This is a genomic window from Microvirga subterranea, assembly GCF_003350535.1.
In the GTDB taxonomy this organism is placed as follows: Bacteria; Pseudomonadota; Alphaproteobacteria; order Rhizobiales; family Beijerinckiaceae; genus Microvirga; species Microvirga subterranea.
This window is the reverse complement of the sequence record NZ_QQBB01000012.1, coordinates 1-57671: the sequence shown is the minus strand read 5'-3', so window position 1 is coordinate 57671 and position 57671 is coordinate 1. Positions and strand designations below refer to the sequence as shown.

General features: G+C 61.7%; 51 protein-coding genes. 20 read left to right on the top strand and 31 right to left on the bottom strand.

Annotation, left to right across the window (positions count from 1 at the left end; all coding sequences use genetic code 11):
• The first annotated feature begins 264 nt into the window (after nucleotides 1-264).
• The 5 genes from DES45_RS21635 (at nucleotide 265) to DES45_RS21615 (ending at nucleotide 7608) form a co-directional block, all read left to right on the top strand.
• A complete protein-coding gene (locus tag DES45_RS21635) occupies nucleotides 265-1251 on the top strand; it encodes a GIY-YIG nuclease family protein (RefSeq protein ID WP_114772507.1) in 987 nt (328 codons plus the stop codon).
• A 99-nt stretch (nucleotides 1252-1350) separates the two neighbouring features.
• Nucleotides 1351-1980 carry a hypothetical protein gene (locus DES45_RS21630; protein WP_114772504.1) on the top strand — a complete coding sequence of 210 codons (630 nt, stop codon included), beginning with the start codon at nucleotides 1351-1353 and terminating at the stop codon, nucleotides 1978-1980.
• A gap of 20 nt (nucleotides 1981-2000) precedes the next feature.
• A complete protein-coding gene (locus DES45_RS21625) occupies nucleotides 2001-4064 on the top strand; it encodes an AAA family ATPase (RefSeq protein ID WP_114772502.1) in 2064 nt (687 codons plus the stop codon).
• A gap of 56 nt (nucleotides 4065-4120) precedes the next feature.
• Nucleotides 4121-4861, top strand: coding sequence for a hypothetical protein (locus DES45_RS21620; protein ID WP_147282463.1), 741 nt, complete (start codon nucleotides 4121-4123; stop codon nucleotides 4859-4861).
• Between the two features lie 641 nt (nucleotides 4862-5502).
• Nucleotides 5503-7608 carry an FG-GAP-like repeat-containing protein gene (locus DES45_RS21615; RefSeq protein ID WP_173947188.1) on the top strand — a complete coding sequence of 702 codons (2106 nt, stop codon included), beginning with the start codon at nucleotides 5503-5505 and terminating at the stop codon, nucleotides 7606-7608.
• A 106-nt stretch (nucleotides 7609-7714) separates the two neighbouring features.
• On the opposite strand, the gene DES45_RS21610 is transcribed toward DES45_RS21615, so the two are convergent.
• The 5 genes from DES45_RS21610 to DES45_RS25440 form a co-directional block, all read right to left on the bottom strand.
• Complete coding sequence (locus DES45_RS21610) at nucleotides 7715-8629, bottom strand: SMP-30/gluconolactonase/LRE family protein (RefSeq protein WP_114772496.1); 915 nt, start codon at nucleotides 8627-8629, stop codon at nucleotides 7715-7717.
• Nucleotides 8613-9602: an NAD(P)-dependent oxidoreductase gene (locus DES45_RS21605; protein WP_281024105.1), complete on the bottom strand. Its 990-nt coding sequence runs from the start codon at nucleotides 9600-9602 to the stop codon at nucleotides 8613-8615. The genes DES45_RS21610 and DES45_RS21605 overlap by 17 nt, the downstream gene beginning before the upstream one ends.
• 80 nt (nucleotides 9603-9682) lie before the next feature.
• Nucleotides 9683-10384, bottom strand: a complete 702-nt coding sequence (locus DES45_RS21600; RefSeq protein ID WP_114772493.1) for an ABC transporter ATP-binding protein — start codon at nucleotides 10382-10384, stop codon at nucleotides 9683-9685.
• The gene (locus tag DES45_RS21595; protein WP_114772491.1) at nucleotides 10377-11132 is read right to left on the bottom strand and encodes an ABC transporter ATP-binding protein; all 756 of its coding nucleotides are present in this window, start codon (nucleotides 11130-11132) and stop codon (nucleotides 10377-10379) included. The genes DES45_RS21600 and DES45_RS21595 overlap by 8 nt, the downstream gene beginning before the upstream one ends.
• Nucleotides 11129-13084 carry an ABC transporter permease gene (locus DES45_RS25440; protein ID WP_210272068.1) on the bottom strand — a complete coding sequence of 652 codons (1956 nt, stop codon included), beginning with the start codon at nucleotides 13082-13084 and terminating at the stop codon, nucleotides 11129-11131. Before DES45_RS25440 ends, DES45_RS21595 begins: the two co-directional genes overlap by 4 nt.
• A gap of 236 nt (nucleotides 13085-13320) precedes the next feature.
• Between DES45_RS25440 and DES45_RS21580 the strand changes: the two genes are divergently transcribed.
• From DES45_RS21580 to DES45_RS21570, 3 genes are all read left to right on the top strand, one after another.
• Complete coding sequence (locus DES45_RS21580; protein ID WP_170151590.1) at nucleotides 13321-13647, top strand: DUF1330 domain-containing protein; 327 nt, start codon at nucleotides 13321-13323, stop codon at nucleotides 13645-13647.
• Nucleotides 13648-13696: 49 nt separating this feature from the next.
• Nucleotides 13697-14947, top strand: a complete 1251-nt coding sequence (locus DES45_RS21575; protein WP_170151589.1) for an ABC transporter substrate-binding protein — start codon at nucleotides 13697-13699, stop codon at nucleotides 14945-14947.
• A 102-nt stretch (nucleotides 14948-15049) separates the two neighbouring features.
• Nucleotides 15050-15622 (top strand): gamma carbonic anhydrase family protein, encoded by a 573-nt coding sequence (locus tag DES45_RS21570; protein WP_114772485.1) that lies wholly within the window; start codon nucleotides 15050-15052, stop codon nucleotides 15620-15622.
• Here the strand turns inward: DES45_RS21570 and DES45_RS21565 are convergent.
• Genes DES45_RS21565 through DES45_RS21555 form a run of 3 tightly spaced genes read right to left on the bottom strand, consistent with a single transcriptional unit; the run spans nucleotide 15577 to nucleotide 17850 of the window.
• On the bottom strand, nucleotides 15577-16476 hold the full coding sequence (locus tag DES45_RS21565) for an SDR family NAD(P)-dependent oxidoreductase (protein WP_114772483.1): 900 nt from the start codon (nucleotides 16474-16476) through the stop codon (nucleotides 15577-15579). The genes DES45_RS21570 and DES45_RS21565 overlap by 46 nt on opposite strands.
• Nucleotides 16477-16486: 10 nt before the next feature.
• A complete protein-coding gene (locus DES45_RS21560; protein ID WP_114772481.1) occupies nucleotides 16487-16945 on the bottom strand; it encodes a nuclear transport factor 2 family protein in 459 nt (152 codons plus the stop codon).
• Nucleotides 16942-17850, bottom strand: a complete 909-nt coding sequence (locus DES45_RS21555) for an NAD-dependent epimerase/dehydratase family protein (protein WP_114772479.1) — start codon at nucleotides 17848-17850, stop codon at nucleotides 16942-16944. The genes DES45_RS21560 and DES45_RS21555 overlap by 4 nt, the downstream gene beginning before the upstream one ends.
• A gap of 327 nt (nucleotides 17851-18177) precedes the next feature.
• Here DES45_RS21555 and DES45_RS21550 point away from each other — a divergent pair, with 327 nt between their 5' ends.
• From DES45_RS21550 to DES45_RS21530, 5 genes are all read left to right on the top strand, one after another.
• On the top strand, nucleotides 18178-19266 hold the full coding sequence (locus DES45_RS21550) for an ABC transporter substrate-binding protein (protein WP_114772477.1): 1089 nt from the start codon (nucleotides 18178-18180) through the stop codon (nucleotides 19264-19266).
• Between the two features lie 63 nt (nucleotides 19267-19329).
• Nucleotides 19330-20490: an ABC transporter ATP-binding protein gene (locus DES45_RS21545; RefSeq protein WP_114772475.1), complete on the top strand. Its 1161-nt coding sequence runs from the start codon at nucleotides 19330-19332 to the stop codon at nucleotides 20488-20490.
• Nucleotides 20487-22223, top strand: a complete 1737-nt coding sequence (locus DES45_RS21540) for an ABC transporter permease (RefSeq protein ID WP_114772473.1) — start codon at nucleotides 20487-20489, stop codon at nucleotides 22221-22223. The genes DES45_RS21545 and DES45_RS21540 overlap by 4 nt, the downstream gene beginning before the upstream one ends.
• 42 nt (nucleotides 22224-22265) lie before the next feature.
• Nucleotides 22266-23720: a phenylacetate--CoA ligase family protein gene (locus DES45_RS21535; RefSeq protein ID WP_114772471.1), complete on the top strand. Its 1455-nt coding sequence runs from the start codon at nucleotides 22266-22268 to the stop codon at nucleotides 23718-23720.
• 453 nt (nucleotides 23721-24173) lie between these two features.
• Nucleotides 24174-25400, top strand: a complete 1227-nt coding sequence (locus DES45_RS21530; RefSeq protein ID WP_210272069.1) for a helix-turn-helix transcriptional regulator — start codon at nucleotides 24174-24176, stop codon at nucleotides 25398-25400.
• A gap of 88 nt (nucleotides 25401-25488) precedes the next feature.
• On the opposite strand, the gene DES45_RS21525 is transcribed toward DES45_RS21530, so the two are convergent.
• Genes DES45_RS21525 through DES45_RS21515 form a run of 3 tightly spaced genes read right to left on the bottom strand, consistent with a single transcriptional unit; the run spans nucleotide 25489 to nucleotide 28170 of the window.
• The gene (locus DES45_RS21525) at nucleotides 25489-26289 is read right to left on the bottom strand and encodes an SDR family oxidoreductase (RefSeq protein ID WP_114772467.1); all 801 of its coding nucleotides are present in this window, start codon (nucleotides 26287-26289) and stop codon (nucleotides 25489-25491) included.
• A 13-nt stretch (nucleotides 26290-26302) separates the two neighbouring features.
• The gene (locus tag DES45_RS21520; RefSeq protein WP_114772465.1) at nucleotides 26303-27082 is read right to left on the bottom strand and encodes an enoyl-CoA hydratase family protein; all 780 of its coding nucleotides are present in this window, start codon (nucleotides 27080-27082) and stop codon (nucleotides 26303-26305) included.
• Between the two features lie 11 nt (nucleotides 27083-27093).
• Nucleotides 27094-28170 (bottom strand): NAD(P)H-dependent flavin oxidoreductase, encoded by a 1077-nt coding sequence (locus DES45_RS21515; RefSeq protein ID WP_114772463.1) that lies wholly within the window; start codon nucleotides 28168-28170, stop codon nucleotides 27094-27096.
• 423 nt (nucleotides 28171-28593) lie between these two features.
• Between DES45_RS21515 and DES45_RS21510 the strand changes: the two genes are divergently transcribed.
• Nucleotides 28594-29532, top strand: a complete 939-nt coding sequence (locus tag DES45_RS21510) for an SDR family NAD(P)-dependent oxidoreductase (RefSeq protein ID WP_114772461.1) — start codon at nucleotides 28594-28596, stop codon at nucleotides 29530-29532.
• 55 nt (nucleotides 29533-29587) lie between these two features.
• On the top strand, nucleotides 29588-30373 hold the full coding sequence (locus DES45_RS21505) for a TetR/AcrR family transcriptional regulator (RefSeq protein ID WP_245571829.1): 786 nt from the start codon (nucleotides 29588-29590) through the stop codon (nucleotides 30371-30373).
• A gap of 51 nt (nucleotides 30374-30424) precedes the next feature.
• On the opposite strand, the gene DES45_RS21500 is transcribed toward DES45_RS21505, so the two are convergent.
• From DES45_RS21500 to DES45_RS21470, 7 genes are all read right to left on the bottom strand, one after another.
• The gene (locus tag DES45_RS21500; RefSeq protein ID WP_114772457.1) at nucleotides 30425-31630 is read right to left on the bottom strand and encodes an acetyl-CoA C-acyltransferase; all 1206 of its coding nucleotides are present in this window, start codon (nucleotides 31628-31630) and stop codon (nucleotides 30425-30427) included.
• Between the two features lie 198 nt (nucleotides 31631-31828).
• Nucleotides 31829-32899: a phosphotransferase family protein gene (locus tag DES45_RS21495; protein WP_114772455.1), complete on the bottom strand. Its 1071-nt coding sequence runs from the start codon at nucleotides 32897-32899 to the stop codon at nucleotides 31829-31831.
• Nucleotides 32900-32911: 12 nt separating this feature from the next.
• On the bottom strand, nucleotides 32912-34120 hold the full coding sequence (locus DES45_RS21490) for an acyl-CoA dehydrogenase family protein (RefSeq protein WP_114772453.1): 1209 nt from the start codon (nucleotides 34118-34120) through the stop codon (nucleotides 32912-32914).
• A gap of 21 nt (nucleotides 34121-34141) precedes the next feature.
• Nucleotides 34142-34939, bottom strand: a complete 798-nt coding sequence (locus DES45_RS21485) for a CoA-transferase subunit beta (protein ID WP_114772451.1) — start codon at nucleotides 34937-34939, stop codon at nucleotides 34142-34144.
• 12 nt (nucleotides 34940-34951) lie between these two features.
• The gene (locus tag DES45_RS21480; protein ID WP_245571828.1) at nucleotides 34952-35857 is read right to left on the bottom strand and encodes a CoA transferase subunit A; all 906 of its coding nucleotides are present in this window, start codon (nucleotides 35855-35857) and stop codon (nucleotides 34952-34954) included.
• A gap of 24 nt (nucleotides 35858-35881) precedes the next feature.
• Nucleotides 35882-37975, bottom strand: coding sequence for a 3-hydroxyacyl-CoA dehydrogenase NAD-binding domain-containing protein (locus DES45_RS21475; RefSeq protein ID WP_114772449.1), 2094 nt, complete (start codon nucleotides 37973-37975; stop codon nucleotides 35882-35884).
• 2 nt (nucleotides 37976-37977) lie between these two features.
• Nucleotides 37978-38982, bottom strand: a complete 1005-nt coding sequence (locus DES45_RS21470; RefSeq protein ID WP_114772447.1) for an NADPH:quinone oxidoreductase family protein — start codon at nucleotides 38980-38982, stop codon at nucleotides 37978-37980.
• Nucleotides 38983-39274: 292 nt separating this feature from the next.
• Between DES45_RS21470 and DES45_RS21465 the strand changes: the two genes are divergently transcribed.
• From DES45_RS21465 to DES45_RS21450, 4 genes are all read left to right on the top strand, one after another.
• A complete protein-coding gene (locus DES45_RS21465) occupies nucleotides 39275-40624 on the top strand; it encodes an FAD-dependent oxidoreductase (protein ID WP_170151588.1) in 1350 nt (449 codons plus the stop codon).
• A gap of 119 nt (nucleotides 40625-40743) precedes the next feature.
• Complete coding sequence (locus tag DES45_RS21460; RefSeq protein WP_114772443.1) at nucleotides 40744-41499, top strand: SDR family NAD(P)-dependent oxidoreductase; 756 nt, start codon at nucleotides 40744-40746, stop codon at nucleotides 41497-41499.
• A 22-nt stretch (nucleotides 41500-41521) separates the two neighbouring features.
• Nucleotides 41522-42277, top strand: a complete 756-nt coding sequence (locus DES45_RS21455) for an SDR family NAD(P)-dependent oxidoreductase (protein ID WP_114772441.1) — start codon at nucleotides 41522-41524, stop codon at nucleotides 42275-42277.
• A gap of 8 nt (nucleotides 42278-42285) precedes the next feature.
• Nucleotides 42286-43824 (top strand): class I adenylate-forming enzyme family protein, encoded by a 1539-nt coding sequence (locus tag DES45_RS21450; RefSeq protein ID WP_114772439.1) that lies wholly within the window; start codon nucleotides 42286-42288, stop codon nucleotides 43822-43824.
• A 30-nt stretch (nucleotides 43825-43854) separates the two neighbouring features.
• On the opposite strand, the gene DES45_RS21445 is transcribed toward DES45_RS21450, so the two are convergent.
• From DES45_RS21445 to DES45_RS21390, 12 genes are all read right to left on the bottom strand, one after another.
• The gene (locus DES45_RS21445) at nucleotides 43855-44646 is read right to left on the bottom strand and encodes an SDR family NAD(P)-dependent oxidoreductase (protein WP_114772437.1); all 792 of its coding nucleotides are present in this window, start codon (nucleotides 44644-44646) and stop codon (nucleotides 43855-43857) included.
• Entirely contained in the window at nucleotides 44643-45398 is a 756-nt protein-coding gene (locus DES45_RS21440; RefSeq protein ID WP_114772435.1) for an SDR family NAD(P)-dependent oxidoreductase, read from the bottom strand. Before DES45_RS21440 ends, DES45_RS21445 begins: the two co-directional genes overlap by 4 nt.
• Nucleotides 45398-47335: an ABC transporter permease gene (locus tag DES45_RS26385; protein WP_114772433.1), complete on the bottom strand. Its 1938-nt coding sequence runs from the start codon at nucleotides 47333-47335 to the stop codon at nucleotides 45398-45400. Before DES45_RS26385 ends, DES45_RS21440 begins: the two co-directional genes overlap by 1 nt.
• Nucleotides 47336-47342: 7 nt before the next feature.
• On the bottom strand, nucleotides 47343-48050 hold the full coding sequence (locus DES45_RS21430; RefSeq protein ID WP_245571827.1) for an ABC transporter ATP-binding protein: 708 nt from the start codon (nucleotides 48048-48050) through the stop codon (nucleotides 47343-47345).
• On the bottom strand, nucleotides 48047-48808 hold the full coding sequence (locus DES45_RS21425) for an ABC transporter ATP-binding protein (protein ID WP_114772431.1): 762 nt from the start codon (nucleotides 48806-48808) through the stop codon (nucleotides 48047-48049). The genes DES45_RS21430 and DES45_RS21425 overlap by 4 nt, the downstream gene beginning before the upstream one ends.
• Nucleotides 48805-49110 carry a DUF1330 domain-containing protein gene (locus tag DES45_RS21420; RefSeq protein ID WP_114772429.1) on the bottom strand — a complete coding sequence of 102 codons (306 nt, stop codon included), beginning with the start codon at nucleotides 49108-49110 and terminating at the stop codon, nucleotides 48805-48807. The genes DES45_RS21425 and DES45_RS21420 overlap by 4 nt, the downstream gene beginning before the upstream one ends.
• Before the next feature lie 41 nt (nucleotides 49111-49151).
• Nucleotides 49152-50339 (bottom strand): ABC transporter substrate-binding protein, encoded by a 1188-nt coding sequence (locus DES45_RS21415; protein ID WP_114772426.1) that lies wholly within the window; start codon nucleotides 50337-50339, stop codon nucleotides 49152-49154.
• A gap of 358 nt (nucleotides 50340-50697) precedes the next feature.
• Nucleotides 50698-51612 (bottom strand): MBL fold metallo-hydrolase, encoded by a 915-nt coding sequence (locus tag DES45_RS21410; RefSeq protein ID WP_170151587.1) that lies wholly within the window; start codon nucleotides 51610-51612, stop codon nucleotides 50698-50700.
• Nucleotides 51613-51751: 139 nt separating this feature from the next.
• The gene (locus DES45_RS21405) at nucleotides 51752-52357 is read right to left on the bottom strand and encodes a phenylacetic acid degradation protein PaaY (protein ID WP_114772424.1); all 606 of its coding nucleotides are present in this window, start codon (nucleotides 52355-52357) and stop codon (nucleotides 51752-51754) included.
• 57 nt (nucleotides 52358-52414) lie between these two features.
• Nucleotides 52415-53473, bottom strand: coding sequence for an acyl-CoA dehydrogenase family protein (locus tag DES45_RS21400; protein ID WP_114772422.1), 1059 nt, complete (start codon nucleotides 53471-53473; stop codon nucleotides 52415-52417).
• A gap of 8 nt (nucleotides 53474-53481) precedes the next feature.
• Entirely contained in the window at nucleotides 53482-54645 is a 1164-nt protein-coding gene (locus tag DES45_RS21395) for an acyl-CoA dehydrogenase family protein (protein WP_114772420.1), read from the bottom strand.
• Between the two features lie 40 nt (nucleotides 54646-54685).
• On the bottom strand, nucleotides 54686-55582 hold the full coding sequence (locus tag DES45_RS21390; protein WP_114772418.1) for an enoyl-CoA hydratase: 897 nt from the start codon (nucleotides 55580-55582) through the stop codon (nucleotides 54686-54688).
• A 633-nt stretch (nucleotides 55583-56215) separates the two neighbouring features.
• Here DES45_RS21390 and DES45_RS21385 point away from each other — a divergent pair.
• Entirely contained in the window at nucleotides 56216-56677 is a 462-nt protein-coding gene (locus tag DES45_RS21385) for a helix-turn-helix domain-containing protein (protein WP_114772416.1), read from the top strand.
• Between the two features lie 631 nt (nucleotides 56678-57308).
• On the opposite strand, the gene DES45_RS21375 is transcribed toward DES45_RS21385, so the two are convergent.
• The coding region (locus tag DES45_RS21375) for an integrase core domain-containing protein (RefSeq protein WP_147282462.1) at nucleotides 57309-57671 on the bottom strand (363 nt) is incomplete at its 5' end.

The window sequence follows — 57671 nt, the reverse complement described above, 5'->3', positions numbered from 1 at the left end:
CGCGCGCATTGAAACCCCCTTGTCGAACTGAGATGAACCGTCCGTGCGCGATCCTGGCGATCCCGTGCGGCGAGGTCTTGTGCCTGCAGTCGTCCGGCTGCCGCGCCTGAGCCGCTTCACCCCTCATCTCCCCCGACTTAACGCCCCTGCTCTGCTGGCTGCCTGGCTAGTTCAGTCATGGCACTGTCCTGCAGACGGAGCGGCGTGGGCCATCGTCAAAGGTTTGCATTCATGTCAAACAACTTTTCGCCTTTAGCGCCCATCATGTCCCTCATCAATCTGAGTGGCCCGGTCAAACAGCGCGCGCCCATCTGGGTTCCGACCGTCATGGTCATGCGCGTCGAAGATCTCCCTCAGGAGCTCTCCCTGCCCGTCCTCAATTCGACGGGCTGCTACGTTGCAATCGGCTTGCCCGAGGCCAGCGATCAACGCCCTTACGTCATGTGCGGTGAGGGTAGGAACGTCGGCCAACGCTTGATGCGCAAGATCCGCGACTCCGACCGCGCGTGGCACTGGGCCGTCATCTTCGGCTGCGAGCAGCCGGGCTGGTTTGAGGCCGCAGGCAAGCATCTGGAGTGGCGCGTCAACAGCCTGCTTGAGCATGCCCCGCACCTTGATCTGGTGATCGGCGTGTCTCCTTGGCGCAATTATGTGTCCGAGGAGGAGCGCCGCGCGCTCGACGCCTATCTTGTCGAGGCTCGCCGTCAGCTGGTGTCGATGGGGCATCGCTTCCTTGAGCCACCCGTCCTCGAGCGTGACGCCGTCCCGCACACGGTCGCGCCGGCGGCATCGCGTTTTGACTTCAGTGAGTTCCTGAAGCCATCCCGGCTCAGCTCAACCCCTGATCCGATGATGCCTCAGGAGCCGTTCACTCATTCGACTGGATCGGAGGGCGGACGTGGCCCAGGCCTGAAAGCCGAGGATCCGATCGGGACCCGCTACCGGCTACACTACGGCGACCTTCAGGCCACGGCGGAAAAGCTGCCTGATGGCACGTTGCTCGTGCACAAGGGTAGCGAGGTGAGCGCGATCGGGGCCACGACGCTGCCGCGCTACATTCGCCAACACCGGGCGACCCTGCTGGAGACAGGCGTCCTCAAGCCTCATCCCACGGATGAGACGAAACTCGTCGTCACCCGTGACGAGTCGTTCGAGAACCCAAGCAGGCTGGCCAAATGCCTCACGGGCTCGACCCAGGGTGCCGGCGCGGTCCTGCGAACCTGCACCATCGATCCCTCTCGTCGGATCTGATCCTGGTCGGCGCAGGCTCCTGAGCCTGCGCGCCTTTCTCCCATCCTTGCTCATCATCACCGCCACGCCGTCGCGCTGGCGAACAGGAAAGCTATGCCTATGAATTACGTCTCTCCCGTCACTGCCTCCAGTGCACTTGAGACCTCCTCGCGTGCCGCCGTGGTCGCCAGCCTCGGGCGCGAAGCTCCCCTGCACTATGCCTTCGACGCGCTGCTGGGCGTTCAATCCGGCGTCCGTTCCGTCTCGGCAGACCCCCGGTGTGAGACCTTCGCGCACACTCTCGGTCTGGCTCAGGTTGGCCTTGTCCTGCGCTCGGTCCGTCTCTCGGGTGGTCGCACCGTCAGCCTCGTTGCCGTGCCGAGCGCCTGCTGGCGTGCCCCGGTCCTGCATGCCCGCATCCTCGATCTGAAGTGGGCCGTCGAGTTCAGCGGCCGCCGTCTTGTGCTGGTGCCCGAGAGCGTCATCCGGGCCGAGCCGCGGCTGACCAATGCCTTGCTCGTGTCGGCCTGTGATGGCGTGCACGTCACACCGCGCGAGCGCCTCATGCTGCTCTCGCATCTCGCTGAGGTCGGCGGCAGCGCCTCGCTCGAGGTGTGCGCCGAGTGGCTGACGGGTAGCACCGATCCGGCCGGAGCCGTGCTGCGGCTGGTGACTGAGCGCGTGCTGACGATTGCCCTCGCCCGTCCGATCGACCTGCAGAGCGAGGTCAGCCTCGCTGCCTGGCGCTGATCCTCGGGGAGACTGACATCATGGGTATTCGGATTCGCACTCTCTCCAGCACCAGCACCGTCGATGACTTCGAGGTGGAAGAGGATCAGGACGGCAGCCCTGATCTACCGGCGCCCTCGGGTCATCAGAGCCTCCTGGCTCAGGCAAGGTCCCGGCAGCGTCTCTCCCTGCGGGAGCTGTTGGCCAAGCCGCTGCTGCGCCAGGCGCTCGAGCCCGATCTCCTGCGCCGGCTCAAGCGTGGTGACAGCACCCTCGCCCTCGTTATCGCGGCGCCCTCACCGGCGTGGGTCGCGCCGCTCTCCGAGGCGCTCAAGGACTTGGCCTTACAGGGGCTTCAGATCATCACCCCCTCGGAGCGGCTTAGCCGCCCCGAGGAGCAGATCTACCGCGCCGAAGAGGCAGCCAGGGCTCTGGCCAAAGGCGTGACAATCGCCGGGGTCGCGGCCGATCCGAACCGCGAGCTGTCGCAGGTGTTGCTGGCCGCGGCGGACGCCACTGTTATCGTGCCTGCGCCCGATGCTGCTCTGGTCGAGCAGGCCATTCGTGCCTTCAGCCGCAAAGGCAAGCCAGTGACGCTGTTGACGCGCGATCTCGCCGGCCTTGATTGGCCGGATTACTGCGCTGCCTTCCGGCCGGGCTCGACTCGCCCGGCCATCGCAGCTCGGCTGGCGCGGGCCGCCGGAGCGCGCACCGGCGTGATGTTCGTCGAGGATGCTCCACCCCTGGAGACGCTCACCGGCTACGGTGAGGCGCGCACCTGGGCCGAGGAGATCGTCCGCGAGGTCGAGGACAGGCGTGCCGGCCACGCCCAAGTGGCCGTGCTGGAAAGCTGCCTGCTGTTCGGCCCTCCGGGAACCGGTAAAACCTCCATCGCCAAAGCTCTGAGCGGCAAGCTACAATTGCAGTTAGTGATGACGAGCGTCGCCGACTGGTTTGGTGCCTCAGGCGGTCATCTCGGTGCCGTGGTTAAGGAGCAGCAACGGTTTTTTGCCACTCTGCGTGCAAGCCGACCCTGTGTGGCTTTCATCGACGAGATCGACGCGCTGCCAAGTCGTGGCAGTCTGGCCGGATCGCAGCACAGCGATTTCTGGGCGCCAGTCATCACCGGCATGCTGCTCGGCATCGATACCTTGCGCCAGACCTGCCCCGATGTGGTGCTGATCGCCGCGACCAACCACCTCGACCGGGTCGATCCCGCCCTGCGCCGCCCGGGCCGGTTCGACCGGCTGATCGAGATCGCTCCGCCGGATGTTGAGGGCCTGATCGGCATCCTGCGGGCGCACCTCAACGGTGAGCTCGCTGATGTCGATCTTGCTCATGTGGCGCAGCTTTTGCTGGGGCGCGTTGGCGCCGATGTTGTGCAGGTAGTGAGCAGCGCTCGTAGGCGCGCTCGGCTCGCCGGCCGTGCCCTCACGCTGGACTATCTGCTCGCCGAGGCCAGCCCACCGGATCCACGCAGCCTCGCCGAGCTAAAAGCCTGTGCCATTCACGAGGCTGGGCATGCTGTCGTGGCAGTAGCCCTCGGCCGCACGCTCCAAGGCGTCTCGCTGCAGCTGGCCGGCGCCAGCGGCGGGATGACCCGCATGGCGCATCCAGGCTTCATTCCGACCCGCGCTGTGATTGAAGATAATGTCGTGATCGGTCTCGCCGGTCGAGCGGCCGATGTTGTGCTGGGTGCCGGCGCCAGCGGCGGAGCAGTGGGCGACCTGGCGCTCGCCACACGCGAGCTTTCGGCCCTGCATGCCAGCTATGGTCTGGGTGACAGGCTGCTGCATTGGGGCAACCTCGATGATGACGGCGCTCTGGTGCGTGTCGATAGTGGCTTCGCTCACAGAATCGAGGACGATCTGCAGCGCTTGATGAACCGTGCAATCACGCTTGTGACCCAGCACAAGGCTGCGGTGCTGTCCGTGGCCAAGGCCCTCGTCGCTCAACGGGTGTTATCAGGAGTCCAAGTGCAAGCTCTCATGGAGGCATATCCGCCCTCCGCTGCCGGGATCGCTGACATTCCCGCCAGCGCGGCGGAGACGGATTGCGCTGATCCGCTCGATGGCAACTTCGGGGAGATCACCCCGCCCGGCTGAGGCCAATACTCGCTGCCGCATCCCCTTCCAATCTCAACACTGTCGAGGAACTCCCTATGGCTACTCTCCTCCCCTTCCCTGCCTGCCGCGAGCACCCATGGCCCAGTCCTCGTCTGCATCTGCGCACCACCACGGCGATCTGGCGTGACGAGCTGGCCGAACTCTCGCCCTTTGGTTCCCCGGAGATTGGCTGGCGCCGCTCGCCTGCAGGAATGGAACTCGTCTGGCCGGGCGTCTCGGAAGAAAGCGACCAGATCCTTGTGACGGTCTCCGGCCACTGGCAGCCTCTGCGCGACGCGCAGCGCGCGATCATCACCATCCTAGAGGAGGCGGAGTTCGAGTACGAAGCCCTCCGGCCGATCAAGTCCTGGGCTCTTGCGGTCCAGCCGCAGGATGCGGCTCTCGGCCTTGTGTCGGGAGAAGAAGATGGGCCGAGGTGCAGTCGCCGCTACAGTGCCGCCGACATCGACCGGCTCCGCATGGCGCTGCGGCTTGCCAGCCAACCTCTGGCAGCACTCGGCCAACCCCTTGCCCCCGCTGCGCTGGCTCGGGCACGCGCCATCGTTGCGGCGTGGGACGCCTATCAGGCTGCCGATATCCTGGCTCGGACCAGGAGCGGCTATGCGCTCTGGCGCCGGATTGCCGTTGTGATGGGCGATGCCCCCATGGCTCCGGAGATCACCGAGACATTGCCGGCGTGCTTGAACGGACGTTTCGGATTGATCCAGAATCTATCCCCTCGGTACGAGTTGAAAGTTCCTCAGAACAAAGGAGCTGTAGATCTCCAGCTGATCTAACAGCGACGGATTTTACATCGGTCTAGAGACTGTTCTGGCACAGCATTTCAGCAGAATTTAAGGCCTTGGACCGTCAGTCGACGTGAAGCCGTGTTGATCGCAGATCCAGCTACGGCAGACTATCGGGCAGGCGATCTCCTACGTCACCCGCTATAGCCTTGCGAAGGGCGAACAGGCTTTCAAAGGCTCGATACGTCAGACGGTAGAGCTCGCGATCAGAAGCAATCTAGGGGTTGCCTGCCAGATGATCGTCAATGGCTTTCATGAGGACCAAAGCTGAGTGCGCTGCTTCTGGGAGATGTTGCAGGGTGGGGCGCTGCCGAAGCGCGCAAGGCGATCAAGGCTAATCAGGAATTCGGGTGTAGCAGACTTGCGGATTGAGACGGGCGGCTGCGGCTTCTGCGCCTAACCCCCATTCAATTCAATTTTGGCCTTTCCCGGTTTTCTCCTCCTTTGTCGACGTCTTTAGTAAGCTTGGCGCATCATGAATCGTGTAAGCCTCAATGCTAACTGCCAGCATTCCAGGTGGGATCCTCCGAGAAAGAACCACAATAATGCCATTGCCGCCACTAAGCACAGTTAAGCCGCCGCTTTCGACATCGTATTACACCGTGAACCAATATGGCTTCTACCATCGGCAGATGAGCGAGGCTTATGGGCCTTGGTACTACCCGACACCGAACGACTACAATCCGCCAGGTGTCTTTACCCTCGAAACGAGCAGCCATGCGACAGGTGATTTTAATGGCGACGGGCACCAAGACCTACTGATCGGCTGGGTCGCAACCCCGCACACTGTTGAGCGCGTAACGCCCGTTTACCCAACAGTCTTCCTAAATGACGGCCATGGAGGCTTGCTTCCTGCCAACACAAATGTGGTCGGTGACCTTCCAAACATCCACATGGGATACCGGCTTGTTGTGGCGGATTTCAATGGTGACGGGGTAGACGATTTCGCTCAGGGCAGCATGGGGCGCATCACGCGACTGCCTGGCGGAACTTTCGACACTCATTGGGACCCGATGACGCTTGTGCTGTCCCAGCCGGACAGAACGTTGAGAGATGCTAGCAAGAACATTGAGGGCCAAGAATATGGCGCTCCGACTGAAGGGCTCACTTTCGCACATGATACCGCCGCCGGAGATATTGATGGTGACGGAGACATAGACCTCTATTCAGGGAAGGTTTTGCTCCTGAATGACGGTACTGGTCATTTCAAGAATGAGAGTAAACTTCTTCCGGAGGAGGCTCGGCCTACAGACACCAACATTATGTCGTCGGTGATGGCAGATCTGGATAATGATGGCGCCGATGATCTCGTCTCGGCGCAATTCAATGGCGGCACCAACAATGTGTTCTTCTCGCGCTGGAGCAACGGTATGCCCGGCTGGCAAAAGGTGCAGCTTCCGGGTGGGCTGTATGGGTCAAACACCAACTTTAACGACGTGACTGTGGCCGATATCAATGGCGATGGGTTGAAGGACATCTTGTTCGCAGAGACCCGCCGAGATCCCTATTACACGGGCCGTGCCATCCAAATCTTGGTAAACAAGGGCAACGGGGTATTCGTGGACGAAACCGGAGCTCGCATCAGCAACGCCTTTAGGGACGCAGCGGGCGGTGAGGGCGAGCTGAATGCCCTCGACATCGACGGTGACGGCGACTTCGACCTTATCGACTCTAGCGTGCCGTTTGAAAATGGCAGACGGGCCCCCTCGGGCACCTCAGTTGCGCTGAATGATGGAGCCGGACACTTCACTTGGGTCAACAACGAGGTCTTTGCATATGTGCAGCCCTTCCAGATTGCTGGGTACGAGCATCTGGAAGATATGTGGACCCAAGGCCCCGGCCGTATGATCCCGATCGATCTCGATGGAAAGAACGGTTTGGATTTCGTCGGACTTGCACAGCCACCGCTTTTGCAGTGGCCAGTGACCGACCCCCAAGATTTCATCATGTTCACGGCCTTGAATACTGTACCGCTCGGAAAGGGGATTGACGGGACTTCCGAGGGCGAAGTTCTCGCGGGCACCGCTGCGGACGACCTGATCAATGGATTCAGTGGGAACGATACTCTGCGCGGCTATGGCGGTAACGACAGGCTGAATGGCGGGAAGGGCAACGACCGTCTTGAGGGCGGGAAAGGCAACGACACCTATGTCGTGGATTCCTCCCGTGACACCGTGATCGAAGCCGCACGCGGCGGGCGCGATACGGTGCTGACCAGTGTCAGCTACGCAATCAGCTCATCCGCCGAGGTCGAGGTACTATCCATAAACCCTTCTGGGAGCACGGCAGCTATCAATCTGACCGGAAACAAATACTCGAACTCCCTCATTGGCAGTTCCGGCCGAAACACCCTGAAAGGGGGAGATGGTAGCGACAAGCTATACGGTGGGCTCGGCAATGATCGCCTTTACGGAGGACCCGGGAAGGATGTGTTCATCTTCAACACCTCTCCGCACAAGACCCAGAATATGGACACCATCTCCGATTTCTCGATCGCAGATGACACCATCAAGCTGGACAACGCGGTGTTCACCAAAGTTGGTGCGAACGGCCGGTTGAAGGCAGGAGCGTTCTGGGTCGGCGGGAAAGCTCATGATCGGTCGGACCGGATCATCTATGACGATCGCTCCGGCGCACTTTATTATGATGCAGATGGGACCGGAAAATCAGGGCCGGTCAAATTTGCCCAATTGACAAAAGGGCTTGGGCTAACTGAGAGCGACTTTTACGTGATTTAGCAGGCATCCGATTTAGCCTGTCCAATGACCGATTGTGACGACGCGCCGGCCAGCCGGCGCGTCGTGAGCGGCCCCCAGCGGAAGAGAAGCAACCTTTAGCCATTTGCTAATAGTTCAACCGCAGGCCTGCCCTAGGCCAGTCGACGGCAACGAGACGTCCACTGAGGGCAAGAGTCACGAAGGCCGTCCTCAGATCGTCGCCTCCGAAGCAGAGATTGGTCGTGTAGGCATCCGGTAGAGGAATGTGTTCGACCTTGCTTCCGTCCCAAGAAACAACGGTGATCCCGCCTGTGATGAGCGTGGCAACGCAGATGTTGCCCGCGCTGTCGAGGGCAAGCGAGTCGAACCATTGATAACCGGGTAGACCCACGATCAGTTCGCCACCATGCGGCGACGGCCAGGGCTTCCTGACGATCTCCCCAGGGCCCGCGATCTCGAAGGACCAGAGGCGCGCCGTATGGGTCTCGGCGACGATCAGCCTTGTCTGGTCCGGGGACAAGGCGATGCCGTTCGGAACCAGCATCGGAAAGATGACCTCCATGCAGGCCGATCCGTCCGCTTTCGCATAATACACGCTTCCCCGGTCGGCATCGCGCTCCCGGGTCTTGCCTGAATCGGTGAACCAGAAGCCGCCGAAGCGGTCGAAGACGATGTCGTTCGGGCTCCGGATCGGGCCCGCCTCCGTCCGGTCATACAGTACCTCGACCCGGCCCGTCCGCAAATCGACCCGCTCGATCCGTCCGGACCGATAGCTGGGATCCTGCCCGGCGGGCCGAATGCCGTGCTCGTCCCTGTGGAAGCGCACACCGCCATTGTTGCAGACATAGCAATAGCCGTCTGGCCCGAGCGCCGCGCCGTTCGGGCCGCCGCCGAGATGCGCTACCGGCGTGAGCGTGCCGTCTTGCGCCACATGGGTTAGCGATTGGCTCTCCATCTCGACGACGAGGCATGATCCGTCGGGAAGCGCGACCGGCCCCTCAGGAAAGTGTAATCCCGTCGCCACTTCACGGAACTCGGTCATCGTCGCAGGATCCTTTATGCTCGTTGGAGATCGTTGCGCCGGAGCGGCCGCCCGTTCCGCCGACTTCGGATGCGAGGGCGCGCCAGCGCATGAGGACGTCGGTATAAGGGGTTTCGTCGTGGCCCTGAACGAGCGCTCGCAGAAGGGGCGTCGCCGCGCCAGCCCTCTCAGCGAGCATCAGGGCGTGGTGCAGATCCTTTCGGGTCACGTCAACGACGGATCGAACCGCGGCGAGATCCTCGCTGTTCCAGCGAAACAGGCCCTTACGGGCTGTCCAGTCCTTGGTGCCGTTGTTCCGTCCGGAGCTCTGCTCCATCACGTCCGCCAGCCGCTGCAGATCCATGCCAAGAAGCTGCGCAACGTGCATAGTCTCGGCGAAGAGGAATAGATTGGCGACGCCGACCAGGTTGTTGAGGATCTTGGTCTTCTGTCCGTTCCCCAAGATGCCGCATTCGAACGTCACGGAGGCGAGTTGGTCGAGGACGGGGCGTACCGCGTCGATATCGGCGGGCTCTCCGGACGCCATGATCGACAGGGTTCCGTTGCGAGCCTTGAGGGAACCACCGCTGACGGGAGCATCGATCGTGTGGGCCTGCCTCGATGCAGCCTCCGCGGCAACCTCGAGAACCGTCTCCGGCAAAACCGTGCTCATGATCAGGAGGATCGGAGCCGACGACGGATCGATGGCGGGTATGAGGCCTGAAGGCCCCGTCGCTGCGCTCTTCAACTGGGCGTCGTTCGCAACCATGAAGATGACGATCCCGGCATCAACGCAATTGCCGGGCATGTCGGTCGTGGGGCAACCCAAGTCGGCAAAGTGAGCCCTGACCGTCGGCGACGGATCACACACGATCAGGTCCCGGCCACAATCGATCAGCCGCTCAGCCATCGGACGACCGATGCTTCCTGCGCCGATGAAGGCGATCCTGCCCGGGCCTCTGACGGACGATTCACCTGTCAAAGTAGAGAGCATAGGGTCGACCCCAACAGGGGCCTCGCCGTTCGGCTGCGGCGTTCCGATGCCGGTTTCTGTTGGCGATGCCATTTTTCCTCTCACACGGCGAGATAGCGATGCTTCACGTCAGGTCGGGACTCGAACTCGTCCCATGATCCGGAGAACACGATGCGGCCGCTCTCGATGATGTGAACATATTGCGTGCAGAATCGCGCGAACCAGATGTTCTGCTCGCTGAGGAGCAGGCCGATCTTGAACTCGTTGCAGAGCTTAGCGACCGATTGCGCTAACTGCCTGACGATGACCGGCGCGAGCCCTTCCGTAGGCTCGTCAAGGAGAAGGAATCTGGGACGCGGCATGACTCCACGGGCGACCGCGACCATCTGCTGCTGCCCACCGCTCAGCTGACTGCCGTAGCGCGCTGCGAGCGGCCCGAGCATCGGAAACGTATCGAGGACCCGCTCGAGATCGAGGCCAGCTCTGTCGCCTGCCGCCGCGAGGGCGATCAGGAGGTTGTCCGTGACCGTTAGATGCGGAAAGATCCGGCGATCTTCGGGAACGAGCGACAGACCGAGGCGCGCCCGCTGGAAGGAGGTCTCGCGGGCGAGATCCCTATGGTCGAGACTGATGCTGCCATGGATGTAGGGCCCCGCATTCAGGATACTCTTCATCAGCGTCGTCTTGCCGGATCCGTTGCGCCCGAGAATCGAGACCCTGTCGCTGCTGCCGACCGTTAGATCAACGGCGTGAAGGATGTGGCTATCGCCATAGAAGGCGTTCAGCCCGGACACCTCAAGCATCGCCGATCTCCTCCCCGAGATAGATGTCCCGCACGGCAGCGTTGTTTCGGATCTCGTTCAGCGTCCCGACCGCAATGGCCTCGCCATAGTTCATCACCATGATCCGGTCGGACAGATGGGCTACGACATCCATGTCGTGTTCCGTCAGCATGATGGTGAGCTGGTCCTCTTCTTTGACGCGCGCGATCATGTCTATGGTCGCATTGCGGTCGCCCGGCGACATGCCCGCGGTGGGCTCGTCCATCATCAGGATCTTCGGCTTCAAGGCCAAAGTGACGCCGAGCTCGAGCCGTTTCCGGTCGCCGTGAGACAGGAAGCGAGCGGGAACGTCCATCTTGTTCAGGAGCGAAATCCTGCCTGCGATGCCGACCGCATCGTCCCTGATCTGTTTAGTTGGGCGCAACTGCAGCAATCGATCAAGTTCCGATCGTCGCGCCCTCGCCTCCAGCGCGATGATGAGATTTTCCAGAACGCTGTTGCACCGAAGGATGCGTGCGACCTGAAACGTCCTTCCGAATCCCCGGTGCACCCGCGCACTGGCTGACAGACGCGTGATGTTTTCTCCGTTGAATGTCACGACGCCGGCATTGGCAGGAGCCTCGCCCGTCAGTACCTTGAACAGGGTCGTCTTCCCGGCGCCGTTCGGTCCGATGATGGTGAAAGTTTCAAGCTGCACGACGGCCAGGGAAATGCCCTTCAGGACGGGAATTGCGCCGTAGCTCTTGTAGATGTTCGAGCACTCGATCATGGCCTACCCACTGCTCGTTTTCCGACCTGCGGCAGATCATCGACGCCGGGTCGTTTGCGCACCGCACCTAAGCGCCACATCCGGCCGAAACGCGAACCGAGACCAAGCACTCCTCCGGGTGCGGCGAGAACGACGACCAGAAGGATACCGCCACTGACGACCTCGGACAGACCCGCCAGGGTACGGGTCGCATAGCTGATGCCCGAGAAGATCGCTGATCCGACGATCGGACCCCAGAAGTAGCCCGATCCGCCCAGCAGCGTGTTCAGCATGGGCTGGGTGGAATGCAGATAGCTTGCGGCTTCCGGTGTGACGATCTGCGCCCAGGGTGCTTGCAGCGCGCCGGCCAGCGCCGCGACGGCGCCGGAGATCACGAAGGCAAGGAGCCGATACCGCCTGACATCAATGCCAAGAAACTCTGCGCGAACCGGATCCTGCCTTAGCGCAATCAGGACACGGCCGATGGGTCCGACGGTAAAGCTCCACAACGCAAGCGCGACGAGCGAACAGGCTGCGAGCAGAAACCAGAAATACGCGCGCTCCGAGCTGAGATCGACAAGAATGACGCCGAGGTCGATCTGCGGCCGCGGGATGCCGGACAGGCCGTCATCGCTGCCGAGCGCCGGGGAATAGTTGATGGCTCGCCTGAGGATCTCGCCAAGCGACAAGGTGAGAATACCAAGCGCGATGCCGCTCGTGCGCCGGATGGCGACGAAACCCACGATGAAGGCGATGAACGCCCCGAGAGCGAGCGAGCCCGATAGGAGCGCCAGAAACGGGATGCCTGTGTCCTGGCGCAGAAGGAAGCCCACGAAATAGGCCCCGAGCGCGAAGAAAGCCGCGTGGCCGAAGGTCGTGAGGCCGGCATAACCGAATAACAGGTTCCAGGAGAGGGCCAGCACAGCTTCGACCATGGCGAAGCCGACTATGAACAGAAATCCGGCATTGGCCCAGAATGGCGTGCTTGCAAGGATGCCGACCACAAGGACTGCCGCGGCGATTCCGCCCGAGAGCAACTTCGGCGGCATCGTCGCCGGAACTCCGTCCGTTTCGGCCATGCCCTCCACCCGGTCGGCCGTATCCGCTCCCGGCTGGGGGAAGAGCCCGTGCGGACGCCACAGAAGAAAGCCGACGAGGACGACATATACCAGGATACCGGGAAGACCGGGCAGCATTAGGAAGTTCGCGCCTTCGATCAGCCCGAGCATGATGGCACCGATGAAGGCACCCCGGATGTTGCCCAGGCCTCCGATGATCACCACCATAAAGGACTGCAGGAGATAGGACTCGAACAGCAGCGGCGTAAGACTCTGGTTCGGCAGCAGCAGTCCGCCGGCCATGCCGACGCAGAAGAATGCCGCCATCACCACAAGCGCGTAGATCCGCGACGTGTTGAGGCCGACAAGATTGGCCATCCACGGGTCGTGTGCGACGGCTCTTACGATCTTTCCCACCGGCGAGCGGTGGATCACGATCTCCAGGATAAGGAAGGTGAGCACGCCCAGCCCGATGATGAACAGCGAATACGAGGGAGCAAAAAAGCTGCCGTAGCTCACTGCCCCCGCGAGGGCGTCGGGTGAGCTCACGGAATGATAATTGACGCCCCAAATTATCTTGGTGGCACCGTTACAGATCATCAGGAGGGCGAAGGTCGCAATCAGCGAATAGGCCTCGCCAATGTTGCGCAAGCGCTGAAAGACGCCCGCATTGAGGACCAGCCCGAGCGCGGCAAGCACGCCCCCAGAGAGAATGGCTGCGAACACCAGCTGCCATGTGCTGTCCGGTTGAGAGCCGATGGCCGAGTAGGCTACATAGGCGCCGATCATGAAGAAGCTGCCATGGGCGATATTCAGGATCTTCAGCATGCCGAAGACGAGCGTTATTCCCGCTGCCACCAAGAAGATCGACATTCCGACCGTCAAGCCGTTGAACAGCGCAAATCCGATCTGCATCCCCACGCGCCACCTCCTCAATAAAATTTCATTGAGTTTTGGCGCGGCCGCTTCTGGTTACAGCACGCCAACATACGCATCCTCTTTCCGAACATTTCAATTGGCGCATGACGGCTAACCTACGTCTTAGTCTGTTCGGACGATTACATCCTTACAAGTTGATCCCTGAATGCTTGTCGTGAAGCAAGGTCTATCGCGAAGACGGCAGCGCCTTTGCGGCAATGGGGGAGGGACGATTGGCCGCCTATCTCATTTTCGAGATCTCGATCAACGACCGCGAGCAATACGAGAGCTATCGCTCCGCCGCTCGACCCATTCTCGACCGGCATGGCGGGCGCTTCATGGTCCGCAGCGTCGCAGGCCAAGAGGGGCGCCTGGAAACCTTCGAGGGTGGCTGGACGCCGGACCGGTTCTTCATCGTGGAGTTCCCGTCATGGGACCAAGCCCGCGCCTTCTATTATTCCGCTGAATATCAGGAGTCGGTTCGCGCCCGCTTCGCTTCATCCGTCAGCAAGGCCATTCTCGTTGATGGCATGCCGTGGACCTATGAACGGGCGGAATGACACGCCATTCGCACGAAAGCAAAGACAAACAGGATCTGGGAGGATCACAATGTCATACCGTATAAGCCGGCGAGGTCTGGTGATCGGTTCTGCCACTGCGCTCGGCACAATGTCCCTTGGCGGCCGCGTCTTCGCGCAGGATTCCGGTCCGATCCGGATCGGACTGCTCGCTCCTATCACGGGGTTCGCTCCCGACCTCGGACGCGACGTCAAGATCGGCGCCGAGATCGCCGTCGAGCAATTGAACAAGGCCGGCGGCGTCATGGGCCGTCCGGTTGAACTCATCGTGCGCGACGACAAGATCAACCCAAACGAAACCGTCGCCGCCATGAGAGAGTTGTCCGGCCTCGGCGTGAAGCTGTTCACGGGCGGGGTCTTTACCGCGACCGCACTCGCAGCCTTCGGAATTTTGCAGTCGATCGACGGTCTCTTCATGACGCTGCATGCGAACGGAGACTCGCTCACGCACGAGAATTTTAATCCGCTGGGCTTTCGGCTTAACGAGAACGCGGCAATACGAGGGCGCGCGGCCGGGCGGCTCGCGGCGCAGAGATACCCCAAGGTTCGACATTGGAGTGGGATAACTACGGACAACGAGGCGGGAGCCTCGCAATGGCGTGCCTTTGCGGCGGGCATCAAGCGCTATTATCCTGAGATTGCGGGCGAGGAGCCAGTGATTACCGACGTCATCAAGGTCAAGGTCGGCGCCAACGACTTCAAGAACGAAATCGCCCAGATCATGGCGGGCCCCGTCGAGGGACTGATGCTGTCGTTCCCTGATCCCGCGACCCTGGTCCAGCAGGCCCGTCCCTTCGGCTGGGAGCGGAAGATCAAGGTCTTCATGGACATGGGCAACGACGTTGTGCTCGCCAATGCCCTGGGCAAGCGCACGCCTCCGAACTTCTGGACGGCCTCGGACTGGTATTCCGGCGCCTATGTGGACAGGATCCCTGCCGCCAAGCGCCTTTATGACGATTATGTCGCTCGCACCGGAGACGATAGGCCGAGCGGCTATGTGGGAATTTCCCATGCCGCCATCGACGTCTACGTTCAGGCAATAGCCAAGGCAGGCACCGCATCGAGCAAAGCCGTCGCGAAAGCTCTGGAGGAGAACACCTTCGACACGGTCGGCGGCAAGCGATCGTTTCGCTCGGATCACCAGGCCACGGGCGATTCCAACTTCTATAACTTCGTAGCGTCGGACACCGACAGGCGGGGCTGGTCCATCGCGCAATTCGTGGCGGAAGACAATGCTTCCGTCGCGCCGCCGCCTACACCGGGTATCAAGCTTACGGAGTAGATGCGGGATGCTGTCCCGCCCGCACGGCGCGCGCATGACAGTCCAAATGTTGACGGCTGAAACGACCGGCCGTCATGCATCCATCTTGCCAAGGACATCACGATGGGATTGATCATGCCCTTCAGGGGCTTCTCGCCGCGCATCGCGGACGATGCATTCATCGCCCCCAATGCCACTATCGTCGGGGACGTGGAAATCGGGGCCGGCAGTTCGATCTGGTTTGGCGTTGTCCTGCGTGGAGACTTCAACCGGATCCATGTCGGTGCAGGCTCGAACATCCAAGACAACACCGTCGTTCATGTCGGCGATGCGCCGGCGGACACCTTCATCGGCGACAACGTGCTCATCGGCCATATGGCCATGATCCACGGCTGCCGCATCGAATCAGGATCCTTCATCGGTATGCAGGCCATGATCCTCGACGGCGTCGTCGTCGAGAGCGGGGCCTTTGTGGCAGCGGGCAGCTTCGTCACGCCGGGCAAGCGCATCAGATCGGGCGAGCTGTGGGCCGGCCGCCCGGCGCGGCGCATCCGCGCTGTCGGAGAAAAGGAGAAGCTGATGATCGGGCGCGGTCCGGCCCGCTATGCCGATCTCGCACGGGAGTTTGGACGGGAAATATCGCTCAACGCTCAATCCGGAGAGCCGTCCGGTGGAACGGCGCTACGGGGCGTATAACCGTCCGCAACGATGATTGGAAGATGTGTCCAGCCCTTGCCATCGGGAAGACGCATCCAGGCTCCGGCCGCCAATGCGCCGCCATCGACCAAGATAGTGGAGCCGGTCACCCAACCCGACAGGCGATCCGATGCCAGAAACAGCGCGGCCCCCGCGGAGTCGCTGCCTTCGCCGAACCGCCCGATGGGGAACCACCGGCTGATATAGGAGCGGTTCTCCGGCGGCACGCGCTGCGTTGCGACGATCTGAGCAGAATTCGTGGTTTCGGGTGCGATTGCGTTGACGCGGATGTTGTCCGGCCCGAGTTCCACGGCGAGGCTCTGCGTGAACCCGGTAATCGCGGCCTTGAATGCCGCGTAGACAACCGTCAACGGGATGCCGCGAAAGGCCTCGATGGTCGAGAGATTGATGATGCTGCCACCCTCGCAACTTCGGCGCATGAGTGGAAGCGCGGCCTTCGTGACCTGAAAGACATGTAGCAGGTTGACAGCGTAAAGTGCGTTCCATTCCGCTTCAGTCGAATCCTCGAAGGCCATCTTATAGCCAAGGTAGTCGCCGACATTGTTGACCAAGACGTCGAGCCGCCCGAAGCGCGCCCCAACATCTGAGAGCAGGGCAGCGACATCTTCGCTCTTGCGGACATCGACCTCGAGGACGAGGCTCTCGACGCCGGAGGCCTGCAGCGTGTTACGAAGGGCAGATGCCCGTGCAGGGTCGATTTCTGCCGCCGCAACCGCCATGCCGGCCTGCGCGAAGAGTTCTGCCGTCGCCCGTCCGATCCCCGCGCCGCCTCCGGTGATCAGCGCAACCTTGCCGGTCAGCCCCAGAAGCGACTCGTCCTCCGAAGTCTTCATCGCGAACCTCTCAATTTCGCTGCGCGAACGGCGCCGCGGTTTCCATAGGAAATGTACGGGTGCCGAGAACGACGAGCCTGCGCCGCGACAGGCGCCATTGCCCCGTCTCGTGGGCGAAAAGATCCAGATAGCGGATGGTCATCTCGTAACAGAGGAGGCCACTGGCCTCGCCATGCCAGAAATGCCGCGCTATGCAGTAGGTGACGGCCTCTGCCCCATCTCTGGCGGGATGGACGACCTGGTTGTGAACAGCATGGAAGGTTTCGGCATAGCGCGCCCGAAGCAGAGCAGGCACGGCAGCCAGGGCGGCACGCCCTTCAAACAGGCCGCGCGGAGACTCCAGCACGCCGCCATCGACGAACTGCTCCGCGAAAAGATCGCCATCTCCCGTGTCCGCGGCATAGGCATAGAGTTCTGCGACGCGGCGCAGTGCGAACCCGAGGCGGATGTCTTCCGTCCGTTCGCTCATGCCGCATCGACCAGGGCGACGACCTCGTTCACGGCCCGCTGCACATCCCCGCGCGTGTAGCCGAGGAGCGCCGTCTCGGCCGGATCGGGCTCATAGGCGAGAACCTTGCCGCGGCCCGGAACGATGAAGGCATCCGGCAGCAGGGGATGCTCTTGGTCGCGCTCCTCCAAACGGCGGGAGCTGCCGGCCGCATCGAAGATCATCTGGAAGAAGTCGCGAAAGGAGAGATTGGCGTCACCAATCAGGTAGGCCGTACCTGACTCCGCATGCTGCAGGGCGCCCCATATGGCCTCGCAGAGGGAGCGCACGGACATGTAGTTCGTCCCGCCGGTGGGAGCGTAATCGGGAATTTCGGGACGCCGTCCCTTCGCCCAGGCAGTCAGGGTTTCGTAGCGCTTGGCGGGAACACCCGGAATAACTCCGACGATCGAGGGCGGGTTGAGCGTCGAGACGTTAAAGTCCGGTGTCGCCAGTGCCCGCGCACCCTCGTCAGCAAGGTGCCGTGCGCGGACATAGGCGTTTTCCGCGATGAGGTGCGGCATCACCTGATGATAATAGCTGCCGAGTTGCACAACGCGCCGGACGCCGGCACGCTTGGCCAGCGCCACGAAGCGCGGAACGCCCTCGATCTGGGTCCGGTCCCAGAATTCCTGCTCGTCCGTGTTCTTCTGAAGGTGCCTTATATCGTTGCCAGCCGCGAAGAGAACGGCGTCGAAGGAGGCAAGGTCCGCCTCTGTGAAGGTGCCTTGCGTATAGTCGCCGAGCAAGACGGGATAAGCTGCCATCGGTACAGTGGGCGGCGGGGGCTTGCGGGCGGCGATCGTGATCGAATGGCCCCGCTCGGCTAGAAAATCCGCCGCGTGGCCGCCGATCATGCCCGTTCCGCCGACGATCAGGACCTTCATGCGCGACCTCCCGGGAAGCATGTTTCTCCGCCATTATGGGGCCAGGCGCGGGTGGGTGCATCGTCCGGATCGAGTAGGCGGAGGGGAGATTGCGATCTGGTCGTCGGCCTCGGTCGAATATTGTCCTAGAGCGAGTATGCATCTTAGGGCAACCGGTCTCGTCCATATGAGGTATGCTCGACTAGACGCTGGACCTTAGCCTCTGCGCCACTGTTAAGATCCAACGCAAACTGGCCGCAAGAGCCGGATGCACAGATCACAAAAAGCCGAGGGGACAGTTTGCCAGACTGCTCCCGTCCCACGATCGGCTCGCACTGGGAGGAATTCATGGCTCGACGACTCTGCGCGCTATTTGCAACTGTATTAACAGCATGCCTGATCGGGCCGGTCTCAGCCCAACCGGCACCAGCGACTTTCGAATCCGTTCTCGAGGCGGCGAAGAAGGAGAACGGCCTTGTCGTCCGCCTCAGCAGCCCAGGTCGCCCTCAGGCGATCGCGGCGCTCACGGAAGCGTTCAACAAGCGCTTCGGCTTGTCGGTGAAGCCGGATTGGGCGCCGGCCAATGCGCCGGCCACCAATACCCGAGTGATCACCGAGGCAGCGAGCGGACGCGGCTCGATCGACATCATTGGCTTGGGAAGCGCCGAGGACGTGTCGAGCATGGTCTCGCGCAATCTAGTCGTCGCCTATCCCTGGACGGAGGTCTTCGGGAAGCAGCTTCCCGCCATTCAGCGCGCCGTCGATGCCGTCCTTCCCGAGTTGAAAGGACAGGCGCTCCCGGTGCTCGATGCGGTCTATGGTCTCGCCTGGAATCCGGCACTCATCGACGAGGCCAGCCTGCCTAAGACGACCGCGGACCTTCTCGATCCGAAATGGCAGGGCAAGATGGCGATCAATTCGGCCTTCCTGAATCCGCTGCCCTCGATGGCCTATTTGATCGGTCCGCAGGCGATGCAGGACTACGCCTCGAAGCTCCTGCGCAACAAACCTGTTCTCGAACAGGGAACGCCGGCCGTAAGCCGCGCCATTTCGGTCGGACAGGTACCTTTCGGCATAACAACATATCATGCTGCGCAGAGAACCATGCAGAACGGCGAGCCGCAGAAATTCCGTCTGCTCGACGATTACGTCTTTGTGTTCGAAGGTTATGCCTATGTGCCTGAGAATGCGCCGAACAAGAACACCGCGCGGCTTTTCCTGGCATGGCTCACGACGGAGGGCATCGCGGTCGCCAACCAGCATGAAGCGCTTCCGCTCATCAGCAATCCCGAATCCGACATCGCCAAGCTGATTGGGGCTCACGTCGCCCGCACCAAGGCCAAGATGGCGACACCAACCTCCCTAGAGCAGATCAAGTCCACGGAAGTGCTCCGGCAGACGATCTCAAAGATGATCTCAGGCCAGATCGCCAACTGAGGGTTTCCCGCTTGATCCTGATCTGTCACGTCGGCCGAAGAGCGTTACCCGAGAAAGAGGATTATGCTGAAGGTTAGCCATCTGGAAAGAACCTACCCGGCTCAGCCGGGTGGTGTAGCCGTTCAAGCATTGAAATCCGTATCCTTGTCGGTCGAGCAGGGGGACATCTTCTCCCTGCTCGGCCCCAGCGGATGCGGCAAGACGACGATGCTGCAATGCATCGCTGGCCTCGAGACCCCCGACGCCGGGCGCATCGTGATCGGGTCGCAGACTGTCTATTCCCGCGACGAGCGCACCCAGGTCTCCGCCAGCGAGCGCGGGCTCGGCATGGTGTTTCAATCCTACGCGATCTGGCCGCACATGAGCGTGGCCGAGAATGTAGCCTTTCCCTTGCTCCAACGCGGGCGCAATCCCGGCCGCGAGCAGATCGCCCAGCGCGTGAACGACGCCCTCGCGATGGTGGAGCTTGCCGGCTACGGCAACCGCTCGGCGACGCAGCTGTCCGGCGGGCAGCAGCAACGCGTCGCCCTCGCCCGCGCGCTCATCCACAAGCCGCGTCTTCTTCTGCTCGACGAGCCGCTGAGCAACCTGGACGCCAAGCTGCGCGACACCATGCGCACCGAATTGCGCCAGCTCATCAAATCGATCGGCATCACGGCCGTATTCGTGACGCATGACCAAGTCGAGGCCATGGGCATCTCCGACAAGGTCGCTCTCATGTGCGCCGGAAAGGTTGTCCAGGTTGGCACGTCGAGGGACATCTATCTCAATCCGCATACTGCCTTCGCCGCAGACTTCATGGGCAGCAGCAATCTCATCCCGTGCGTGATCTCGGACATGGGCGGCGAGCGGGCCATCGCGACGACGCCGTTCGGACAGATCCGCGCCCGGGCGGCTGCAGGGTTGCGGAGCGGGGACGAGGCCATCCTCGTAATCAGGCCGAATGCGCCGATTGTCGATGCACGACCGGCAAATGCGCAGGACGATGCGGCTCAGGTCACGGGGAATGTCGCTTCGGTCGCTTTCCTGGGAGAAAAGATCGAAGTGCAGGTTCGCTTGCCTAGAGGCTGTAACCTCGTCACCATGATGAACACCTTCGACGCACCGGCTGAAGGTCAGGAGATCCGTCTCACCCTGCCCGCCGAGCGCTGCATCATTGTGCACAGAGACAATGCAGCTGTCTCCACGGCAGGCGATGTCAAACTCGCAGAGGTGGCGGCATGATGGCGGACGTTTCGGCCGACCAGCCCTCCGGAACGGCCCGTTGGGCTTTCCTCGGCAGTCCCCGACTGATCAAGATCGCCCTGCTCACCGTCGTCGCGACCCTTGTTCTCGGCCCCGTGATCGTCCTGCTTCGCGCGAGCCTCGCACCGCCTGACGTACTTCCCTTCGAAACCTCCATCTTCACCCTCGACAACTTTCGACAGATCTTCGCTGGCAACGATACGGTCAATCTCCTGACGACGACGATTGCCTATGCTGCTGGAAGCGTGCTGCTCGGGGTCGGAGCCGCTGCTCTCGTCGCATGGCTGACGGAGCGCACGGACATGCCTGGCGCAACCGCTATCCGTATCTTCCTGTTCTCCTGGATGGCCGTCCCGCCGCTCGTGATCGGTTTCGGCTGGGTTTTGCTGATCAATCCCGGCAACGGAGCCCTCAATGTGTTCGCGCGCTCGGCCTTCGGCCTCACGAGCCCGCCTTTCACGATCTATTCGTTCTGGTCGCTTATCATCATCACGGCGTTCAGCGTGCTTCCCACCGCGTACGTTATGCTCGGCGGCCTCTTCTCCAACATGGATCCTCAACTTGAAAGCGCCGGGCAGGTCCATGGCGGCCGGTCCTTCACCGTGATGCGGCGGATCACGCTGCCGCTGCTGATCCCCGGCATCTTGTCGGTCAGCATCTTCATGGTGATGATCGTCGTCCAGGCCTTCGAGATCCCATTCGTCGTCGGTCTGTCCGCGCAGATTCGGGTGCTCAGCACGCGCGTCTATCTTCTCGCCTCGCCCACCACCGGCATCCCGAATTACGGTCTCTCCTCAGCCTTCGGCGTGTGCCTGCTCGGCCTTGCTTGCCTTCTCATGGGGGTTTATTTCCGCTGCGTCGGCACGGGAGAGAAGTATCGCGTCGTCACCGGAAAGGCCTTCCGCCCGCGGCGCCAGAAACTGGGTGTTTGGCGCGTTCCTGTGACATGCCTGGTCTTCGCGCTGTTCGGAATCATGGTCCTGCCCGTGCTGATGATCCTCTGGACCAGCTTCATGGCCTCCTATCAGGTACCGAGCCTCTCAGCTCTTGCGACACTCTCCCTCGACAATTACAGCCGTGCTCTCGCCTCTCCCTTCGCGCGGCAGGCCATCTTCAATACGCTGATCCTCGTGCTCGCGAGCGCAACGATCGTCATGCTCCTCGGATCGCTCATCGCCTGGTTCTCGGTGCGAGATCGAGGGCCAGCCGTCCGGATCCTCGACATCCTTGCCTTCGCGCCGACGGCCATCCCTCCGGTCGTCATGGTGATTGCGATTCTGCTCGTGTACATTCGTACACCGGTCTACGGCACGATCTGGATCCTCGTTCTCTCCAGCGTCACGGTCCAACTCGCTTTCGCCACGCGCACCATGACGAGCGCTCTGACCCAACTTCACAAGGAGCTCGGCGATGCCGCCACCGTCTGCGGCGCAGGCTGGTGGACATCGTTCCGGCGCATTACGCTGCCTCTCCTGCGTGTGCAGTTCATGAGCGGATGGCTCTTCGTGGCGGCGCATACCTCCCGCGACCTAACGATTCCGCTCGTTCTCATGACGAGCAGCAATGTGGTTCTCGCTTCCGCAATCTGGATGATGTGGGACTTCCCCGATCTTCCAGGCGCAGCGGCCATGGCCGTTCTTCTCGTTATCGGGCTCCTGGCGGTCGTTCTGCCGGTGCAGATTCTGGCGAACCGCGGCCGAAGGGACGCCTGATCTCCGTAATCATCCCAAGAAAGGCCATTGGTGGATAACAAGATGATGTCCGGCAGCATTCCCTATTACTGGCAATCCGTCGACTGGAACGCATTCATGGCGGATTATCCGCCACCACCCCATTACGGCACGAGCCACGGGATTCTCTCGTCTGATGCCTTGCGTGCACTCCAGGAACGTCGGTTCTTGGAACGGGTCAGGGAGGCATGGGCGATCCCGTTTTACCGGAAGCACTGGGCGGCCAGCGGCCTCGAACCGGGCGACGTTACATCCCTCGACCATATCGAACGCATCCCGACCTTCAACAGCGACGATCTGCGCACAGCCATTGCCGAGGCGCCGCCTTTCGGAAACCATCACCCGTTCGGGCGGGAAGGCTTCGGGCAGATGCCACTGAAGCTCCAGACGAGCAGCGGAACGACGGGACTGCCGCGGACGACGCTGTTCGATCCAATCGCCTGGGAGGTGCAGGCGGTCCAGATGGCGCGAGCCTTCTACCAGCAGGGTGCTCGGCCCGGCGACATCGTGCAGATCACCTATACGAACTCCCTGGCCAATGCCGCCTGGAACGCGTCCACCGCGCTTCATCATTGGCTCGCCTGCGTGCCCGTGACCTGTGGGTCGGGCGTTGTCACCTCCACCGAACGCCAGCTCGAGTACGCCAAGGCCTGGGGCGTCAACGGCTGGTTCACGCGCGGCGAATATCTCGGGCGCCTTGCGGAAGTCGCCGCAGCCACGAATTTCGATCTGCATTCTCTCAAGACCAAGTACCTTCACTCCTATCTCGGTCCCGATATCGATGGACACCTCCGCAAGGCCCTGCAGGAGGCCTGGGGGGCACCGGTCTACGACAACTACGGCACACATGAGATCGGACTGATCGCCTTCGAGTGTCAGGCCCAAGACGGCAAGCATATCAGCGAGGATACGATCTTTGTGGAAACGGTCGATGTGGATAGCGGCGCCTCGCTTCCTCTCGGAAGCCGGGGAAGTTTCGTCGCAACGAGCCTTCACCGCTCCGTACCGCCTTTCATCCGCTACGATCTGAGGGATGTGCTTGTCATCTCTGAACGGTCGGAGTGCCGATGCGGCCTGTGCACGCGCAAAATGTCGACATTTCTTGGCCGAGCGGACGAGATGGTGAAGCTGCGCGGAACGAACGTGTTCCCCCTCGCCTGCCAGAATGCGATCACGAAGGATCCCAGGACCACGGGCGATTTCCTCTGCGTGGCCTATTACGAGGGCGAAGGCCTGGGCCGGCACGAGGAGATGATTGTGCGCGTCGAGCGTCGCTCGCCCGATGTGGACGCAGGCAGCCTCAAAGCCGATCTGGAGCGCGCCCTTCACAAAGACTTGGGTGTTCGCGTGCTTGTCGCCATCGCGGAGAGCGGCGAGTTGGCGGAATACACGCGGATGGGACGGGAGGGCAAGGTGCGCCGCCTCCTCGATCTGCGCCAAAGCGGGACGAAGCCCGACCTCCGTCCGCTCTCCACATGACAGTGCGCCCCGGATCCACTGCTGATCCGGGGCATATTCAGGGATGGCGATGATGGCGTCGGGAGCTGCGTCGCCTCCACTCCCTCCTGTCCCTGCTCCGGCCTCGCCCGAGCGGGCTTTTAGCGTCGCGAAAGAGCAGGCACCGCATTTTCGTCCCGGTCGTTCGAAAGTGAAGAGACGCGTCGTTACCTTGCCTGAGAACCAATTTTGCTGATGCGGCGGCCGTTTTTGCGGTAACGCGCCATCGCACGAACCGCTTCTCCCTCTGCCATATCGCGGACAACGTTCTGCAGATTGTGGAATTTTCGACTTACGCGTCAAATCTATTGACGGCATGTCAAAATTGTAACAGCATCGTCAAATTCGCCGAGGCCCTACGGTGAGGAAGCGATGCCCACGGCTGCTCACGGATCTTTCCCACCTCAATCCGCGGATGTCATTTCGCATGCTGCGATGGACGAGGGATCCAGCCAGCCCGGATGTCGATCACCGTCGCATGAGCAGCAACTGGGGTCCCGAGAATACAAGCCGCCCGAACAAGAGGCCGCAGGACCGACAGCAAAGAAAACAGTCAAGGAGGAAGCCGAAGTGACCTTTCATTCAAGATCGATCATCGCGTTCGGGCAGTTCTGCAACAGGGTTTTCGACAACGTGCTCAGCGGGGCGCCGATGGGGAAGTCGCTTGAGCTGATCCGTGAGCAGTTCGGCGCCAGCGCGGTCGTCCTCACCGCAGAGAACCGCGACAAACCCAACGACGGGAATTCCTACATCGCCATGGCCCGCAGCGGCGCCGGCTCTGAGGTCATGGGCGGGACGGGCTTCATCGTGATGACGGGCTCGACCCGCAGCCGCGAAGTGTCGGAGCTTCTTGAGAACCGCCACTGCACGAGCGCCACGGATTTCGGCGTCGAGGGAAACACCTGCTACAAGCTCACGATCGCCCGTCCTCTCGCGCATGCGCCGTTCGATCAAGAAGAGAAATCCGTCTGCGAAATTCTCGTGGCGCATCTTGCCCGTGGGCTCGAAATGGCGTCGCGCATGGGCGCGACGGAAATAGAGCGGACACTCTACTCGGACGTCGTCGACCGTCTCTGCGTAGGCATCATTATTCTGGATCGCGCTGGCAAGGTCGTGCGCACCTCCTCAACAGCGGATGACATCCTGACCGAAGGATCCAGCTTGCGTGTGAAGGGAGGACGTCTGTACGCGCGATGCTCGAACGAGGACCGGGCACTCCAGTCGGCGATCAAGATGGCTTTGCAGGACGGCGGAAATGCCGGAGCATCCGACGTGCGCGGGCTGTCGCTGACGAAACAATCCGGATCGAAAAATCTCGGTCTCATCGTTCGCCCGATCACCGCTGGGTCCCACAGAGGACTTTCGGCCCAGTCCGCTGCGGTCGTCTACCTGCGCGATTCGGAGGCGGTTCCGGCGATTGAAGGCGACCTCGTGCGGCAACTCTTCGATCTTACGCCGGCGGAGGCCGCCGTTGCCCGGCGCCTGACGGTTGGCCTGTCGCTCGACGAAGCAGCGAACTCGCTTGAAATCAGCCGGAATACTGCCCGCGCCCATTTACGTTCGATCTTCTCGAAGAGCGGTATCACCCGCCAGACCGAGCTGGTGCGGCTCGTTCTCAACAGCGTCGTTCTCCTGGGGGAGCGTCCGCGCCAAGCAGTCTGATCGCGCGGGTGGAGACACCATAAGGAAAACCGGGCACTCAGGGGCCCGGCTTTCCTCATATCGCCCACCGCAACGGGCCGGATGCTGCTCAGCCCCGCTGGCTGGACACGGAAACAACCTCACCGACCATGTACCCGGCATAGTCGCTGGCGAGGAACATCATCACGTTGGCGATCTCCCAGACTTCGGCCGTGCGACCGAAGGCCTCTGCGCTGGCCAGCTTGTCGAGCGTCTCCTGCGGAGCGGCCCTCCTCAGGAAGTCGTGCATAGCGATGGAGGGAGACACAGCGTTGATGCGAATGCCGTATTCTGCTGCTTCCAAGGCGCTGCAGCGGGTCAGCGCCATCACGCCAGCCTTCGCCGCAGCATAGTGGGATTGCTCCTTCTGCGCTCGCCATCCGAGAACCGATGCATTGTTCACGATAGCACCCTTGCGGCGAGGCATCATCTTCTTGAGGGTCGCGCGGACCATGCGCATGGTGCCCGTGAGGGTTACGTCGAGAACGAGGTTCCACTCCTGATCCGTCATCTCGACCAACGGCTTCGATCCGCCGAGACCGGCATTGTTGATGAGAACGTCGATCCCCTCGAGCGTGTCGTCGGCAGCGTTGACGAGGCCCTGGACTTGGTCCTCGTCGGTCACGTTGCAGAGACGCCCATATACGGCGGCCGTGGAGCCCAGGCCCTTCAGGCGCTCCATGGCCTCCGCGAGGCGGCGTTCGTGGATGTCGGAGATCATGATCGAGCGGCACCCTTCCTCGACCGCCCGGCGCGCAGCCGCAAAACCAATTCCCGCCCCTGCGGCGGCGGTAATGAGAACGGAGCGGCCTGCGAGAAGGCCGTGACCTTCCACATAGGTCGGAGTGGCAGCGGAGCTGGAAGAGTTCATGGACAGGCGATCCCTATTGCGACGAAGTCTGCGACGCGCCGCTGAACTTGGCGGCGCGCTTGTCCGTGAAGGCGTCCCGCGCCTCCTGTGAATCCGCCGTGAGGTAGGCCTGAGCGGTGAAGCCCTGCTCCCAGCGATATTTGTGTTCGAGATCGCCATCCTCGATCCCGTTCAGTGCCTCTTTCGCAAGGCGGATCATGATATGGCTCTTGGCAGCGATGGTCGTGGCGAGAGCAAGAGCTTCAGCACGCAGCTCTTCCTTTGCTACGATCTTCTCGACGGCGCCCAGGCGATAGGCTTCGGCCGCATCGATGGGTTCGCCGGTGAAATACATCTGCCGAACTTTTTGCACGGGAAAGAGGCGTTGCAGGTGAGCTCCAGCACCGAGAGCGCCGCGGTCGACCTCCGGAACCGAGAACGTCGCGCAGGGCGAGCAGAGGATGATGTCGGCTGAGCCGCATATTCCGATCCCGCCGCCGATGATATAGCCATGTGCAGCGACAATGACGGGCTTTTTGCCGCGATGGATCGCGCGAAATGTCTCCCAATTTCCCCCATTCACCTGAGAAACCCGCTCTGGATGCTTCTGCAGCTCCTTGATGTCCACCCCCGCGCAGAAACCCCGGCCCTCCGCGCGGATGATAAGGACTCTGACCTCTGGATCGGCGTTCAGCGCGTCGATGGTTCGTGCCAGCGATATCCACCCGACGCTGTCGAGAGCGTTCACGGGCGGACTTTCGATTACTACCTCTGCAATTCCGGCTTCGATCTTGGTCCAGAATGGTTCGGCCATCGCTATCTCCGTCAGTGAGCTGCTGGGGTCAATGCGCGCAAGCTGTTCAATCGGGCTTCCGCCTCGTCCACAACTCTTCGGATCAGGTCGTCACAGCTTTCGAGCCTTTCGATCACAGCGGCGGCCTGCCCGCTCGGCAGCAGCCCTTCCTTGGCATTCCCATACACCATGCTCCGCTGCACGAGAGTCGGCAGGTTCACTGCCATCACAGTTTGCGCGAAAGTGCTGTCGTTGCGCGAGAGAATCTTGAGGCCGAGACGCGCCATCGCGAGCACTCCAAGGCCCGCCTGCCGGCTGAAGCGCCGCACGTAATTGGCACTCATCGCCAGGCGCGCCAGGATGTTCATCTCCTCCAGATGGCGAAGCTCCTCGTTCTCGATAAAGCGCTGCGGCAGGCCATCGACCGCCGTCGAAACACGTATCTTTGCAGGATCGTCGGTTGCCACGTAACGCTCGAGAGTTGTCGGGGGAACCGGAGAATCCGTCGTCATGAGAAAGCGGGTTCCCATAGCAATTCCGACCGCCCCATAAGCCAAGGCTGCGGCGAGGCCCCGACCGTCGAAGAAACCACCGGCAGCTACGACCGGGACGGAGACTGCATCGAGAACCTGCGGCAGCAGAATGGACGTGGGAATGGCTCCCGTGTGCCCTCCGCCCTCTCCTCCCTGCACCGTCACGATGTCAGCCCCCAGCTCGACCGCCTTGACCGCGTGCTTGACCGCGCCGACGGTGGGCATGCAGATGACGCCCGCATCCTTCAGCCGGCGTATCGTCTTCGCATCCGGCCCGCGACCATAACTGACGGCGCGAACCTTGTGCTTGATCACGGCGGCAATCAGCTCCTCCGCGTTCGGTTGAAACATGTGGAAGTTCACGCCGAACGGGCGATCTGTCTTCGCCTTGATGTCCATGATATGCTGTTCGACGGTTCCCGGCTCGGCCGTGGCGCCCGCGAAGAAACCAAATCCTCCCGCATTACAGGTCGCTGCCGTGAGCTTGGCATCTGCGACCCATCCCATGGCGGTCTGAACGATCGGGTAGCGGCAGCCGAGACGGTCGCACAGGACAGTATGCAGAGCGCCGGACATTCACGAACCTCTCCCAATGCCTGGAGGCCGACCAAGCAACGGCCATGGCAACCCGATCTGAATGCGATGCCCGACCCGACTGAGCATCGTCTGAATGAACTACCATCCTGACTTGCGGCGGATCGGTGCCGGAAATTCGGCCATATCGTCCGAATGAAGGATGAAGGCCCCCTTGCGGAGGCGTCCAATCGAGCCCGTCTCAACAGCAGGCACGGACCCACATGCCTTGTCGACGATCCGGTGGAAATGCGGCTCGCATTGCAGGGGCAGTCTCGGGGACCGGAGAAACGCCGCTGCGGCCTGCGGCCAGGGATGGAGGTCCGACGGCTTGATGACATGGCTCCAGTCCCTCGAAGGCTAAGTCATGGCCGGGAACTACGGTACGACCCTGGGTCCCCGTCATGGGGCATAGAAGGAGGCTTCATGAGCGCGCTGTCGGGGAAATCGGTTGTGGTCACGGGAGCGGGCTCGGGCCTCGGCGCTGCCTATGCGCACCATGCCGCATCCCTCGGTGCGAACATCGTTGTCAATGACATCGATGTCGGCAGAGCGGAGCAAACGGCGGCGGCGATCCGGCAGGCGGGCGGATCGGCATTGGCTCATGCGGGGGATGTCGCACGCTGGGAGACCGCGCAAGCTCTCGTCGATCGCTGCACCGCCGAATTCGGGACCCTGTCCGGCTTCGTCGCCAATGCGGGGGTCCTGTACCATGGGCGGATCTTGGACTGGAATGAGCGTGATCTCCGGCAAATGTTCGAGGTCAATCTCCTGGGAACGGCAGCCTGTGCCAGCGCGGCCGCGAAAGCCATGCTCGCGCAGGGTACCGGCGGTTCCATCGTGACCGTGACCTCAGGATCGCAAGCCGGAACCACCGCCCTAGGTGGATATGGCGCCACGAAAGCGGCTGTTGCGGCGCTGACCTACAGCTGGGCCATGGAGTTGGCTGGCACGGGGGTGCGCATCAATGCTATCTCTCCCCTCGCTGAGACAGCGATGGCGGCCCAGCACAAGGCCCATCTCGCAGTCCGGCCGCCCGACCACGAGATCCCATCCGACATCCTGCCGTCCCCCCAAGTGAGCGCGCCGGTGATCAGCTACCTGCTATCCGACCAGGCCCGCGGTATTCACGGCCAGGTCGTTCGCATCGCGGGCCGACAGCTGTCGTTTGTCAGCCACCCCACGATAGCCGATCCCGTCCTGGAGGGAGAGTGGACCTTCGACGCCGTCATCGACGCGTTCGAGCGGTATTTGCGCCACAGGCAGCACAAACTTGGCCTGTCCTATGCCGGCCCGTCAGAGTCTGGTCGATCCAAGCAGGAGGGGTTCGGAACCGGCCCGCACCCCTTACGTGGCCAATCATGATGCTATAATGGGACACTCGGCAGGGTGTCCCCGAGACCTGATGAAGGAACCTACCTTGAGCAATACGACACGTGAGGCGAGAAACCCGGGAGATTCGGCAGCGATCGCCACTCAGGAAAAGACCTCGAAATGGTCCGCCGCTCTGCGGGCCAAGGAGTCGAAGCTTGCGACCAACCCCCGTAAGGAGCTCGTGCGCGAGCAGCTCATCGATATCGCGGCCGAACTCTTCGACAAGAAGGGTTACGTCCAGACCAGCATCAACGATATCGCGAAGGCTCTCGGCTTGGGACGTTCCGCAGTCTATCATTACTTCCGCAACAAGGAGGAGATTCTTGCGGCCCTTGTGGAGGCGGAGGCGCTGACGCCGTCCCACCTATTGCAGGAACTGATTGAGGAAGCCGGCCTTTCGGCCACGGAAAGGCTGCGCCGCGCCGTCGTCGACGGGATCGTCCGGCGGCTCTCCTCCGGGGCCCGCTTCATTCTTCTCTCCCGCCTGGAGACACAGATTCCGGAGGAGCTCGGCCCGCTCTATAACCTCGGGCGCCGCCACATCTACGATTTCTATGTCCGCTGCATCTCCGAAGGCATCGCCAATGGCGAGTTCCGGGAGGTCGACCCCAAGATTGCCGCCTTTGCCGTCATCGGCATGGCCAATTGGACGTCGCGCTGGTACTCGCCGTACGGCCGGAAGACGCCGGCGGAAATTGCGAGCATCATTGCCGATCTCGCGCTCCAAGGACTGAAGGCGTCGCACAATCAGTCCGGCGATTCCGAGGAAATCCGACGGACTATCGACGGCCTCAGGCAGCAGATCGACGCCCTGGAGAACCTGCTGAAATAGCGTCGCCGAGCCGCTGAACCCGGCTTCTGCAGCCCTGGGGAAGCCAGGTTTCTATGGCAGGATTTCGAACAGGCCCGCAGCCCCCATCCCGCCACCGACGCACATCGTCACGACACCGTATTTAACGCCGCGGCGACGACCTTCGATGAGAAGATGGCCCGTCATGCGAGCCCCCGTCATACCAAAGGGATGACCGATCGCTATAGCGCCGCCATTCACGTTGACCTTGTCTGGATCGATGCCGAGGCGATCGCGGCAATACACCGCCTGACTCGCAAAGGCTTCGTTCAGCTCCCACAGGCCGATATCATCGATCGTCAGGCCATGCTGCGCCAGGAGCTTCGGCACGACCAGGGCCGGTCCGATTCCCATTTCCTCGGGCGGACACCCCGCGACTGCCATGCCGCGATAGATGCCTAGCGGCTGAAGGCCCCGGGACGCGGCGTGCCGCGCCTCCATGAGCACGAGGGCTGCTGCGCCGTCGGACAACTGGGACGCGTTGCCCGCTGTCACGAACTCACCCTTCCCGATTGTCTCGCCATCGGAGAAAACCGGGTTCAACTTTGCAAGCCCTTCAAGGCTCGTGTCCGCACGATAGCCTTCGTCCTCGGCCAGCGTTACGGTCTCGTAGCGTGCTTCGCCGGTGACCTTGTCAACGATCACCTTGCGCGAGGGAATCGGCACGATCTCGTCGCTGAAGCGGCCAGCCTTATAGGCTGCCGCCGTGCGCAACTGACTGGCAAGCGAGAACTCGTCCTGCACATCGCGGCTTATACCGTATTTGCGCGCGACGATCTCGGCTGTCTCGATCATGGTCATATACATGTGGGGCCAATGGGCGACCACCGTCTCCGACCGGGCACGATAGGTGTTCTTATGTTTGTTCTGCGTGAGGCTGATGGATTCGACGCCACCTGCGACGACGGTGTCCATCCCGTCGACCATGATCTGCTTCGCCGCGGTGGCGACGGCCATGAGACCCGAAGAGCACATGCGGTCGATCGTCACGCCTGGAACAGAATCCGGCAGACCGGCGGCGGCCGCCGTAAGTCGGCCGATATTGTAGCCCTGCGTCCCCTGCTGGGCGGCACAGCCTAGCACTACATCCTCGACCTCATCCGGCGCAATGCCGGCGCGGGCGACGGCTTCGCGCACCACATGCCCGGATAGGGCTGGCGCCTCCGTGTCATTGAAGGCTCCTCGGAAAGCCTTGCCAATGGAGGTGCGAGCGACGGAAACGATGACTGCTTCGCGCAAGAGAGTTCTCCTGATAGCTACAACCTGTCGGCTTGCCATGTACGCCTTGCGTAGATTTCGAACGCCGTCGCGGCATCGTCTGAAGGGACTAACGGCCGATCCGATGCTGCCGAGGTTCTCCACTTCCGATGCCGCGTGCTAAAACGCCTCCCGCTCCTTCGCCATGCGATGCATCGCTGCGGCATCGGCGGAACCGTGTCATGCACGCATGGCCCTTTCGGCATATCGCCATCCCAGTTCGGCAACGGTGCCTGCGAGCGCGCCCGCCTCGCGGGCATGAGCGTTCGACGCGGTGCCGTCAACGACGCGCTTCATGATGCCCTGGCGGATTGCCGCAACCCGGAACAGGCTGAAAGCGAGATAGGCATACCATTGGCGATCCGAAACGTTCGCTTGTCCCGTCGTCGAAAGATAGAGATCGCGGTAGGTGCGCTCATCCGGTATTCCGAGTGACATGAGATCGAGGCCTGACAATCCCCGGAAGAGCTTGGGCGAGAAATGCCACGTCAGCATGTGATACGCAAAATCGGCTATAGGATCGCCCAGCGTCGATAATTCCCAATCGAGAACGGCAACGATCCTCGCCGCACGGGCATCAAAGATGAGATTGTCGATGCGGAAATCCCCGTGCAGGAGTGCGTGCCGGGACTCAGGGGGAATGTTATCTGGGAGCCATTCGATCAATCGGTCCATCGCCGAGATGGATATGGTCTCAGAGGCGCGATACTGCGTCGTCCAACGTGCGACTTGGCGCGCGATGTAGTTCATCGGCCTGCCGAAGGTCTCAAGGCCCCTTGCCGTATAATCCACCGTGTGAAGACGTGCGACGACGCGGTTCATCTCAAGATAAATCGCCTTCCTTTCCTCCGGAGAAAGCTCCGGAAGCGCCGGTTCCCAGAAGGAGCGCCCTTCCACATAGTCCATCACATAGAACATCGCCCCCACGATGCTTTCGTCCTCGCACAGGAGATGCACACGCGCGACTGGAACGCCGCTTTCTGCGAGGGCGCTGACGACACGGTGCTCCCGGTCCACCGCGTGGGCCGAGGCGAGAAGCTTGCCATCCGGCTTCTTGCGCAGGACGAGCCGCGTCCCGCCCGAGAAGGTCAGGAGAAGTGTCGGGTTCGATTGCCCGCCTCGGAAGCGCTCGATCGTCATATCGCCCGAACATTGAGGCAGATGCTCCCGCAGATAGCGTCGCAGACGCTCCGGATCGATCTGGCTCTGCGGCGGCAGCGGTTCGGTCCCAGCGAAGCGGTTTGCGTCCATGGCATCTACCGCCTAAAGCCGGTCGGCATACTTGGCGAGTTCGATCCGGCCGATCTGATTGCGATGAACCTCGTCCGGCCCATCGGCGAATCGGATCTTGCGCGCATGCGCGTAATAGTTTGCCAGAACGAAATCCTGCGACAAGCCAGCGGCGCCATGGGCCTGGATCGCCCAATCGATGACCCTACAGGCCATGTTGGGCGCGGCGACCTTGATCATGGCGATCTCGGCCTTGGCTTCCTTGTTGCCGACCGTATCCATCATGTAGGCCGCCTTGAGGGTCAGAAGGCGAGCCTGATCGATGAGAATGCGTGATTCGGCGATGCGCTCGAGCGTGACCGACTGCTCCGCGATCGGGCGGCCAAAAGCGACACGGCCCTTGACGCGCCGGCACATCAATTCCAGGCAGCGCTCTGCGAGGCCCACGAGCCGCATGCAATGATGAATGCGTCCTGGTCCGAGACGGCCCTGGGCGATCTCAAATCCGCGCCCTTCGCCCAGAAGGATATTCTCGACAGGAACACGTACATCCTCGAAGGTGATCTCCATGTGCCCGTGCGGAGCATCGTCATAGCCGAAGACGTGCATGGGACGGACTACCGTTACCCCCGGCGTCTTCAGCGGAACGAGGATCATGGATTGCTGCAGGTGCTTCGGCGCGTCTGGATTGGTCTTTCCCATGAAGATCAGGAGCTCGCAGCGCGCATCGCCAACTCCGGAGATCCACCACTTATGGCCATTGATCACATAATGGTCTCCGTCCCGACGGATGGAGCTACGGATATTGGTCGCATCGCTCGAGGCGACATCCGGCTCCGTCATGGCGAAGGCAGAGCGGATCTCTCCGGCGAGAAGAGGCGGCAGCCATCGTGCCTTCTGCTCCGGTGTCCCGTAGCGCTCCAAGGTTTCGATATTCCCTGTGTCGGGAGCTGAACAATTGAAGACCTGAGAGGAGAATTGGACACGCCCCATCATCTCGCAGAGGGGCGCGTATTCCACGTTGCTGAGCCTGGCACCGTGATGGGAATCCGGCAGGAACAGGTTCCATAGGCCAGCGGCCTTCGCCTTTGCCTTCAGCTCCTCCAGGACCGGCGGGTGACCCCACCGGTTCGCCTCGACCTCCTCGTGATAGCGGCGCTCATTCGGATAGATGTATGCATCCATGAAGGCGCCGAGCCTTCCGAGCAACTCGGTCGTTCGGGCACTGTATGTGAAGTCCATCGCTGCAAGCTGCCTCTGTTGCTATGCCGCCTTCTGGCCCGGCGGGTTACCCTTGATGACGGAGGCGCGAATTTGACTGGGATCGAGGTGGCGAATGATCGCGAGTTGTTCCTCGCTCGGCGCCGCACTCACATGCATGTTCGGCCCCCGGAGAAGCGGAAAGCCCGTCTGCGCCTGTACCTCCTCGAAGGTTACGCCTGGATGAAGCGAGAGAACCTGCGCCGCATGGTTGGGCCCGTTGTAGTCGAAAACGCAGAGGTTCGTGACGACGATGCCGATATCCACCGGCTTGCGGTTGGCGTTCAGTGGCCAGCGCGAGGGATTGTGGCCAACGCTGGCGACGACATCAACTTCAGCTTCCGGGAACGTCCGTTTGCTGTGGTTGGGCAGGAACATGGAGTTCTTGTGACAAACGCTGTTCCCGGGAAATCCTCGGACGCCAAGCATCTGCACTTTCGGTTTCCGGAAATCTCCGAGCGCGGAAATGTTCGCCTGCGCGAACCGGTCAACCTGCACCGGCGTCACCATGGCATGTCGCCTGCCGCTCCACACGCTGTCAAAGATCCGGCTGTAGGGCATCCAGCCTGAAGGCATCAACGGGTGATCGCCGCGCGGGCCCAGCGGAATCGGCTCCTCGACGGTATAAGCTTCGCCATCCGTTAGCATGAGGCCGGGAGCGAAGGTCAGTTTCGCGAGGCCAGCCGCAATGCGCGGCAGGGGACCAATCCCGGTTGCCAGCATTTCGCCGTCACCCCGCCAGGCTTCCGCTGCAGCGACGATCACCAGTTCTGCGAGTGAAAAATCGGTAGCGTTGGTCATATCGTGTCCTGATCAGAAAGCGGGAATGGGAAGGGCGCTTACGTGAGCACGACCGCCAACGCGATCGAAGTAACTCTCCTCGCCCCCAGCGATATATTCGTCGAAGTAGCGCTTCCATCCACCTTCTTCGGTGGCCGATGCGCCGTAGGTTTTCAGATGGGCCATGTCCCATCCATAGCTGTCGTGCGACGTCGTGGGATGTGCACCGAGCGGAGCAGACACCACCCCAGTGACCAAGGCCCGTTCGAACAGGTTGTTCTTGGCAAGGTGGGGATGGGAGATGTCGATCCGATCGACGACCTCCTCGGCTGTTACGAAGACCCGATCGGCGGCCCTGGCAAACAGGGTATCGAAATACGGATCGGGACCATCGGTCTGGGTGTTGCCGAGCCGGTCGGAGCGGCTGACATGGATCAACGCCGCGTCGAGGCAGATAGCCTTCATCGCCAGCAGTTCCTCGCCATCCTCATAGGGCGAGCGAACCGTTTTCAGGCAAGGATTGTAGGTCATCACATCGGAACCGAGCCCGACGCGGGTCGGCAGAAAGGGCAATCGCTGGCCGGCCGCCTGGAGTCCCAGAAGAAGCAGGCCTTCATCGAGTTCAGCCACCTCAACCGCACCGGCCTCGCGGGCCTTGCGGAAATAGGGCTCGATTGGGATCGCATCGAGAGAAACGAAGCCATAGACAAGCTTGTGAACCTTCCCGGCAGCACACAGCATCCCGATCTCGGGGCCACCATAGGCAACGACGGTGAGGTCCTTCAAATCGGATCGCAGGATCTCCCGAATGAGGGCCATCGGCTTACGGCGCGGTCCCCATCCTCCCACTCCGATTGTCATCCCATCCCGCAACTGCGCGACAACCGATTTGGCATCCATTTCCTTGTTCATTGGCTTGAAATCCGTCTTCCCGTTCATCGAAATCGTGATCGTCGCGGCTCTTCAGCCGTAGAAACCCTTCCGTTCCGCTGCGAGCCGTTCAATAAGCGGTGCAGGCTGGAAGTATTCCCGCCCGACGAGGGCGCTGTAGCGATCGAGTGCTTCCTTGATCGTCCGGATCCCAATCTGGTCCGCATGGAACATCGGCCCGCCGAGATAGGGCGGGAATCCGAACCCACTGGTCCAGATCACGTCGATATCGCCAGGCCTAGCAGCCGCACCTTCCTCGAGGATCTTCGCCGCCTCATTGATCATCGCGTAAAGGCAGCGCTCTAGAATCTCATCATCGGAGATCTCGCGCGGGGCGATGCCTCTGTCGCGGCGATGAGCCTCAAGAATCTCATCGGTTCCCGGATCTGGCGACGCCATGCGTTTCTCGTCGTAGCGGTAGTAGCCGGCTCCCGTCTTCTGTCCGAGCCGGCCCGCAGCGACGAGCCGGTCGACGATGTTGCAGCTCTTTTCGCGATCGCTCATCCTGGGACGGCGGGCCGCGCGTGCGGCCGCCATGATGTCCATGCCGGCGAGATCGGCGAGTGCGAACGGGCCGATAGGAAACCCGAAACCGCTCAAGACTCGGTCGATCTGAGCTGGGGACGCACCCTCCTCGAGGAGAAACTGCGCCTCGCGCGTGCGCTTGGAAAGCATGCGATTGGCCACGAAACCTTCCGATCGTCCCACCATGACGGGCGTCTTGCCGAGCCTGCGCGCAAGTGCGGTGATCGTCGCAAGAACATCGGGAGCGGAATGCGAGGCGCGGACATTCTCCACGAGCTTCATCACATGAGCTGGATTGAAGAAGTGCATGCCGGCCACGTTCCAAGGCCTGCGGCTCGCGCTCGCGAGTTCCTCGATGTCGAGAAAAGAGGTGTTGGTGACAATGATGGCGTCATCGCGAAGGGCAGCATCCAGCTTGCGGAAAACCTCTGCCTTGACGTCATGCTGTTCCGTGACCGCCTCGACCGCGAGATCCACATCCGCAAGGTCGTCATAGAATTGCGTCAGCGTGAGCCGGCTTAGGCGGCTTTCCATCTCCTCCGCTGATAGGGATCCACGCTTCAGCGCGCTTTCATAGATCCTCGCAATCGCACCCTTTGCCTTGCCGAGGCTTTCGTCCGACCGCCCGATTAGCACCACGGAAAGTCCGGCGTCGAGGTAGCACGCGGCAATCCCCCGGCCCATCGTGCCCGGCCCCACGACCGCGACCTTGCGAATGTCGCGTGGCGCCGCGTCGGCGGAGAGCCCGTCGATTTTCAATGCTTCGCGCTCTGCCGCGAATAGATGGCGCAGGGCCTTCGATTGAGGCGATCCGAGCAGCTCTCTACAAGTTTCGTACTCGCGTTCACTGGCTTCAGCGAAAGGTATCGCCACAGCCATCTCAACAAGATCGACGGCCTTTTGTGGCGCGACATAGCCGCGAAACCTCTTTCGCAAAGAGGCTCGAGCAGCCCCGAACAGAGCCGGGTCGAACGAAGGAATCGGCAACTCGCTTGCGCGGCGGATGCCGCCCCCCGCATCAATGATCCGGCGCGCGAATCCAAGTGCGCCATCCGTGAGATCGCTTTCGACGATCGCATCGACTAGGCCGTTGTGGGCGGCCTCCGCGGCACCGATGTGCTTTCCTTCGCTGATCATGGTGAGGGCGGTCTCCACGCCGATCAGACGAGGCAGCCGGAGGCTTCCACCAGCGCCGGGCAGGATCCCGAGCTTGACCTCTGGCAGGCCAAAGCGGGCCGACGCTACGGCGACACGGTAGCTGCAGGCAAGAGCCACTTCAAGGCCGCCTCCGAGGGCCGTTCCATGGATCGCTGCGACGATCGGCTTCGTGCAGGCGTCAAGGCGAGCGATCACCTCACCAAGGAGAGGCTCGCGCATTGGCTTTCCGAACTCGCGGATATCTGCTCCCGCGAAGAACGTTTTACCGTCGCAGACCAGGATCAGTGCTCGCACAGCATCGCTGCTTTCGAGGGCGGAGATGGCGTCGCGAAGCCCGGCGCGCACGGAGTGCGACAGGGCATTGACCGGCGGGTTGTCAACCGTCGCCACCATGATGTCACCATGCGTGACAAGCGATACCACCTGGGTGAGAAGCTCGGTCATGACTAAACATTGCCCTTACGAGTACGACGGTCGGCGGTCGTGAGAACGATTTTGCCCTGCACGCCCCTTTCCATCACGAGATCGAGAGCCTCGCTGAACCGGTCGATTGGATAAGACGCGAAGATGTGCGGCTTGAGCTTTCCCTCCACGAACCACCGGAGAAGCTCCGCGATGTTGGCGGCATTCTTGGCAGGAGCAGCGCGGGCGTGGGCTCCCCAGAAAACGCCGATCAGGGAGCTCTGCTTGAGGAGGAGAAGATTGAGCGGGACTTTCGGAATATCGCCTGCTGCGAATCCAACGACGAGATGACGTCCGAACAAAGCCAGACTGCGCAGGGCCGTTTCCGTCATGGATCCGCCGACCGGGTCGTAAATCACGTCCACACCGCGGCCGCCGGTGATATCCTTGATCCGCTGGCGCAGATCATCGCTGGAATAATTGATCGTTTCGTCCGCCCCGTAGGTCCCGCAGAGAGCGAGTTTCTCGTCGCTGGAAGCGGCGGCGATTACGCGCGCTCCCATGCACTTTCCGAGTTCGACTGCCGTCAATCCGACACCGCCTGCGGCACCCAGAACGAGAAGGGTCTCCCCGGGCGTGATCTGAGCCCGGTCCTTGAGCGCGTGATGAGACGTCCCGTAGGTAATCAGGAATCCCGCAGCCTCGACGAAACTCATTTCATCCGGAATGGGAAATACCTGAGACGCGGGAACGACGGCCTGCTCCGCATAGCCTCCGAATCCGGCAAATCCGAGAACGCGCATACCCGGGACGATCGCGGTCACGCCTTCACCGACGGCCACTACCACGCCGGCCACTTCGCCGCCGGGAGAGAAGGGACGATCCGGCCGGGTCTGATATTTGCCTTCAACGACCAGCCCGTCGAAGAAGTTCACCCCACAGGCTTCGACCGCGATCAGCACGTCGTTTTTACGCGGAACCGGTGCCGCGACATCCTCAAGCCGCAGTTCGGCGCGTGGCCCGAATTCCCTGCAAAGAACTGCTCTCATCGCGAAAGGCCGCTCCCTCTTCCCAGGCGCTATGAACCGGCTCTGATAATCCTAGGAATTGCCCCACATGGCCGCTGCCAACATCGTCCAATGGGACTAACGAAGCGAACGCCCGAACTTCTCCGTGCCCAATCCCGTCGGAAACTGTCCAGCAGCTGCATCGAGGCTCAGCCGGTTCTGCCGCCTGGGAAACCCGGCGAAGTAGTCGCACCCCTCATACGGACGATGTCAGGGCGTCCGCCGCACCGCATGATGTTCCCGGGGAGGGCGAAGAATGGACAACTCAAGGGACATGACGACCGATGTCGTGATCATCGGTTCGGGAGCAGCCGGAATGATCGCAGCGGTTGAAGCCGCCGATGCTGGCTCCTCGGTGCTGGTGCTGGAATCGGAGGAGCAGACGGGCGGTAGCACCAGATTGTCCGGCGCCTATGTAACCTTGTGTGAAACGGCTCTCGAACCCGGCAGCCGCGAAGAGCTCTACGAAGATTTGATCCACTCTCATCATGATGATTGCCAGGAAGACCTCACGCGGCTTTATGTCAATGAGGCGCCCGGCACGTTCCTACGCCTCGAGCAACTAGGCATTCGGTTCGTCCGGACCTTCCGCTTCGCACATATGAGCAGGCCATGGGCGCACGAGCTTTCCGGCGACGAAATGGCGGGCGGCGCCGAGATCGTCACCAAACTTGAGGGAGCCGCACGCGAGAGGGGCGTTCGCATCGAAACCGGTGCGCGTGCGCGCCGGATCCTTATGGAAGGATCCCGCGTCGGCGGGGTCGAGTACGAGAGCGCTTCCGGTATAAGGCGCATTCGTGCCGCCGCCGGAGTCGTGATCGCCACAGGTGGTTTCACGCGCAGCCCCGAGCTGATCCGAAACTTTGGCCGTCCGGGGTCAGAAGGCATTCTCCCTCTTACCGGTCAGGGTTCGCGCGGCGATGGGCTGCTCATGGGCATAGGGCTTGGCGCGGGCATTTCGTACATGACCTTGGGCGTCGCACCGACCGCTCCCTCCGATCCGGAGACGGGCAAGGGAGCGATGGTTCTCTATGCCGGCGCAATCGCGCTGAACCGCAACGGCCAGCGCTTCTGCCGCGAGAGCGATCTCTACATCGACACATGCTGGGCGCTGCTGTCACAGCCGGGAGCCGTCTGTGCGCAGGTCTACGACAGCCGGATGAAAGCCGATTACTCCGGCACCATGATGGGCAAGGTCTTGACAGGCTTTCGTGAGTTGGAGGCGCCGACGATCGAGGGACTGGCGCAGACGCTGGCAGCGGAAGGGTTCGACACCGAAGGAGTTCGCGCCGGCATCGAGCGATACAATGCTCAGCTTGCCGGCGGCGGGGACTTGGACTTCGGCAGAACCCACACCGTGGGAGATGCGGGCGCACTGCTGCCGATCTCCGAGGCTCCATTTTACGCCGTCATTTGCCGGGCAGGCACCACGCACTTCAATGGCGGATTAACCGTCGACACCAGCATGAACGTACGAAACGTGTTTGGCGAGCCGATACAGGGGCTCTACGCCGCAGGCGAGGTGACCGGCGGCTTTCACGGCGCCGGCTACATGTCCGGGACGTTTGTCGGCATGGCGCTGATCTTCGGTCGGGTGGCCGGACGATGCGCTTCCCGCCGCTGACGTGGGATCGGCAAGGAAGGCGGCAATGGGTGGTAGGTCCGCCAATTAATCCATCTGGACGAGGCGCAAGTCCGTCGATGCATGATGAAACGAATTGACAGAACGGACGGGACAAACGCTTGGGCAGGCTCACAGGAAAAGCGGCTTTCATAACGGGCGCGGCATCCGGAATCGGCAAGGCCGCGGCGCTCCTGTTCGCGCAGGAAGGTGCCAGGCTCTGCCTGCTCGATATTGCGACGGAGGCGGGAGGGGCGCTCGCAGACGAGATCGCGGCCGGCGGCGGCGACGCACTCTTTCTTGAGACCGACATCACATCAGAGCAATCCGTCTCGTCCTCTTTCGAGCGCGGCTTGGCCACGCTCGGTGAAGTCGACGTTCTGCTTAACTGCGCGGGAGGTTCGTCAGGCAAGGACGGCAGCATCGTCGATGCGCCAATCGAGGAACTCTGGCGCGTGATGCAGCTCGATCTCCTTGGGACGATACTGACCTGCCGCGCCGCGATTCCTGCAATGAGGGCGGCTGGCGGGGGGTCGATCGTCAACATGTCGTCCACGGTGACTGTGGCGACGGTGCCGGGCATCGATTTCTACACGGCGGTCAAAGGAGGGGTCTCGGCACTGACCCGAACACTGGCAGTTCAGCACGCACCATCACGCATCCGCGTCAATGCGTTGGCTCCGGGCGTTACGATGACCGAGAGGGTTCTCGCGATTTCCGGCGGCGACGTCTCGCGTTTTCCACTGGCGTCCAAGCAAGTGCTCGGGCCGGCAAAGCCCCACGAGGTCGCTGCGGCAGCGCTGTTTCTGGCCTCTGACGACGCAGCAATGGTCACGGGCGTGGTTTTGCCCGTCGACGGCGGCGCGTCGGCATGGTGATGCGACAAGAGGAGATAGTCTGATGGGTCGTCTCGACGGCAAGGTCGCGTTCATCACCGGTGCGAGCCAGGGAATCGGCGAGGTCACCGCGCGTCTGTTCGCCAGGGAAGGAGCCAAGGTCGTTCTCGCGGCGCGGCGCCGCACGGAAGGCGAGGCGGTCGCAGCGGCGATCAGGGCCGATGGCTTCGCCGCTATGTTCGTCGAATGTAACGTGACTGAACCCGCAAGCGTCGACGCGGCCTTTGCCGCTGCTTATGACGCGCATGGCCGTCTGGATGTCCTGTTCAACAACGCCGGCGGCTCAACATCCTGCGACGGCCCGTTGACGGTCGCGCCGCTTGACGAGTTCTGGCGCGCGATCAAGCTGGACCTCTACGGCACTTGGCTGTGCAGTCGCGCAGCGATCCCGCAGATGCAGAAGTCGGGTGGTGGCTCGATCGTCAACAGCGCCTCCATCGTCGCCGAGATGGGTATCCCCAACCGGGACGCCTATACCGCTTCGAAGGGCGGCATCATTTCACTGACCAGATCAATGGCGGTCGAATTCGCCAAGGACAAGATCCGCGTGAACGTGGTGATTCCCGGCGCGGTCGCCACGGATCGCGTGCTGGCCTTCTTCGAAAAGGAACCGCACCTCAAGAAGCAGTGGGATTCCTATCTGCTCGGAGTCGCCGAGCCGATCGACGTCGCCTACGCCGCCTTGTTCCTCGCTTCCGACGAATCCCGCCGGACCACCGGACAGAAGCTACCTGTCGACAGCGGCATTCTTATTTCTTGAGCAGCATCATGCACATCCTGAGCCATGTCCTCGCCCGGAACGTCCAGCTGGCGCCCGACCGCGACTTCATCATCAGCGAATCGGAAACGTTGACCTATCGGGAATTCGGTGAGCGCACCGCAAGACTGGCCAACGTTCTCGCGCAGCACGGCATCGGGAAGGGCGACCGGGTCGGACTCTACCTCCCATCCACACCGCTGATGGCGGTCGCGTTCTGGGCCTGTCAGCGGCTCGGCGCGATCCCAACGCCTTTGAGCGCAATGTTCCGCCACAGCGAGCTCAGGAGGATCGTGGCGCGGACGAAGATGAACGCCATCATCGCGGACACGGAGACTTGGGGATATTTTTCCGAGATCAGGGGCGAGTTTCCCGAACTCGGCACCTGCTTGGTGCAGGGCGGAGGGCAAGGTGCGGATCCCCTCGAGGCGCTCATGGATATCGCCGAGCCGAGCTTCGCCGATATTGCCTGCGACCACCGCGATGTGGCATGCCTGTTCTTTACATCAGGCACGACAGGGACGCCGAAAGGCATCGCGCAGACGCATTTCAGCGTGCTCTCGACGCTGCGCGATATGATGGTTTCCCACCGCACCCGCTTCGGTGAGGAGGTCTATCTCTGCGCCGTGCCGCTCTTCACCAATTTTGGCCTGACGGTCACGCTCAACCTTTGCCTCTATACCGGGGGCACGATCGTGCTCCACGACCGCTGGGACACCGAGCGCGTGATGACGGATATCGGGCGCTACCGGGCAACCTACTTCGGCGGCACCCCCACCATGTATGTCTATATGGTCAACAGCCATGAGCCGGCGCGGCACGACCTGTCCTCGCTACGCATCTGCACGACCGGAGGGTCGCCGGTTCCGCAACCCGTAATCAAGCGCTTCGAGGAGCTCTCAGGCGTGAAAGTGGCGCAGGTCTACGGCGCAACGGAAACCTGCGGGCAGAACGTGATCGAGCCGACCCTAGGCGTCCGTAAGGCAGGGTCGGCCGGGCTGCCCGTGGGATCGTCGCGGATCGCGATCCTGGACGATAAAGACAACGAACTCCCGCGCGGCGCGATCGGCGAGGTGATCATCGGCGGCGACTGCATCGCACAGGGTTATTGGGGCGATCCCGACGCGACGGCCGCCGCCTTCGGCTCGCTTGGCTGGCGCTCGGGGGATCTCGGCTATGTGGACGAGGACGGATTCCTATTCATAGTCGACCGCAAGAAGGATCTTATCATCGCAGGTGGACACAACATCTATCCTCTCGAGGTCGAAAGCGTGCTCTACTGCCATCCGGCCGTCGCGATGTGCGCGGTAGTTGGAGCTCCTGACGTTGAAAAGGGTGAAATCCCCGTTGCCGTGGTCGTGCTGGACGAGGACGCCGTCGTGACTCCGCAGGAGCTACGGGAGTGGTGCCGGAAGGATCTGGCTGCCTACAAGGTTCCGCGCCGCATCGAGATCATCCATCATATGCCGGTCGAGGCCGCGAAGATCCGCAAGCGGGACCTCGTCGAGGCTCTAAAAGGCGAGGGCTTGGACAAATACCGACGGCAATGAAAGCTGTTCCCGGGATGGACTTCGCCCAGCCTACTTGTGCCTGATCTTCACGACATCGCCGGCTGCCCCATAGGAGCTCCAGCCGCCATCCACTGGCAGCACGACGCCGGTGATGTAGGATGCCCAGTCCGAGAGCAGGAACGCCACCGCCCGAGCCATCTCTTCCGTTTCAGCCATTCGGCCCAAGGGCGTGCGCCGCTCGATTACGGTTGGATCGAACACCTTCCGATCGACGAGATCCTTGACCATCGGGGTTTTCGTATAGGCCGGAGCGATCGCATTCACCCGGATCCCGTGCTCTCCCCATTCGCAGGCGAGCGTCTTGGTCAGGTGCGCTATTCCGGCCTTGGCGGCGCCATAGGCGGAGCGGCCGGGGAAAGCGTCGAGCCCCACGATGGAGGAAACGTTCACGATCGCCCCGGATCGCTGATCGATCATCAGCTTGCCTGCCGCCCGCGAGATGAGCAGCGTTCCCCAGAGGCTGACGTCGAAGACGCGTCGCCAGCGCTCGACCGGCTGCTCGTGGAGTGGTACGAGGTCGTCGCCGATGCCGGCCGAATTGAACACCAGATCGATCCCGCCCAGTGCCGCCACAGCATCCGCCACGATCCTTTCGGCAGCTTCCTCGACAGCCACGTCGCCAACCGTGAAGCCCTGTGCACCCGTGCGTGCGCACGCTGCGGGGAGAGCTTCCGCATTGAGGTCAGCAAGCATCACCCTGGCACCGAGATCGGCCAGCAGCTTACCCGTGACCTCACCGATGCCGCTGGCGCCGCCGGTCACTAGGGCACGCCGTCCAGTAAAGTCTATCGGAGGGGTCATGCATCGGGATCCTTGCCGTCGCCGTCATGCGGCTTGAAGTGGAAGTCGGGCTCCCATTCCTCGGCCGGGCGTGCATGCACCTGCCAATAGGCATCCGCCACGCGATCATAATCGTACGGGGTGCCCTTGGCCATAGTGCCATGGATCGCGATGGTAGCGACCTGTACGCCGTGCGGCGTCAGCTCCTTGTATAGCGAATGACCGAGGCTGCGCAATGCGGCCTTTCCCAGCGAGGTCACGCCCCACTCGATCCATGGCCCGAAGGCAAGCACACCGCCGGTAAACAGAATGGAGCCGCTCCCGCGTGCGATCATCGCCGGCGCCACGAGCCCGGCGGCGTGCTGGGCTCCCGCGACGTTGGTGCGGAATGTGTCCATCAGATAGTCAAAGTCGGCCGGATCGCCACGCGCCTTCCAGCCGGGGGCCGACGCGTATTGGGCCTCCGTAATGCCGGAGGGAGTGACGAAGCGGGAAGGTTCGATGATGGCAGCGTTGTAGACAAGAGCGTGCGCATCGCCATAGGTGTTCCGCAGCTCGTCGACAGCGCGCGTGATCGTGGGGGGATCTCCGGCATCGGCGACGAGGCCCCTCGTCTCAAGACCTTCTGCATCGAGCTCGGCCTGATAGAGGCCGATGGCCTCCGCCCGCCGAGCCATGAAGCCTACAGACATGCCCCCTCGGGCGAAACGGCGCACGAGAGCGAGCCCGAGCCCGGGCCCGGCGCCGATGACGATCGCCAGGGGGCCTGCCATCACTCGGCCCCCTTTGCGGCCAGGTCGGCGGTGTAGCCTGCGGCGTTGCGCTTGCTTTCGGAGCGCGTCGCCAGCCAGTCCTCGAACGTTCCGACCACGCCTTTGCGCAGGAAGAGCACGCACAGCACAAATGCCGCGCCCTGAACGACGACGACCCAGGCCCCGAGTGTTGCGAATTCCTTCTGCATGGCAACGACGACGATCGCTCCGACGATTGGGCCGAGCAGCGTGCCCACGCCTCCGATCAGCGTCATCAGCAGCGCGTCGGCTGAGGTTGTGAAATAGAGGTCGGCGAGCGATGCAATCTGGAACACGATCGCCTTGGTCGCACCGGCAAGGCCGGCGAACATTGCCGACAGCGTGAAGGCGAGCAGCTTGAAGCGATCCGTGGAATACCCGAGTGAGATGGCTCGCAGCTCGTTCTCGCGGATCGATTTCAGGATTTGCCCAAAGGGCGAGCGGCCGATCCTGTAGATCGCCGCGAAGCCGATCAGGAAGACCGCCAGCACGAAGTAGTACATATTCATCGTGTCTTCGAGATCAATGAAGCCGAAGAGATAGCCGCGCGGCACGGATTGGATGCCGTCCTCGCCATGCGTCCATGGCGCCTGTAGCGCGTAGAAGTAGACGAGCTGGGCGAGCGCCAGGGTGATCATCGCGAAGTAGAGACCCTGCCGGCGGATCGCAAGCCACCCGAACACGGCGCCCATCACTGTCGCAACCGTCATCCCGGAGAGTACCGCGAATTCGGGTGGAAAGCCCCAGGAAGCGGCGGTGAAGGCGGCGATGTAGGCGGATGATCCGAAGAAGGCCGCGTGTCCGAAAGCAAGCAGTCCAACATAGCCGAAGATCAGGTTGTAGGCGCATGCGAAGAGCGCGAAACACATGATTTTCATGCCGAAGACCGGATAGACTAGGAAAGGTAGGACCACGCCGACTCCGGAGAGAATCGGTAGCCAGAGCCGACCATTCTCGAGAAAGCTATTCGGTCGCGCCATCGATATGTTGGCCGCATGGACCGAAGCGGTTTCCTTCCCGAACAGGCCGGCGGGGCGCAAGATCAGAACCAGCACCATAATGACGAAGATAACGGTTGTGGAGGCCTGCGGCCAGAACACCTTTGTCAGGCCCTCGATCATGCCAAGCATGAGACCTGTGAAGATCGCGCCCGAGATCGAGCCCATGCCGCCGATGACCACCACTGCGAAGATGGTGATGATGATCGACTGCCCCATCTGGGGGCTGACTTGATAGATTGGGGCGGCCATCACACCAGCAAGGCCAGCTAGGCCGACGCCAAATGCATAGGTTAGCATGAGCATGCGCGGCACGTTGATGCCGAAGGCTCGGACGAGGTTGGGGTTTTCCGTGGCCGCTCGGAGATAGGCCCCGAGCTTGGTGCGCTCAACAATGTACCAGGTGAGTGCGCAGACGAAGAGACCGGCGGCGATCACCCAGAGTCTGTAATAGGGTAGAAACATGAAGCCCAGGTTCACGCCGCCTTTGAGCGTGGCAGGTATATCGTAGCGCTGTCCAGCAGCGCCATAGCCGACATTGAACAGGCCCTCGATCACCATGGTGAGACCGACTGTCAACAACAGGCCATAGGCGTGCTCGAGCTCGTAGACACGCCTGATGAAGACGCGCTCCATGAAGGCGCCGATGAGGCCGACAGCGACAGGGACGAGCGCGAGCGCCCACCAATAACCTAGCGACGGTAGCCCGAGGCCGGGAAAGAGATCCGGCAGATGCAGCAGGTACCACGCTCCAAACGCGCCCAGCATATATTGGGCGCCGTGGACGAAATTTCCGATGCGCAGCATACCGAAGATGATCGCCACGCCAAGGCTCATCATGGCATAGAACACGCCGTTGATGAGACCGATCAGTAGCTGGCCAAAGAGCAGCTGTGGGGAGATTCCGAGAAACGCCATCATGACGGGTTCAAACCTTCAGGTAGCTCTGGATCCGGTCGAGATTGCCGGCCACATCGGCTGCCGTTAGCGTGTCGATGACCCGGCCATGCTCGACCACGTAGTGCCGGTCCGCCAGCTTTGAGGCGAAGCGGAAGTTTTGCTCCACAAGAAGGACCGTGAATCCGCGCTCCTTGAGCTTGCGGATTACCGCACCGATCTGCTGCACGATGACCGGCGCTAGTCCTTCGGTCGGCTCATCAAGCAGCAGAAGATTGGCGCCGGTCCGCAGGATGCGTGCGATCGCGAGCATCTGCTGTTCGCCACCCGAGAGTTTGGTGCCCTGACTGTTGCGGCGTTCCGCGATGTTTGGGAACAGTGCATAGATGTCTTCGAGGGCCATTCCGCCCTGCGCTATCACCGGTGGCAGGAATAGGTTCTCCTCGACCGTGAGGCTAGCAAAGATGCCGCGCTCCTCCGGACAATAAGCGATGCCGCGCCGTGCGATATATTCGGGCATTCGGCCCGCGACGTCCTCGCCGTCGAAGCGGATCTCGCCTTTCTTCTTACGCAGCAGGCCCATAATGGCCCGCAGCGTCGTTGTCTTGCCTGCGCCGTTGCGCCCGAGCAATGTGACCACCTCGCCGGCGCCAACCTCGAAGGTCATGCCGTGGAGGGCCTTGCTCTCCCCGTACCAGCCCTGCAGATCGCTGACCGTCAATGAGACCTGAGCGTTCACTCGTCGCCTCCAATATAGGCTTCGATCACGCGCGGGTCTGTCGATACCTCGGAATAAGTGCCTTCCGCAAGGATCTTGCCGCGCGCTAGAACGGTGATTCTGTCCGCTAGCCGTGCGACAATGGAGAGATTGTGTTCGACCATGATAATCGTGCGATTAGCCGAGACGCTGCGGATTAGCGCCGCGATCCTCTCCACATCCTCCGTGCCAAGGCCGGAGGTCGGCTCGTCGAGAAGCAGGAGTTCCGGATCCAGCGCGAGCGTAGTTGCGAACTCGAGAGCGCGCTTGCGGCCATAGGGCAGGCCCCCTGCCGTCTTGTCACGCATCTGCTCCAGGCCGACGGCGGCGAGCAATTCGTCGACACGATCGTCGAGCACGGAAAGGGAGGAATCGCTCCGCCAGAAGTGGAAAGAGATACCCTTCGGCCGCTGCAGCGCGATGCGCACGTTCTCCGCGACTGTCATGCGCGGGAAGATCGCCGAGATCTGGAACGATCGGACCATGCCGCGGCGCGCAACGTGCGCGGGATCCTCGTTCGTGATGTCGTCGCCGTTGAAGCGGATCGAGCCCTCACTTGGCTGATGGACCTTAGTAATGAGATTGAAGAAAGTGGTCTTGCCGGCGCCATTCGGACCGATGAGCGCATGAACCGAGCGCCGGCGTACATCAAGATCGACGTTGGAAACGGCGGCGAAGCCGTGGAACCGCTTGGTCAGCCCGCGCACCTCCACGATGTTGTCAGCGGCAGCCCTCGTCATGCTTCACCTGCTGGAGGCGTGCTGCCGACAAGAATTCCCCGTCCGCGGGAAGCCTTCTCACGAAGCGGCAGCGTCGCCTTGTATGCATCGGAATGGTAGTAGGCGTGGGCGGCCTCGAAGCTTGGAAACTCCACGACGGAGATGCTAACCGGGTTCCAGCCGCCTTCGAGCGGCTCGATCCTTTCGCTGCGCACTATGAATCGAGCACCTGCCGCCGCCATCAACGGCCCCGCCAGGAGCCGATACTCGGTCCAGGCGACGGGGTCGGTGATCTCGAGTTCGAATATCATGTAACCGCGCAACGGACGGTCCTCCCGGCCTAATCCAAAAAGCGGATGGCGTGTTACAGCTTACAGGCGCTTTCGGAATACGGCTTGAAGGCCTTCTCAGCTGGCACGGTCGTGACCAGCTTAAAGAAATCGTCCTTTTCGGAAACCTTGTCCGGCATGTTAACCTCGAGCAGGTACATGTCGTGGATAAGGCGGCCATTGGGGAAGAGTTTGCCGTTGCTGACGAACAAGTCGTCGACCTTGACCTCGCGAAGCGCCTTGAGGACGGCCGTGGATTCGTCGGTGCCCGCCTTCTCCACGGCCTTTAGATAGGCTGTCACAGCGGAATAGGTGCCGGCAGCGATCCAACCCGGAGCATTGCCGGTGATCGCCATCATGCGGCGGCCGAACTTCTCCGACTCAGCATCCTTTTTCCAGAACCAGGGTGCGGAGAAGCGAGCTCCCTTGAGAGCATCGACGCCGATCGCCCGCGCATCGGACTGATGCAGGAAGGTGATGGCGATCTTCTGCCCACCGCCGATGACGCCAAATTCCTGCGCTTGCTTCATAGCGTTGACGAGATCGGCGCCGCCGACATTCATCACGATTGCCTCGGCGCCCGACGCCTGCGCCTGAAGGATATAGGAGGAGAAGTCGGTGGAGTTCAGCGGCACGCGAACCTTGCCCTTGACCACACCGCCGGCAGCTTTCACTGCCGTCTCGACCCAGGCTTCCTGCGCCTTGCCAGCCTCATAGTCGTTCGACATAATGAAGAAGGATTTGTTGCCCTGATCGAGGAGGCCTTGAACCGTGGTACCCACCGTCGAGTAGACGTCGTAGGCCCATGCCACGATATGGCCGTTGCAGTCGGCTTCGGTCGGACGGTCGGTGAGCGGTGAAACGAAAAGACCAACCTTCTTCTTCGCGCCGATGAGAGTGTTCACGCCGAGAGACACGGCCGAATTGGCCACGTCTGCAATCGCATCGACATTGTCCTTCTCGAGCCATTCGCGCGCGATGGCGAGCGCAACGTCAGGCTTGTTCTGATGGTCCGCCGACACGACTTTGATCGGCTTGCCGAGGGCCATGCCGCCGAAATCCTTTACCGCTAGTTCTGCGGCGCGCACGACCTCCGTCCCGCCGAGTGCGGAAAACGACGTGCTCTGGTCATTCAGGACACCGATCGTGACAGCGTTGTCCTGCGCAAAGGCGGCAAAAGTGGTCGTCGCCAAAATGGTCGTCGCCAGCAGTAATTTCTTCATTGTTCCCTCCGAAGCCCGCGGCCGCTCCAAGACGCTGACTCGCCTCCGCCCTTGGAGGCACCCGACGACCGACTGCGGCAGAATGAGAATGGCTGTGCGGGAAAGCATCGTCCTAACAGACTAGTGCGCCCCCGCGGGGCGCGAAGCGGTGCCGCGGAAGCGGGCGGTGCCGCCAAAGGTCAAGCTCAGCCCCTGCGCGGGCATACTCCCGCAGCAGGAGCATGATCGGCCGCAATGCAATCGGGATCATTTTAGTGAGATGGGCAGCTCGGGCGAACGGACGGGGAAGAGGCCTCGAGACCGAACGGCTCGGCATTCCTGAGCCGTGGTGCTTTCCACCCGCTTCGAGCACCTCCTCTCACGCAGGCTCGAAGAGGCCGTCCATCGTCGCCTGCCCTGTCGCTTTCACGAGGCCGCGTTCGATCAAACGTTCGAGATGAGCGAAGACGGTCAAAGCCGCTGCGCCGTGCAGAGCCGGATTAGTCGAGCTGTAGATGGCGTGTACGAGATCCGGAACAGTCCGGTCTCCGCCCCTGACGCGAGCCAATACCATAGCTTCGCGCATCTCGCGATGCGCGAGAAGCGTGCGGACACGATCGAGAGGCTGCGTCACCAGCCCGCCATGCCCGGGGAGGTAGAGGATGTCGTTGCGATCGAGCAACTTGTCGAGCGAGGCGATGTAGGCCACCATCGAGCCGTCCGGCGGCGCGACGATGGTCGTCGACCACCCCATCACGTGATCGCCCGAGAACAGCGCGCCGGTCCCGACCAAGCCGAGGGAGAGATGGTTGGCGGCATGGCCCGGTGTGTGGATGGCCTCAAGCGACCATCCGTCGCCGCGAACGACATCGCCGTCGAGGAGAATAAGATCGGGTATGAAAGTGGGATCGGTGCCAGACTCGATTATCTTGTCGCTCGGCCCGCCGATTGGCTTCGGGGGCGGCTGCGGACCCTGCGCCGCGGTTCTCGCACCGGTAGCCGCCTTCAGACCGGCGGCGAGCGCCGAATGATCGCGATGCGTATGGGTCACGAAGATGTGGCTGACCGGCCGATCGCCGATGAGCGAAAGAAGAAGCCGGAGATGCCCGGCATCGTCGGGGCCGGGATCGATGATGGCAAGCGTGCCGGTGCCGACGATATAGGTGTTGGTTCCCCAGGAGGTAAAGGTGCCCGGATTGTTCGCTGTGACCCTGAGGATATTTGGGCCGACAGGGATAGCTCGGTCGTAGACGGCGCGGTCCTCATCGCCCTTATCGGGCTCCATCTGTGCCATTCAATCGCCTCGCCATTCTATCGCACTGGTTCGGATCGGGCCGCCCCCTCCATCGGCAGGGAGAATGCTTTACAACAATGGCACCGCCCAGAGCATCGCCGGTAGGCAGGATTTCCGCAGACCTCTATACAGGCTCGGCTCACGTCCGGGCGGCCACGTTCAAGCGAACAGGCCGTGCGTTGCTGCCAATGCGCGGGCGGTCCGGCTCGGGCTCGGGCAACGGCTCGCATGCGACAAGGCTCGTGCGGGAGCGATCCACCAGCCTCTGATATTCCCCATTGCCGTTGTTGCGCCAGCGGATGGCATCTTCCGTCATTGTTTTTACGACGGCGGCCGGATTGCCGGCGATGAGGCTGCGCTGTGGCGCGCGCATATCGGACTTCACAAGGCTGAGGGCGGCGACGAGGGATTCATCACCGATCTCGGCATTGTCCAAGACGACGGCGTTCATACCAATCAGAGCATTTTCACCAACGATGCAGCCATGAAGGATCGCTCCGTGGCCAATGGTGGCGCCGCGCCGGACGACGCAATCCGAGTTCGCAGAGGTGTGAAGGGTGCAGCTGTCCTGAACGCTAGAATCGCCTTCGATGACGATCCGCCCAAAATCGCCACGCAGGGATGCGGCCGGACCGATATAGCAGCGCGGCCCGACGATCACGTCGCCGATGAGGACCGCTGTGGGATGAAGGTAGCTTGTCGGATGAATGACGGGAACGATTCTCTCGAGGGCATAGACGGGCATGATCGACCTTTCAACGATGGCAGGAGCGGCGATCCCGGCTGCGTCGGATGGCGTGGGTCAGGCGCGGTCAGTCTCTCTCGCGAAAGTCGTCTCGGGTCCGAGTGGCTTCTCGAAGACGCGCGCCGCCACGCGTTCGCGATGGAAGGACGGGCCGCCCCAGGCTTGGGTCAGCGCGATGATGCGCTTCAGGTAGAGATGAACGTCCACCTCCCAGGAATAGCCCATCGCCCCATAAATCTGGATCGCCGCATGGGCAGCAAGGTCCGCCGCCTCCGATGCGGCAAGCTTGGCCTGGGATATGCGGGCGCGTGAATAGACATCATCGTGCGGAAGATCCGCCGCCGCCGCGTAAACGACGGGCCGCGCGAATTCGATCTTCACCTGAACGCTGGCGAGGTGGTGCTTGATGGCTTGGTACGATCCGATCGGACGGCCGAATTGCTGACGCTCCTTGGCGTATCCGACCGCGAGATCGACGCAACCCTGTGCCATTCCCAAGAGCTGGGCGGCCGTGAAGAGCGCCCCCCGATCCAGAGTCTGGCGAAGCGGGGCCTCCGCCTCATCGCGGCTGGCGATCCGCGTGGCGGGCACCCTAGCGATGGTATGGAGAGGCCGGAATGGATCGGCGCTCAGCTGCATCGTCAGCATGTCCGGAGAGATCGCCACGAGATAAAGGCCATCATCGCGGACGATAAGAGCAGCCGCGGCCCTGCTCGCATGAGGAACATAAGGATTCACGGGATGGGAGACGGCAACTGTGATCTCTCCAGCGATGGCCTGTTCGAGGCAGGGAGCGACCTCTGGATGGTCCGCGAAGGCCGCCAGGAGCGGAATGGCGATGCCGACAATATCCACTAGAGGCTCGGGAAGGCAGCGGTATCCGCAGGCCTCAGCGACCTGCACGAGATCGACGGGCGCGAGTCCGAGCCCGCCATTGTCCTCCGGCACAAGGATGCCGGCAAGACCGAGTTCGGACAGCTTCTTCCAGCGCGCCTCGTCCCAGGTGCTGCCGCTCGTCAGAAGCCGGCGCAGATCCTGCGAATTGCAGACCTCCGCCAAAAGCGAACGAACCACATCGGCGGTCATTACCTGTTCGTCAGAGAAACGGAAATCCATTGAGCCGCTCACACACGTGGCAGGCCGAGCATGCGCTCGGCGATGATGTTGCGCTGAATCTCGTTGGAGCCTGCATAGATCGGGCCCGCGAGAGAGAAGAAGTACCCGTCGAGCCACCGTCCAGCTTCAACGGCGTCAGGAGAGTGCCTGGACAACTCCGCCCTCGCTCCGAGAAGCGAAAGCGCGGTTTTATGCATGGCGATGTCCATCTCAGACCAGAAGATCTTGTTCGTGCTCGCCTCTGCCCCGATCTGACCACCTGCGGCTAGACGGGATGCCGTGCTGTAGATCGACAGGGCATATGCCTCCGCATCCATCCAGGCCTTCAGGACAGCAGCTCTTATGGCCGGGTCAGCATCCGTCCCGCAGCCCATGAATAGCTCGACGAGCCGGCGCGCCGTTACCTGGAACCTCGCAGGACTACGGAGCATGAGACCGCGTTCGAACCCAGCCGTCGCCATGCAGATGCTCCAGCCCTCCCCCTCCGCCCCCAGGCGGTTGAAGGCCGGCACTCGCACGTCGTCCAGGAAGATTTCCGCGAAGCCCGTTTCGCCGTCGATCTGCGGAATAGGCTGAATTCGCACGCCTGGCGCATTGAGCGGGAAGAAGATCAGAGAGAGGCCCTTGTGGCGCTCTGACCCCGGGTCTGAGCGAAAGAGGCCGAAAGCCCAATCGGCGAAGACCGCCCGTGACGACCAGATCTTGTGACCGCGCAGAACATACTCTTCGCCAATGCGGGTGGCACTGGCGCGCACCGCCGCGAGATCGCTTCCCGCCTGCGGTTCGGACCAAGCTTGGGCCCAGATCTCATCGCCCGAAGCCATCTTCGGAAGGAAGCGGCTCTTCTGCTCGGGGGTTCCATATTCCATCAGGGTTGGGCCGAGCAGGAAGATGCCGTTCTGGTTGACGCGCAGGGGCGCACCCGCACGATAGTACTCCTCCTCGAAGATCAGCCACTGAATGAGATCGAGGCTCCGCCCGCCATAGCGCTGCGGCCATGTCACCATGCCCCAGCGCCCTTCGTTGAGAACACGCTCCCATTGCCGGTGCGCTTCAAAGCCTTCGCGGCTCGCGTCGAAGGATGGCAAGGGCTGGCGCGGCACATGTGCCTCGAGCCAGGACCTCACTTCGCGGCGAAAGGCATTCTGCTCTTCTGTATAGATCAGATCCATGGATGTCCTTGTCAGGCGATGGCTCGCGTGGACGGTGTCGTCAGCCGCCCTCCGCCTGCTTCTTGTTGGCAGCGGCCATGCTCTTGGCATCATGGCCGCCAAGCATGTTGCCGGTCGTCAGATCATTCTGCGCGTGTGCGAAGTGATGCATGTGGTAATGGGCATCCATGGCGGTTCGCTTGCCGCGCAAATCCTCCACGTGATTGACGGCCTGCTTGGTCAACCAGAGACCGAGGCGAGGCTGCTCCGCGAGGCGCTGAGCCATAGCCCGCCCGGCAGCTTCAAGTTCGGCGCGAGGAACAACCTTGTTGACCATGCCGAATTGTTCTGCACGCGCGGCAGGAAGCCGTTCGCCCAGCAGGATGAACTCCTTGGCCACGCGAGGGGGAAGCTCGAAAGCATGGGCGAAATATTCGACGCCGGGGATCCCCATGCGTAGAACTGGATCCTGGAAGAACGCATCCTCGCTCGCGATGATTAGATCGCAGATCCATGCCAGCATCAATCCGCCGGCGATGCAGGCTCCCTGAACAAGGGCGATAGTTGGCTTGGGGAGATCGCGCCAGCGCCGGCACATGCCAAGGTAAACCTCGTGCTCGCGCGTGTAGAGCATCTCGGCCGCAGGCTTGTTTGTATGGTCTGCGAAAGGAAGACGGCGCTCAAACGTCTTGTGCACATCCCGGCCCGGCGTGCCGATATCATGCCCTGCCGAGAAATGTTTGCCCTGACCCCGTAGGATGATCGCCTTGACGGAATCATCATCGACGGCGCGACGGAACGCGTCGTCCAGTGCATAGGTCATCTGGGAATTCTGCGCATTGTTGAACTGTGGCCGGTTCATCGTGATCCAGACGATGGAGCCTTCCTGCTCGTAGCGGACCGGCTCGTCCGTCTCATAGGTAATGTCCGCTCGGCGTGGTTCAACAAGATCGCTCATGACTGCCCTTCCTATGAGCTGATACTGCGCGATGTACGCTAAGCCCATGCACGCCATGCGCAATCGTCCGAAGAGACTAATGGAGGTCGAGCGCCGATCGCCGCAGTTCCTCCCCTTCGGCAGCGATAGTCTTCCGGGTGCGCATGTTGGCTTTACTGGAGACCTGGTCCGGCCGCCTAGCAGGGGCATGATTGCTCAATAGGATTAGCTGGTAGAGAAACCAGGAAACCGTCACCCAAGGAGCGGATGCTTGGGGCACGATGCGAAGACTGTTGGCGGCTTCATCTTACCACTGTTGCCTGAGGCGGCATTCATGACATTTTCGTAGATCAGCCGCTTCTCCAGTCACAGCGCACTATATTTACGTTATTTCATTTCGTAGCAGGCAAAGGCATCCGCGGAAATCGGGTTTTGTGGTAAACGTCGGCCATGGCATGCACCGGCGCCTATTCTGAAAGACCGCGGAACAACAGCGCAATGCTCCTAACAGCGACCTTGGATGACCCGGGCGCAAATCGACGATGCTGACGAAGGTCCGCTAATGACACCGACGCGCGGTTGAAGTGACCCTGGACAAGGTTTTCTCCTGGGTGAGTTTGTGATCCCATCCAGGTTGGTAGGATGGAAGCAGCCATGGGCCAGATGCTTGCGATCCGAGTTGCCGTGGACAGCCCCGCGGGTCTGTGCCGCCCGGCGAAGAAGGAGACTAACCGCCGCACTGCTTTACGGATCCGGGCGATTGTCAACGCGCTGGAAGATCTGAGCCGGGCCACTGCCGCCAGAGCGCTCGGAGTCGAGCGCCAATCCCTGTGCGATGCTGTCAAGCGCTTCAACGCCGAGCGATTGGCCGGGCTCTACGATCATCGCAAAGGCCACCGCAGACCTGTCCTGGGCGAGGGTGAGGAAGCCGTCCTGATCGCCCGCATTCTGCACGGTCCCGGTCCGGAGAAAGGCAAGCCCAACGGTTGGACTCTCCCGGACCTGTGCCGCTTCATCAAGGAGCGGTGCGTCGATCAATGCGAACGGGTTTGTGAGGGCTCGTTAACTAGACAGGCCCAAATCAGGGCGCTCCATCTGATGAGTACCGATTATTGAGACCAGAGCCGTTTCCGCTGCCCTGGATAATACCCTATTAGATAGGCTGATCTCTGACGGACATTCCAGTTTTCCTCAGAGAGCGCCCACAACGGAAAATCGTTCTACAGATGGCTGTTGTGGGACAAACACAGCCAGCACCGCTTAAATTGCAGACAAGTCAGTAGCTGAAAAATCTTCCTAGGTCTTTTTCGAAAAACGCCATCCGGCCAGAATTTATTGGAAAATGAAAAGTGGCATCAACAATAATTAATAGCACACAACGTTAGTATTTTTTCGCTTACTATATGATTTTTACTGGATTGATCTATGGCTGAACACGTGCAGCACTCGTTTGCGCTTGTCACTGAGCAAGCGTTGTTATTGGAGGACAGATTGTGAGTATTGGCACTGACAGGCGCTATCTTGAGCTCACTGATTCCGACGGGCTCCGACACCTCATAAAGGTTAGTTCTGTTCAATGGTTGAGCGACTTTGACACCTGCAGAGACGAGACGCTGCTAACTGCAGCTGGGCGTACAATACATCTCCGTCTCGATCTCGACGTTGTGCGGGACCTGTCCGTCGTCAGAGTTTTTGAGACCGCGGGCGGTCTGAACGAAGGGAGGCTCTGGCTCATCTGAGTTTCAGATTAGGCAGCTTGCATCTGGTGCTGCAAGCGGCGGGTTTGGATGGTCTGTCGTTTGATCCTTTCTCGTTCCATCAAAATGGTTTCTCCGCGTCCAAAGTAGACGTCGGCGGGCGTGAGATTACCGAGGCTCTCGTGGTAGCGCTGGTGATTGTAATGCGCCACAAACGCTTCGATCTGCGCCTCCAGATCACCCGGCAGAAAGTAGTTCTCCAGCAGAATGCGGTTCTTGAGCGTCTGGTGCCAGCGCTCGATCTTGCCCTGCGTCATAGGATGATACGGTGCTCCACGCACATGGCTCATGCCCTTGGCTTCCAGCCACGAGGCTAGATCCGACGCGATGTAGCTCGAGCCGTTATCCGACAG

Coding starts and splice junctions, on each gene's coding strand:
- DES45_RS21635 (WP_114772507.1), top strand. CDS start 265: ATGTCCCTCATCAATCTGAGTGGCCCGGTCAAACAGCGCGCGCCCATC.
- DES45_RS21630 (WP_114772504.1), top strand. CDS start 1,351: ATGAATTACGTCTCTCCCGTCACTGCCTCCAGTGCACTTGAGACCTCC.
- DES45_RS21625 (WP_114772502.1), top strand. CDS start 2,001: ATGGGTATTCGGATTCGCACTCTCTCCAGCACCAGCACCGTCGATGAC.
- DES45_RS21620 (WP_147282463.1), top strand. CDS start 4,121: ATGGCTACTCTCCTCCCCTTCCCTGCCTGCCGCGAGCACCCATGGCCC.
- DES45_RS21615 (WP_173947188.1), top strand. CDS start 5,503: ATGAGCGAGGCTTATGGGCCTTGGTACTACCCGACACCGAACGACTAC.
- DES45_RS21610 (WP_114772496.1), bottom strand. CDS start 8,629: ATGACCGAGTTCCGTGAAGTGGCGACGGGATTACACTTTCCTGAGGGG.
- DES45_RS21605 (WP_281024105.1), bottom strand. CDS start 9,602: ATGCTCTCTACTTTGACAGGTGAATCGTCCGTCAGAGGCCCGGGCAGG.
- DES45_RS21600 (WP_114772493.1), bottom strand. CDS start 10,384: ATGCTTGAGGTGTCCGGGCTGAACGCCTTCTATGGCGATAGCCACATC.
- DES45_RS21595 (WP_114772491.1), bottom strand. CDS start 11,132: ATGATCGAGTGCTCGAACATCTACAAGAGCTACGGCGCAATTCCCGTC.
- DES45_RS25440 (WP_210272068.1), bottom strand. CDS start 13,084: ATGCAGATCGGATTTGCGCTGTTCAACGGCTTGACGGTCGGAATGTCG.
- DES45_RS21575 (WP_170151589.1), top strand. CDS start 13,697: ATGTCATACCGTATAAGCCGGCGAGGTCTGGTGATCGGTTCTGCCACT.
- DES45_RS21570 (WP_114772485.1), top strand. CDS start 15,050: ATGGGATTGATCATGCCCTTCAGGGGCTTCTCGCCGCGCATCGCGGAC.
- DES45_RS21565 (WP_114772483.1), bottom strand. CDS start 16,476: ATGAAGACTTCGGAGGACGAGTCGCTTCTGGGGCTGACCGGCAAGGTT.
- DES45_RS21560 (WP_114772481.1), bottom strand. CDS start 16,945: ATGAGCGAACGGACGGAAGACATCCGCCTCGGGTTCGCACTGCGCCGC.
- DES45_RS21555 (WP_114772479.1), bottom strand. CDS start 17,850: ATGAAGGTCCTGATCGTCGGCGGAACGGGCATGATCGGCGGCCACGCG.
- DES45_RS21550 (WP_114772477.1), top strand. CDS start 18,178: ATGGCTCGACGACTCTGCGCGCTATTTGCAACTGTATTAACAGCATGC.
- DES45_RS21545 (WP_114772475.1), top strand. CDS start 19,330: ATGCTGAAGGTTAGCCATCTGGAAAGAACCTACCCGGCTCAGCCGGGT.
- DES45_RS21540 (WP_114772473.1), top strand. CDS start 20,487: ATGATGGCGGACGTTTCGGCCGACCAGCCCTCCGGAACGGCCCGTTGG.
- DES45_RS21535 (WP_114772471.1), top strand. CDS start 22,266: ATGATGTCCGGCAGCATTCCCTATTACTGGCAATCCGTCGACTGGAAC.
- DES45_RS21530 (WP_210272069.1), top strand. CDS start 24,174: ATGGACGAGGGATCCAGCCAGCCCGGATGTCGATCACCGTCGCATGAG.
- DES45_RS21525 (WP_114772467.1), bottom strand. CDS start 26,289: ATGAACTCTTCCAGCTCCGCTGCCACTCCGACCTATGTGGAAGGTCAC.
- DES45_RS21520 (WP_114772465.1), bottom strand. CDS start 27,082: ATGGCCGAACCATTCTGGACCAAGATCGAAGCCGGAATTGCAGAGGTA.
- DES45_RS21515 (WP_114772463.1), bottom strand. CDS start 28,170: ATGTCCGGCGCTCTGCATACTGTCCTGTGCGACCGTCTCGGCTGCCGC.
- DES45_RS21510 (WP_114772461.1), top strand. CDS start 28,594: ATGAGCGCGCTGTCGGGGAAATCGGTTGTGGTCACGGGAGCGGGCTCG.
- DES45_RS21495 (WP_114772455.1), bottom strand. CDS start 32,899: ATGGACGCAAACCGCTTCGCTGGGACCGAACCGCTGCCGCCGCAGAGC.
- DES45_RS21490 (WP_114772453.1), bottom strand. CDS start 34,120: ATGGACTTCACATACAGTGCCCGAACGACCGAGTTGCTCGGAAGGCTC.
- DES45_RS21485 (WP_114772451.1), bottom strand. CDS start 34,939: ATGACCAACGCTACCGATTTTTCACTCGCAGAACTGGTGATCGTCGCT.
- DES45_RS21480 (WP_245571828.1), bottom strand. CDS start 35,857: ATGAACGGGAAGACGGATTTCAAGCCAATGAACAAGGAAATGGATGCC.
- DES45_RS21475 (WP_114772449.1), bottom strand. CDS start 37,975: ATGACCGAGCTTCTCACCCAGGTGGTATCGCTTGTCACGCATGGTGAC.
- DES45_RS21470 (WP_114772447.1), bottom strand. CDS start 38,982: ATGAGAGCAGTTCTTTGCAGGGAATTCGGGCCACGCGCCGAACTGCGG.
- DES45_RS21465 (WP_170151588.1), top strand. CDS start 39,275: ATGACGACCGATGTCGTGATCATCGGTTCGGGAGCAGCCGGAATGATC.
- DES45_RS21455 (WP_114772441.1), top strand. CDS start 41,522: ATGGGTCGTCTCGACGGCAAGGTCGCGTTCATCACCGGTGCGAGCCAG.
- DES45_RS21450 (WP_114772439.1), top strand. CDS start 42,286: ATGCACATCCTGAGCCATGTCCTCGCCCGGAACGTCCAGCTGGCGCCC.
- DES45_RS21445 (WP_114772437.1), bottom strand. CDS start 44,646: ATGACCCCTCCGATAGACTTTACTGGACGGCGTGCCCTAGTGACCGGC.
- DES45_RS21440 (WP_114772435.1), bottom strand. CDS start 45,398: ATGGCAGGCCCCCTGGCGATCGTCATCGGCGCCGGGCCCGGGCTCGGG.
- DES45_RS26385 (WP_114772433.1), bottom strand. CDS start 47,335: ATGATGGCGTTTCTCGGAATCTCCCCACAGCTGCTCTTTGGCCAGCTA.
- DES45_RS21425 (WP_114772431.1), bottom strand. CDS start 48,808: ATGACGAGGGCTGCCGCTGACAACATCGTGGAGGTGCGCGGGCTGACC.
- DES45_RS21415 (WP_114772426.1), bottom strand. CDS start 50,339: ATGAAGAAATTACTGCTGGCGACGACCATTTTGGCGACGACCACTTTT.
- DES45_RS21410 (WP_170151587.1), bottom strand. CDS start 51,612: ATGGCACAGATGGAGCCCGATAAGGGCGATGAGGACCGCGCCGTCTAC.
- DES45_RS21405 (WP_114772424.1), bottom strand. CDS start 52,357: ATGCCCGTCTATGCCCTCGAGAGAATCGTTCCCGTCATTCATCCGACA.
- DES45_RS21400 (WP_114772422.1), bottom strand. CDS start 53,473: ATGGATTTCCGTTTCTCTGACGAACAGGTAATGACCGCCGATGTGGTT.
- DES45_RS21395 (WP_114772420.1), bottom strand. CDS start 54,645: ATGGATCTGATCTATACAGAAGAGCAGAATGCCTTTCGCCGCGAAGTG.
- DES45_RS21390 (WP_114772418.1), bottom strand. CDS start 55,582: ATGAGCGATCTTGTTGAACCACGCCGAGCGGACATTACCTATGAGACG.
- DES45_RS21385 (WP_114772416.1), top strand. CDS start 56,216: ATGGGCCAGATGCTTGCGATCCGAGTTGCCGTGGACAGCCCCGCGGGT.